A 57119-nucleotide genomic window follows, 5' to 3' on the forward strand; every position below is an offset into this window, starting at 1 on the left:
ACATCGCGACCCAGTAGTGGCCGGCGGCGTCGACGGTGGCGCCGTCGGGGCGGCCGTCGTAGTGCGTGGGCGTGCTGGGTACCCAGCCCGCGGGCTTGGGGTCGAACTGCTGGAACACGCGCGCATGCGACAGCGTGTTGGCCTCGGCATCCCAGTCCCAGGCACGCACCACGTGCGCGGCGGTGTCGGCCCAGTACAGGGTGCGGTTGTCGGGCGAGAACGCCAGGCCGTTGGCGGTGGTGACGTGTTCCAGCATCGACGTGATGGTGGGCGAGACGTCCCCCGGCCGTGCGTCGAAGCAGTAGAGCGCGGCGTTGGCGCGGTCCTTGGCCTCGTTGAGCGAGCCGGCCCAGAAGCGGCCGAGCGCGTCGCACTTGCCGTCGTTGAAGCGCATGGTGCGCACGTCGTGCTCCGCGCGCGCCATCGCGACGAGGCTGCCGCCCCATTCGCGGGCCCGGTAGATGCCGTCGCGCAGCGCGATCACGAGGCCGCCGCTGCGTGCCGGCGCCATGCAGCCGGGCTCGGTGGGCAAGGCCCATCGCTCGACCGTGGCCGTGGGCGAACCGATCTCGCCGCGCGTGCGCAGCACGGCGCGGCCCGGGATGTCGAGCCAGTAGAGCGCGCGTTCGTGCGGATGCCAGAACGGCGATTCACCCAGCTCGCAGAGGCTGTCTTCGATGGAGGTCCACATGGTGGGGCGATTGTGCCCCCGGCCACGCGGGCCGCGGGCAAAAAAAAGCCCGCTGACGCCGAAGCGCTCGCGGGCTGAACATCCAAAGGAGACTCGCCTGAAAAAACCGGGAGTGGTTGTTCTTCTTTGTATCGAAAAGGGTGGTGGTCTTTGAAGCGCGGGGGCCGGCGCCGTGCCGGACCACCCGCTGTCTGTGTGCGAATCAGCGGTTGTAAGCCGTTTCGCCGTGCGAGGAGATGTCGAGGCCTTCGCGCTCTTCTTCTTCCGACACACGCAGGCCCAGGGTCAGGTCGGCGATCTTGTAGGCGATGAAGGCGACCACGCCGGACCACACGATGGTGAACAGCACGCTCTTGACCTGGATCCAGACCTGCGCGCCCATCGAGAAGGTGTCGGGCGTCAGGCCGCCGGTGCCGCCCAGGCCCTTGGCAGCGAACACGCCGGTCAGGATGGCACCCAGGATGCCGCCCACGCCGTGCACGCCGAACACGTCGAACGCGTCGTCCGCGCCGAGCATGCGCTTGAGGCCGCCCACGCCCCACAGGCAGACCAGGCCGGCCAGCAGGCCCATCACGATCGAGCCCATCGGGCCGACGAAACCGGCGGCGGGCGTGACGGCCACGAGGCCGGCGACAGCACCGGACGCGGCGCCCAGCATCGAGGCCTTGCCCTTGTGCAGGCTCTCACCCAGGATCCACGACAGGGCCGCGGCGGCGGTGGCGAGCACCGTGTTCACGAAGGCCAGGCCGGCGGCGGCGTTGGCCGCACCTGCCGAGCCGGCGTTGAAGCCGAACCAGCCGACCCACAGCAGCGAGGCGCCGACCATGGTGAGCGTGAGCGAGTGCGGCGTGAAGGCTTCCTTGCCGTAGCCCACGCGCTTGCCGACCATGTAGGCACCGACCAGGCCGGCGATACCGGCGTTGATGTGCACCACGGTGCCGCCGGCGAAGTCCAGCGCGCCGTCCTTGCCCAGCAGGCCGCCGCCCCACACGATGTGGGCCATGGGCACATAGCTGAAGGTGAACCAGATCACCGAGAACAGCAGCACGGCCGAGAACTTGGCGCGTTCCGCGAAAGCGCCGACGATCAGCGCCACGGTGATGGCCGCGAAGGTGCCCTGGAAGGCGAAGAACACGTATTCGGGAATCGTGGTCAGCGCGCCGAAGGTCTCCTGCGTGATGCCCTTCATGAAGATCTTGTCGAAGCTTCCGAAGAAGTTGCCGTCGCCCGTGAAGGCCAGGCTGTAGCCGTAGATGGCCCACAGCAGGCTGATGAGCGAGAAGATCACGAAGACCTGCATCAGCACCGACAGCATGTTCTTGGAACGGCCCAGGCCGCCGTAGAACAGCGCCAGGCCGGGAATGGTCATCAGGATCACGAGCAGGGTCGAGGTGAGCATCCAGGCGGTGTCGCCGGAGTCGACCTTGGGCGCGGGGGCGGCGGCCGGTGCGGCGGGCGCAGCTTCGGCAGCAGCGGGTGCTGCAGCCGCTGCAGGCGCGGGCGCAGCCGCGGCAGGTGCGGCAGGTGCCGACGCAGCCGGTGCCTCAGGGGTGGCGGCGGGTGCCTGGGCCAGCGCCGAAGTACCGGCGACGAGGACGCTCAAGCCGAGCGCAAGAGAGACAAGAAGTTTTTTCATAGTCGTTGTTCTTTCGGGCCAGGACTCGATCAGAGGGCTTCGCGACCCGTTTCGCCGGTGCGGATGCGCACGACCTGCTCGAGGTTGTAGACAAAGATCTTGCCGTCGCCGATCTTCCCGGTGCGCGCGGCGCCTTCCACCGCCTCGATCACGCGGTCGACCAGCTCGTCGGAGATGGCCGCCTCGATCTTCACCTTGGGCAGGAAGTCGACCACGTACTCGGCGCCGCGGTACAGCTCGGTGTGGCCCTTCTGGCGACCGAAGCCCTTCACTTCCGTGACGGTGATGCCCTGCACGCCGATGGCCGAGAGCGCTTCGCGCACCTCGTCGAGCTTGAACGGTTTGATGATGGCTGTGACCAGCTTCATGATGAGTTGCTCCTTCTGGATGGATGAAAGGCGGCGCGGCAACGTGGGCCGCGCCTGGTTGTTGTGTCGATTACAGCGTCTTCGTCAGCGTGAGGATGAAGCGTGCCTTGTTGGGCGAGTAGTAGGTGGTGCCGAAGGTGCCGAAGTCGGGGATCTCGATGCCCGGGTAGGCCACGACCTGGTAGTTGGACTTCTTGTTGGCGCCCTGCACCGAGCCGGTGAGCGTCAGGCCGCTGCCGAAGTCGTAGGTGGCGCCGATGTTGTAGTCCACGTAGCTCTTGTAGCCCAGGCTGCGGATGTCGCTGGACATGTTGGTGAAGCCGACGGCGGCCTTGAGCGTGACCTTGGGCACGATCTCCTTGCTGTAGGCCAGGTTCAGGTAGCCGGTGTTGCGGCCCTTCAGGCCCGAGCCCGTCTTGGCGCCGGCGTAGCCGAAGTAGTCCTTGGACACCGTGTGCGAGTACTTGGCCGTGAACGAGCCGAAGCTGTCGTTGGCGTAGGTGGCGCCCACGTACAGCTCGGTGGTGTTGCCCACCGAGTTGCCCGGGTAGATGTAGGTGAGCGCGCCCACGTCCATGTCGACCGGGCCGGCCTTGAACTTGTAGCCGCCGTACAGGTCGCTCTCGATGCTGTTGCCCTTGAGCCAGTTGACGCTGGAGTTCCAGTTGCCGATGTAGAAGCCGCTGTCGCCGAAGGCGTAGTCGAAGCCGCCCTGGATGGCGGGCTTGAAGCCCTTGGTCTTGGCGTAGTCGTTCTTGCCGATCATGTCCTGGTCCTGGCCGCGGAACTTGTAGTTCGTGGTCAGCGAGACATTGCCCGTGAGCAGGGGCGCGGGCGCCGGAGCGGCGGCGTCGGCGGCCTGGGCCATGGCGGCGCCCGAGGCGGTCAGTGCAGTGGCCAGAACGATCAACGCCTGGGCGGCGGTACGGTGCGTCATCAGGGAACTCCTCGCAAGTGTGTTGTTGGACCTGAGCACCCTCAAAGCAGGGAGCGTGCCAAACTGCACGAATACCGCCCCGGCCAGAGGGCGCAGGTGTCCGGCGATGAGCGCCAAATCGTTACAAGCCCTGTTTCCGGCAGTTGCACACGCTTGCACGCTGCACGGTCCTGGGCTTGCACGTCGCAGGCGCACCAACTTGGGGAAAGGGAGAAAAATGAGTCTGTCTTTGGTGCAAAGCCGCGCCTTGCTCGGCCTGGAGGCCGCCGCCGTCACGGTCGAGGTGCATCTGGCGAACGGCCTGCCGAGCTTCACGCTGGTCGGGCTGGCCGAGACCGAGGTCAAGGAGGCGCGCGAACGCGTGCGCTCGGCGATCCAGAACGCCGGGCTCGAATTTCCGACCAACAAGAAGATCGTCGTCAACCTCGCCCCGGCCGACCTGCCGAAGGATTCGGGCCGCTTCGACCTGCCCATTGCCCTGGGCATCCTCGCGGCCAGCGGGCAGATCGAGAACGCCCGGCTGGCCGGCCATGAGTTCGCCGGCGAGCTGTCGCTGTCGGGCGAACTGCGCCCCGTGCGTGGCGCGCTCGCGATGGCCGTGGCCACCTACACGCAAGGCACGACTGTGCGGCTGGTGCTGCCCCTGGACAGCGCCCAGGAGGCCGCGCTGGTGCCCGGCGCGCAGGTGTACGGCGCCAAGCACCTGCTCGACGTGGTGCGCCAGTTCGTCGCCAGCGGCGGCGGGCCGGTCGATGCGAGCGACGACGGCTGGACCCGCGTGCGCGCCGCGTCCGGCGACGGCGCCCCGCGCTATGCCGACCTGGCCGACGTCAAGGGCCACACCGGCGCCAAGCGCGCGCTCGAGATCGCCGCGGCCGGTGGCCACAGCCTGCTCATGGTGGGCGAGCCGGGCTCGGGCAAGTCGATGCTGGCACACCGCTTCGCCGGCCTGCTGCCGCCGATGAACGTGGACGAGGCGCTGGAAAGCGCGGCCATCGCCAGCCTCGACGGCCGGCTGGCGCCCGAGCGCTGGATGAGCCGGCCGACGGCCACGCCGCACCACACGGCGAGCGCGGTGGCGCTGGTGGGCGGCGGCTCGCCGCCCCGGCCGGGCGAGATCTCGCGCGCGCACCACGGCGTTCTGTTTTTGGACGAATTCCCCGAGTTCACGCGCGCCGCCCTCGAAGCGCTGCGCGAGCCGCTGGAGACCGGCACCATCACGATCACCCGCGCCGCCCGGCGCGCGGAGTTTCCGGCGCGCTTCCAGCTCATCGCCGCGATGAACCCCTGCCCCTGCGGCTACCTCGGCTCCACGCTGAAGCCCTGCCGCTGCACGCCCGAGCGCGTCGCGCGCTACCAGGGCAAGCTCAGCGGCCCGCTGCTGGACCGCATCGACCTGCACATCGAGGTGGCGGCCGTGTCGGCGCCGCAGCTGCTCGATGCGCCGGCGGGCGAATCGACCGACAGCATCCGCGCGCGCGTGGTGGGCGCACGCGACCGCGCGCTGCAACGCCAGGGCCATGCGAACCAGGCGCTGCAGGGCCGCGCGATCGACACGCACGCCGTGCTCGACGGCCCCGCCCGCCAGCTGCTGCAGCAGGCGGCCGCGCGGCTGGGCTGGTCGGCGCGCAGCACGCACCGCGCACTGAAGGTGGCACGCACCATCGCCGACCTCGCGGGGCAGGACGCCGTGCAGGCGGCGCACGTGGCGGAGGCGGTGCAGTACCGCCGCGCATTGCGCACCGGCACGCCCTGACGCGCCGCCCTCTTACTTGAACTCGTGGCTCACCACCGGTGCGGACTTGCTGTCCTGCACCGTCACGCGCTGGCGGTAGGCCGTGAGGTCGCCGTTGCGTACTTCGATGGTGTAGATGCCGGGGCGCAGCGGCAGCGACTTGAGCGGCGGGCTCACGCCGCGGTCGGCGCCGTCGACGAAGACCTGGCCCCAGGGCCGGATGTTGAACTGCACACGCCCCATGCCGGGCGCCGCGGCCGGCGGCGGTGGCGGGGCCGGCGGTGCGCCCGCGATCACGGTCGGCACGGGGTTCGTGCTGCCCGCGGCGGGTGGCGGCGGTGACTGCCGGTTGAGCTGGGCGATGGCGTTGCGCGCCTCGCGCGCATGCAGGCCGCGGCGGTGGCGCCGCAGGTAGGCCTCGTAGCCTTCGCGGGTGTTCTCGGCCTGGGCCAGGTTCCAGTCTTCCACCTCGGCGACCACGGCGGGGTCGGGGGGCGGCGGCGCTTCGGGTTGGGCCGGTTGTGCGGGCGGTGCGGGCTGTGCCTCGGGCTCGGCCGGCGGCGCAGCAGGCGGCGTGGGCGCGGCGGCGATGGGCACGTTGTCGAGCGGGCTCAGCGGGGCGCTGGCCGATGCGGCGGGCGCGGACGCCGGCGGCGCATCGGAGGTCGCGCCGGCCGGCGGCATCGCGGCCGGGGGTGCGCCCGGATCGGACATCGGCGTGCCCGGCGGCGGCGCAGCCGCAATCATCGGATCGGACGGTGCCTTGGCCGTCAGCCGCCAACCGATCCAGCCGCCGACCGCGAACAGCGCCAGCACCAGCGCGCCGACAAGGAACCACGGCGGGCGCTTCGATGCCTTCTTCGGTCGTGCGACAGGCGACGGCGGCGCAGGCGGCGGTGGTGCCTGCACGCGCGCGGTCGCCGCTTCCACGGGCACGGGCTGCACCTCGGGCGCGGGCGGTGGTGCGTCCTCCACCGGCTCCGGCGCGGGCGGCTCCTGCGGCACGGGCGCCGCGACGGGCACGGCAGCAGCAGCAACCACCGCAGCCGGCGGCGCCGCCCGGTCCACCACGTACAGGTCACCCAGCTTCACCAGCCCCAGCTCCGCCGCAAAGGCCGCCACCGTCTGCGTGCGGTCCTTGCTGTGCACGGCCAGCGTGTGGTCCACCGCGGCGCAGAAGGCCGGGCTCAGGTCGTCGCGGTCCATCGACGACAGCGGCACGTAGGCGTCCTGCACGCTGCGCACCACGGCCGAGGGCGGCGGATGGCCGGTCACCGCGCGGTACAGCACGGCACCCAGCGCATAGAGGTCGGTCCACGCGCCCTGCAGCAGCGTGTTGTCGTCGGCGTACTGCTCGATCGGCGAGTAGCCCGACTTCACCATCACCGCGACCTCGTCGACCAGGTCGGCAATCGACTTGCGCGCGGCGCCGAAGTCCAGCAGCACCGGGCGGTCGTCCTGCTGCTGGATGAAGATGTTGTCGGGCGCGATGTCGCGGTGGAAGCACTGGCTGTGGTGCAGCGTGTCGAGCGCGCCCAGCAGCGGCCCCAGCATGCCCAGCAGCCAGGACTCGGTCAGCGTGGCCGGCTCGCTCTCGGCCAGCTGGCGCAGCGTGCGGCCCTTGTACAGCTGGATCGCCATGTAGGCGGTGGAGTTGGCCTCCCAGAAGCGATGCACCCGCACCAGCGCCGGGTGGCTGAACTGCGCCAGCGTGCGCGCCTCGTTGATGAAGCTGCGCAGCCCCGCTGCGAAGGTGGCGGTGAGCCGCTCGGAGCGCACGTGCACGCTGTTGTCGCCCACGCGGCGCGCGAGCATCGAGGGCATGTATTCCTTGACCGCCACCTCGCGCTGCAGCGAGTGGTCGTAGGCGCGGTAGACGATGCCGAAGCCGCCCTCGCCGATGACTTCGAGCAACTCGAACTCGTCGAGCCGGTGGCCCGTGCCGAGGGGATGGGGGCGCTCCTCCTGCGGGTCGGGCGTCGCGCTAGGGCTGGCGGGCGTCGTCATGGGGTGTCTCTTCTTCCTGCGGGTGGGTCGGGCGCGTCAGGCCCATGGCACGTGGCCTTGCGAAAACAACTGGGAAAACAGCGGCGTGTTGAGCCCGCCGCCGTGCGCCGCGGTGCGCAGCGGCGAGCCGTCGGCCTGGTTGGTCCACCAGTAGCTGGTGCCGCCGAAGGGGTCGAAGCACAGCGGCAGTTCGGGCCAGCCCAGGCGCTGCTGCGCGCTCGCGCCGCGCGCACCGTTGGCAGGGCCGGCGGCCGCGCCGAGGATCGAGAGGATGTCGTCCGAGCCGCCGCTGGCCGTGCGAAACCCCGTGCGCCCCGCGGCCAGCACCTGGCCGTCGAAGAGGTCGGGCGCCACGCCGTGGCGGATGGCCTGCAGCAGCGCGCTGCCGCACTGCCAGTACCACGCGGCCGAGCCTTCGAGCAGCGCGGGGTGGTAGCGCGCCGCGTCCACCTGCAGCGCCACGCAGGCCGGGTAGTAGCGGCCCACGCGGTCGCAGCTGGGCGCGATGCAGCCCAGCTGCACCGCGTTCACGCCGTGCGTCGCGGGGATGGCGAAGTTCCAGACCGGGGCCACCGCGTAGTGGCGCGTCATGGCGTCGGGCCAGCGCTTGAAGCTGCCCAGGCCGTTCTGCATCCAGCGGTCCCACCAGGCCTGCAGCTCGCGCGGCATGCGGCGGTAGAGAAAGTCGCCGGCCGACGGCAGCTTGCCGTACCAGCCGATCTGCTCGTCGAGCGGCGACCAGGCGTGCGGGGGAGGCGTCATCCTAGGATTTCCCGGGGCAGGAGAAGCTGTTCATCTGCGACAGCCGCAGCGGGTTGTAGACGCTGTTGGCCGTCACCGCGAGCACCACCTTCTTGCCTTGCAGGTCGAAGGTCGCGTTGAACGACTCGGGCGTGCGCCCCGACGAGATCGAGGCCTTGTCGAACAGCCGGTGCAGCGCCCACGGCCCTTCGGTCACGATGCCGCCGGCCGGCGTGCCGTTGGCCACCGTGACCTGCAGCCGCACCTGGTTGCTGTTGCGCGGGCCGGGCCACTTGATGCTGCTGGGCGCCTGCGGGCCGTGGGCGTAGCGCACCGTCTGGCCGTCGATGTCCAGCGTGAACTGCGTGAGCGTGGCGTCCATGTCCTCGGGCCGGATGTCGAGCGTGAACGAGGGCGTGCGCCCGCCCGCCATGCCCGTGAAGAACACGTCGCGGATCGCCTGCGCCTTCTGGAACGCATCGAGGTAGGCCGAGCGCCCCGACGCGCTGCCGTCCACGCCGCGCTTGAAGGTCCACGGGTTGACCGAGGTGTCGACCTGCGAGGCGAGGTTCTTCTGGAAGAAGTCGTCCATCATCCCGCCGGGCGCGAACAGCTGCGCGAAGTCGCCGGCCGCCACGTCGCGGTTGGAGCCGCGCGCGAACGGATAGCGCCCCGCGATCGCCTGGCCGCAGAACTGCCCGATGGTGGCGGCCGCGTTCTGGCCGATGTTCTGTCGCGTCACCGCCGCGGCCTTCGACGACGCGGTGGCCGACAGGTCGTTCAGCATGCCCTGGAACGGCACCGGCAGGCGCCCTGCTTCGGCCTGCAGCTTGGTCACGGCGTCGCCGGGCGGCGGGATGTTGCCGCTGCGCAGCGCGGTGTCGGTGGCGGTGAGGAAGGTGTACAGCTCGTTGATGAGCGCGGCCGTCTGGTCCAGCGGCGTCTGGCCGCCGGCCTTGGGCGCGGTCACCATGCGCCGCAGCGGCGCGAAGTGGTTGTCGACCAGCGACTCGGGCCGGTCGGGCGCGGTGTTGCGGCGCTGGCTGCCGTCGGGCTGGCCGATGAGCTGCTCGATGCGCTCGCGTGTGCTGGTCACGCGGTTCTGTGCCTGGTCGAGCAGGCTGCGTGTGGCCTCGTCGTGGTTGCGCAGCAGGTCGGTCTCGCGCGCCGCGCCGCGGATGAGGCGCGACATCGGCGACTCGCCGGTCGACAGCACGCGCGTCATCTGGATGCTCTGCAGCAGCGACTTGCTCTCGGCCAGCCGGATGTCGGCCAGGTACTCGTCCCAGGTGCGGATGTAGTCGCTGAGGTACAGGCGCCGCACCTCGCGCAGCAGCAGCTCGCGCGAGGTGATGTCGGCGATGCCCGGCGCGCGGATCTGCAGCACCCAGCGGTCTTCCTGCTCCAGCGCCAGCGTGGTCTCGGCCATGCGCTTGTCGAAGATGTCCCAGTAGCCGCGGTAGGTGAAGAGCGTGGGAATGCCGTCGGTCAGCGGCTTGCCGCTGGCGCGCCGGATCACCAGCGCCGACTCCGCGCCGCCCGCCTCGGCGATGGTGAAGGCGTTGGGCGCGCTGGTCTGCAGGAGGATGCGGCGCAGCCGCGCGTACGAGCGCTGCGCCAGCGGCACGCCGGCCAGGCGCTCGCGCGTCTGCGCGATGAGCTTGTCGTCCTTGGTGAAGGGCGAGCTCACGACGCGGTCGGCGAACAGCGTCTTCAGGTGCGCTTCGAGGTTCGTGCGCTGCTCGCGCGTGAGCGAGGCGCCGATCTTGCGGTCGACGTCGGTCAGCAGCCAGGCCTGCAGAAAGTCGGCGTCGTAGCGCTCGGGGTCGTACAGCATGAGGTAGGCCTTGAGCGCCTCGTAGCTGTATTCGGCATCGAGCTTCGCGGCCTCGCGCAGCGACTGCTCCACGCGTTGCGCGGCCTGCGGCAGCAGCACCGTCTCCAACGCGCGCTGGTACACGCCGTCGGTCGCGGCCTGCAGCTTCTCGCCCTGGTAGAGGCCGAAGCGGTAGCCCACGGGCGGATCGCCGATGTCGAACTCGGCCGATTTCGGCAGGTCGCGCAGGCGGTCGAGGATGAGCAGTGAGCTCGCGATGTCGCCGCTCGAATCGACCACCGTCGGCAGCTCGCCGCGCGCGGCGGCCTTGTTGAAGGCCTTGGCGTTGCCGTCCACCTCGGCCACGTAGGCCTTGTTGTGGCGCCAGCTGTTGGCCCATGCGCCCAGCAGCACCACCGCGAGCACGCCGACCAGCGCGTAGCCCGCCAGGTCGATGGCGCGGCGCCGGCGGTACCAGCGCAGGTTGGTGCCGGCCACGCCCGCGTCGCGGAAGATCACCTGCTGCAGCAGCTCTTTCAGGAAGTAGCTCTTGCCCGGGCCCGGCGGCGGCGCGGGCGGCGCGTTCACCTGCAGGTAGCGCTTGATGGCGCCCATCACGCGGTCGAAGGCCGTGCCCTCCTGCGTGCCGCTGGTGAAGTACACGCCGCGCAGCAGCGGCGCCACCTCGAACTTCGACGGGTTGAACACGTCGGCCAGGAAGGTGCCCAGGATGTCCTCGAAGCTCGCGAACTGCTGCGGCAGCAGGTAGGCCTGCGCGCGCCGCATCGGGTCGGGCTCGGTCGCCATCAGCTCGGGCAGGCGCTCGTCCAGGTGCTGGTGCAGCAGCTTGTATTCCTGGTGAAAGCGCTCGCGCAGGTCGGCCTTGGCCGGGTCGGCGGGGTTGCCCTCGATGGGAAAGGTGAAGCCCCACACCTGCTGGCGCTCGGCGCGGCCCAGCGAGCCGAAGTACTCGTTGAAGCCGGCCAGCAGGTCGGTCTTGGTGACCAGCACGTACACCGGGAAGTTGATGCCCAGGTCGTTGCGCAGCTCGAGCAGCCGCTTGCGCAAGGCCATGGCGTGGCGCGCGCGCTGCGCGTCGTCGGCCAGCGGCAGGTCGGCGATGCTGATGGTGAGGATCGCGCCGTTGATCGGCTGGCGCGGCCGGAACTTCTTGAGCAGCTCGATGAAGCCCTTCCACTCGCCCTCGTCGGTCTCGCGGTGGCTCTCGTGCGTGGTGTAGCGCCCGGCCGTGTCGATGAGCACGGCCTCGTTGGTGAACCACCAGTCGCAGTTGCGCGTGCCGCCGATGCCGCGCACCGCGGCCTTGCCGAGCTGGTCGGCGAGCGGAAAGTCAAGGTCGGAGTTGACCAGCGCCGTGGTCTTGCCCGAGCCCGGCGCGCCGATGAAGATGTACCAGGGCAGCTGGTAGAGGTACTGCCGGTCGAACAGCGCGAAGCGCCCGGCCGCCTTGCCGCCGGGGCCCGGGCCGAAGCGCATGTTCTTCAGCACCGCGGTGGCGTCGGCAAAGCCGCTGTGCAGCTCCTTGATCTCGGGCGCCTCTTCGGGCTTGGCTTCCTTCGCCTTGGGCGACGGCGTGCGCAGCTGGTGCAGCAGCTGCGCGTTCAGGCGGCGCTCGCGCCACTTGCGGTAGGCCACGCGCACCAGCCACACGCCGAACATCAGCGCGATGACCACGATGCGCACGAACTCGCCTTCGAGCGGCCGGTAGCGGCCCACGGCGATCACCGGGCCGATGACCCAGATCAGGAACGCGAGTGCGACCAGCCCGAAGAAGACCCAGAGGTCGCGGCTGACGAGAAAACGGAAGAGCGCGCGCAGCATCAGCGGGTTCCTCCTTGTGGTGGTTGCTGCCGGGGTTGCGGCGCAGACCCCGGCACCGGCACGCCCGCCACCGGCGCCACCAGCAGCGTCACCTCGACACGCCGGTTGCGCGCGCGGTTGGCCGCCGAGTCGTTGGGCACCAGCGGATCGGCGTCGCCGCGGCCTTCGGCGCGCAGCCGCTCGGGCCGGCTCAGGCGCGTGGCGATCATGGCTTTCACCGCATCGGCGCGCGCCTGCGAGAGCTGCCAGTTGGACGGGAAGCGCACGCTGCGGATCGGCTGGTCGTCGCTGAAGCCGCTGACCAGCACGTTGCCTTCCACCGCGTTGAGCGCGTCGGCCACGCGCGCGAGCACCGGCGCGTAGCGGTCGAGCACGCGGTCGGAACCCGAGGCGAACAGGCCGTCGCCGCGCAGCACCACCACGCTGCGGTCGGCCTCGTCGCGCACCGTGAGCAGGCCGTCGCGGATCTCGGGCTCGAGAAAGCGCTGCAGGCGCGGCTGCGCCGCGGGCACCGCCACCGCGCGCTGCGTCTGCGGCAGGCGCACCGCGTTCACGGCCGAGAAGGCGCCGTCGGAATGGCCCGCGAGGTTGAAGGTGAGCACCGCGAACACCAGCACCAGCAGCACCGCCGCCACCGCGCCCACGGCCCACACCGGCAGCCAGTGGCGCGTGCGGCGCACGGGCGCGCTCGCGTCCTGCCAGTGCGGCGACAGCGGCACCGCGATTTCGCCGCGCGCCTGCCGGATGATCTGCAGCAGCCGCTGCTTGAGCGTCTCGAGTTGCGAGCGCCCGTTGTCGATGACGCGAAAGCGCCCCTCGAAGCCCATCGCCAGGCAGAAGTAGATGAGCTCGATGAGGTGCAGGTGCTGCTGCGGGTTCTGCACCAGGCGCGACAGCAGCTGGAAGAACTTCTCGCCGCCCCAGGTCTCGTTGTGGAACATCACGAGCAGGCTCTGCGACGACCAGATGCTGCCGCCCCACGGCGTGAGCGCCGCGGCCTCGTCGACCGCGGTGCACAGGCAGTAGCGCGCGCCGATGATCACTTCGGGCGCGATGCCCGCCTGCTGCGCGCGCGTCTCGAAACGACGCACCTCGTCGACCAGGTGCTCGCGCAGTTGCGCGGGCGACGGGTGGTGGCCGGTGGCGCGGATCTGCGGGATCAGGTCGAGCAGCGGGTTGGCCGCCGCCACCAGCGGGTTGTTGCCCGCCAGCGCCGTGTCGCCCGCATGCGGGCGCCGCGCGTCGTGCCACGCGGTGAAGGCATCGGGCTGGGGTTGCTGCTGGGGTTGCGGCCCCGGGCCGCTGTGCGTGGTCGCGCCGCCGCCTGGATTGGGCGGCACGAAGCCACCCGGGCCGACGGCCATGTCATTGGCACCGTTCATAGGGTCCCTCACGGACGGATGGCCCAGAACTCCATGGCGAGCCCCGGAAAGTCGCCGGCCAGGTGCATGGCGACGCCGCCCGATTTCTCGAGCTGGCGCCACATGTCGCCGCCCTTGTCGAGTTCGAAGTAGTGGTAGCCCGCGTGGTACGGGATCTGGCGCGGCGCCACCGGCAGCGAGCGCACGACCACGCCGGGCAGCTGCAGCTGCACGAGGTCGCGGATGCGCTCGACCGAGCCGATCTTGACCTGCGTCGGAAAGCGCTGCTGCACGGCATCGGCCGGCAGGTCGGCATGCACCGCGAGCACGAAGGCCGCGTTGCGCACCAGCACCGGGTCGGGCATGCGGCCCACGCGCACGCCGTGGCTGCGCTCTTCGAGTTCGATGGCGATGGCGCTCTGCTCGAGCACCGCCGACAGCGAACGCCGCAGCTCTTCCATCAACGGGCGGATGCTCTCGTTGAGGTTGTCGTGGTCGTACACCGGCCACACCACCGGACGGCGCGTGGGCGAGGTGTGCGTGGCCAGGTCGCAGGCCAGCTTGAGCCAGTCGACAAACAGCGTCTCGGGGTGCACCTGCACCGCCTGCTGCGCATGCCAGGTGAGCGCGAGGTAGCGGTTGACCAGCTCCAGCAGCAGGAAGTCGGAGACCTCGCTCACGCCGCCGCGCCCCGGCTGCGACAGCCGCGAGGCCAATGCCTCGGAGCGCTGCGTGAGCAGGCCGTGCAGCTCGGCCGTCATGCTGCGCAGCATCGGGTGCGCCGAGGCATCGAGCACCGGCGGGATGTAGTTGGCATCGACCACCAGCTTGTGGTCGGTGCGCCGCTCGATCACGCGCACCGCACCGATGGCCTGCCACTCGGCCGTGAGCGACGACGCGCGCGCCAGCCGCAGGCGCGGCTTCGCCAGCTGCAGCACCGCGGGGCCGAGCGCCACCGCGTTGCCGTCGGCCACTTCGCGCTCGACCACGCCGAAGCGCGCGGCCGAGCCTTCGTCTTCCGAGAAGATCACCTCTTCGCTGCCGGGCCTGCGCAGCGGCAGTGCGAGCACGATGAGTTCGTCGGTGAGGTCGGTGGGTACGTCGAAGGGCATGGGTGCGTCTTCGAGGCCGAACGAGAACGGCGTGCCGTCGGGCAGCACGCCCGCGCCGCCGAGCAGCGACACGCGCCCGAGCGCGAAGGCATCGCGGTCGATGTCCAGGTGCAGCCATCCCCAGTAGGCACCCTGCATGCCCGCGGTGCGGCGAGTGACGTACTGCTCGACATAGCGCTCCATCTGCTGGAAGTGCTGGGGCCGCAGGTACATGCCTTCGGACCACACCACGCGATTCGCCAATGCCTGAGATTGGGCGCCCTGACCGGCTGCGCCCGCGTTGCGAACTGTCACCAAAGAACCTCCTGGAGTGCTCACACGGAGGCGGGAAATGCGCTGTACAGCGGCTCCCCGCTCGATCTTCTTTCGCGTCTGATGCTACACGGCGCCTCTTGCGTTTTGCATGCCTTTTCAGAGGCGAATGCGCCGCACTTTCGTATTAGCGCGCGTTGAAACTTAACGACTTGGTAGCAGTTCGAGGCCGCTCTTGCGCACCGCGATGCGCACGCTCTGCTCGCTCGGCGAAAACTGCCACACCTTGTAAAGATTCGTTTGTTTCGGCTCCTTCAACGGCAACACGATGCGCCACCGCGCCGCTTCCAGCTTGCGATAGCCGGCGATCACGCCGATGGCGCGCGAGTCGAGTCCGGCCTCGCGCTTGAACACGCGTTCCTCGCCGCTGCGCAAGATGGCCTGGTCCGCATTCACGAGCTCGGTCATGAGCGTCTCGCGGTCGCGGTCCTGCAGCGCGAAGTAGTCTGCCGTTTCAAAGTTGCCGGAAGATTTCAGTTCGAAGACCTTCACGAGAATCGGTGCGGCCTGGCCGCGACCATCGGGATTCACGCCGTCGTCGATGCGCACGGTGATGGCATACGGCGTGGGCATCGACTTCGCGGTCGATGCGCAACCAGCGAGGCCTGCGAGCAACGGCGATGTGGCCAATGCGCCTTGAATCAAGGTCCGTCGATGCATGAGATCTCCCTGAAAGCTTCGCGATCTATATTATCGAAACCATGCACGCGCACGGTGTGCATTGCGTGCTGTTGCATCGTGATGCAACAGCACGCCCTCTCTCACGCATTGCCTCTCGCGAAGTAGGAGAAAAGATTGAAGTCTTGCCTGCCTGTTCTGTCTTTTGCCTTCATGCTTGCGCTGTTGAGCGGCTGCCAGAGCACCCCGGATGCCTCACAGCAACCCGAACGCCTGAGCCAGCAAGTGGCACGCACCACGCTCGAACGCGCGCAGCAGGCCTACGATGCGGGCGACTACGCCAAGGCCATCTCCACCTTGAAGAGCGGCGGCGTGTCGGTGTTCGACGGGGCCGAGCCCGCGACGCGGCTCGCCGCACTCAAGCTCGAAGCCTTCAGCTACTGCGTGAACAACCAGATCGCGGAATGCCGCACGCAATTCCGCAAGCTCCTCGATGTGTTCCCGAGCTTCGACCTGAACGTCGCGGAACGCACCCACCCCGTGTGGGGCCCCGCGTTCGAGGCCGCGAAGAAGATGAAGCGCGGATGACACGCGGCCGGCCACGGCCGCGCCCGGGCACGCTCGCGCCCACCGCGACGAACATGGAGATGCCATGCGCTGGACAGTGATTGAACACGGCGGCATGCCCGTGGCCTCGGGGCCCTCGGCGCTGCTCGCCGCCCCGGGCGGCACCATCGGCCGCAGCCCCGACAACCACCTCGTGCTGCCCGACGAACACCGGCAGATCTCGCGCCTGCAGGCCACCGTGCGCTTCGACGACGACGGCGCCGCCGTGGTGCGCAACATGAGTGCGGTGCTGCCGATCAGCGTGAACGGACGCACGCTGCGCCACGAAGAAGAATCGCGCGTCGCGCTGGGCGACCGCGTGACCATCGGCAGCTACGTGCTCGAAGCCGCGAGTGCAAGCCAGGCACCTCCGCCTGCGATCGCCGAGGCGCCCATCACCGAGCCACTCACGGAGCCACCGGCCGCACCGATCACGGAGCCGCCGCTGTCGCAGTTGGTGTCTGCTCCGCCTGTGGCATCGAACCTCGCATCGGCCCCGTCGATCAGCGCGCTGCTGCCCACTGCAGCACCGGCCTCCGATGTCTTTGCGGACCTGTTCGGCGAAGGCGCTCTGCCGCTGGGCGATGCACCGCCCGAGACGACGGTCACGATGCCGACCTTCGCGCCGCCGCCGGTGAATGCGCCGGCCCCTGCGCCGCTGCCTGCACCGCCGCCACCGCCGCCTTTCTCTTCCTCTGCGGCAGCGCCTTCCACGACCACGCAGGTCTCCGCGCAGATGCCGTCGGCCGCTGACTGGGACGCCATCCTCGCGAACGCACCGCGCCGTGCCGATGATGCGGCGGCACCGATGCCCGACCCGCTGGCGCACGAGCCCTTCGCCCTGCCCTCGCAGGCGCAGCGCAACCCCGTCGATCCGCTCGCCGGGCTGGACCCGCAGGCGACGCAGGGGCTGTCGGACCTCGCGCTCAAGCGCAGCATGGACCCGCTCTCCTTCTTCGCCGAAGACCGCGATGCGCCCTCGCCGCTGTCCGACCCGCGCCCCACGGCGCTGACGCAGGACAACCCGCTCGACGACGTGCACCCGGCCATCGACCTGATCGCACGGCCGCCGGCCGCGTCCTCGGGCCACAGCCTCGCGAACCATGCGCGCGAGATGACCTCGCAGTTCAATCCGCCGCAGCCGGTGGCGGTTGCGCCATCGGTCGCCGTGCCGGAGCCTGTGGAAGAGGCTGCGCCTGTTGAAGAGGAGCCTGTCGTTGTCGCAGCGCCGGAGATTCCCGTCGCAGTGACCGAACCGGCCGTGCCTGAAGAAGCGCCGCCTGCCTTGCCAATCGCGGCAGTCGCTGCGCCAGCGCCGACCTCACCACGTTCACCCTCTTCCGGCGACGACCTGTTCAAGGCGTTTCTCGAAGGCGCCGGCGTGCCCGAGATCGCGGGCCAGCAGCCGCTCGATGCCGAGGCGATGCGCCACCTCGGCCGGCTGATGCGCGCCTTCACCGACGGCACCATCGAGCTGCTGTCGTCGCGCGCGATGCTCAAGCGCGAGGTGCGCGCCGAGATCACCATGATCGTGGATGAAGAGAACAACCCCTTCAAGATCCTGCCCAACGGCCGCGCCGTGCTGATGCAGATGTTCGGCGCGCGCATGCCCGGCTTTCTCACGCCCGAGGCCGCCGTGCACGATGCGCTGGGCGACCTGCAGTCGCACCAGCTCGGCATGGTCGCCGGCATGCGCGCCGCACTGCTCACGCTCTTGCATCGCTTCGATCCGGGCGGCCTCGACAAGGCCACGCCGCACGACGGCGGGCTCGGCGAGAAGTTTCTACCCGGCGGTCGCGAAGCGCGGCTGTGGCGCCAGCTGAAGCAGTTGCACGCCAGCACCACCGCCGCCGTCGAGGACGACTTCCAGGCCGTCTTCGGCCGCGCCTTCCAGCAGGCCTACGACCGCGAGATGGAACGCTTGAAGGAGGCGCGCCGTGCTTGAAGCCACCCACGCCTTCGCCGTGCCTATCTCGACCTCGCAGTTCTCGTGCGTGGGCGAACGCAGCGGCAACCAGGACGCCATCGGTTATCACCTGGACGAACGCAACGCCTGCTTCGTCGTGAGCGATGGCGTCGGCGGCCACGCGGGCGGCGAGCTGGCCTCGCGCATCGTGGTCGACACCGCGCTCAACACTTTTGTCGACCACCCGTCCGTCGCCGCCGACGACATCCGCCATGCGGTGAAGGAGGCCAACGACGCCGTGCTCGCCAAGCAGCGCGAGCTGGCCGACCAGAGCCGAATGAGCGCGACCATCGTCTCGCTGTTCGTCGACCGCGCCACCGGCGAAGCCTGCTGGGCCCACGTCGGCGACAGCCGCCTCTACTGGTTCCGCCGCGGCGCGCTGATGCAACGCACCGAAGACCACAGCCTGTCCGAACGCTCAGGCGAAGCCGCCGCGGGCCAGGGCGCGAATGGTGGCGAGCGCCTGGTGAAGAGCAACCTGCTGTACCGCGCGCTCGGCGCGCGTGCGACGGCGGAGACCTCGGTGTCGACGCCGCAGCGGCTGGCCGATGGCGATGCGTTTCTTCTGTGCACCGACGGGCTCTGGCAGCTCATCTCGCAGCAGGTGATGGAGCGATCGCTGCAGCTGGCCGACAGCGCGGAAGAGTGGCTCGCGCTGCTGCGCCGCGCGGCCGAGGCCAAGGCCGACAAGTCCCGCGACAACTACTCGGCGCTGGCGGTGTGGGTGGGGTCGCCGCAGCAGGTGACGCTGGCGGGGACGGCCTGAATCGACGCGCCCTCAGGGCGCCAGCATCAGCACCTTGAACTGGCTCGGCACGACGCGCATGCCGACGATGTTGCAACGGTTCTGCACCGTGATGCTGGTGACCCGCGTGGCCGGCGTGCCCTTGAGAAGCACGGTGAACGCGCCTGTCACATGACGCGATTGCTGCATGAACGTCTGCGACACGACGCCGCCCAGTGCCCCAGGCTGATCCCCCAGGGTGATGGGCGTGGTCGTCGCCATGTTGTGTGCCGGCATCGCCATGAAGAGGATGTTCCAGGCATTCGGAACAGCCATCGGCCCCATGGCCATGTTCGGGTATGGAATGGGCACCGGCGACTTGCAGACGTCGGGGAATGCCATGTCCATTCCCATGAGCTGACAGTTGGCAAACATCTGGTAGCTCCTCTCTCAGCCCATGTGGATCTGAGCCGCGTCCACCTTCACCAGCTCCTGGCCGGTGACCACCGTGTGGTGGCCATGAATGCGCACCGTCTCGCTGGCCTTGTAGTCCATGTGGCCCGCACGCACCTGGTCGACTTCATCCGTCAGGCGCAGCGTCTGACGCGCCATCTGCACGATGCGATCGGCCACGGTCTCGAATACCTTGCCGACCAGCCGGACGCTGCCGGCCGCGGCCTGCACGGAGCGCGTCACCAGCCGCAGTTCACCGATGTCGCACTCGCTCTCTTCGGTCTTGAGCACGAAGCGCTTGTCCGCGCGAAGGCTGAGCTCCGAGGCACTCGCGATGGTCACCCGGCCGTTGCCAGTCGACGCGAAGGTGACGTCGCCCGCCGCCTCGATGCAGCTTGACGACGCATCGGCCTGCTCGATCACGGCGATCAGGTAGGCCCGCGCGCTGTCGGGACCGGACACCAGCACGGTATCGCCGCTGGCCGGTTTGAGCAGGCAGCTCGCCGCGCGCCGGCAAACCCAGGCAGCACCCTGCTCGTCGTCGACGGTGACACGTCCATCCGGCAGCAATGCGGCGACCACCCCCTGGAAGTGAACCGGAGCCGTCAGCTTCGAGGCTTTGCGCAGTGAAACGACTGACATGAAGATCTCCTTGTTTCGATGAGTCAACAGTGGAACGGACAGGCCTGGCGGCATCAGCGCGGTGGATGGATCATCTCTTGCGCCTTGAACAGCTCCGGATCGTTTTCGATGATGCCGCCGCCTCCCGAGAAACGCGCCTCCGCGCGCGCGGCCCGATGAAAGCGGGTGCGCAGAAAACGCGCATTGCGCAGATCCGCGTGATGAAGTTCGGCGTAGGAAAAATCGGCATCCTGCAGGTCCGCGTCGCGAAAACTGGCACCCCTGGCCTGCACGCGATGGAACACGCTCAGCGGCAGGCGCGAGCGGCTGAAATCGGCACCTTCGAGTTGGGCGTCGGCCCAGATCGACTGATCGAAGATGGCATCGCTGCAATTCGCTTCACGCAGATCGGCCTCCGGGAACATCGTCTGGGCAGCATCCACTGCGCTGAAGTTCGCCTTGGTCAGCGTGGCGCCCTTGAAGTTGCTCTGGGTCAGCACGGCGCCGCTGAAATCGACACCTGCCATCGCGCTGTCGGTGAACTGGCAGCGCAGGAAGCTGGTGTGCGCCAAGCGCTGGCCTTCGAGATTGCACTCCATCAGGATCGAGCCATCGCATTGGGTCTGGGTGAACGCCACCGTGCGCAGATCCATGCGATAGAACATCAGGTGCAGCAGCTTCGCGCCACGGCAATCGAGCTGGTCGACCCGTGATTCGGTGACGACGACCTGATCGCAAATGCCGGGCTTCAACACCGCATGCCCGAGCTCGCATCTGACAAAAGCCACGCGCTCCATTTGCGCCTTCGCGAAATCCGCGTGAGCCAGCGAAGATTCGAAGAAGTTGGTGTCCAGCATGAACGCGCGGCCGAGTTGCGCGGCCTCCAACCGGCACCGAAACACGCGCACGTCTTTCAAGCTGGCCGCCGACAGGTCGGCTTGATCGAAGTTGCATTGCGCCAGCGAACTGTCGTCGAGGCAGGCGCCGTGCAGATTCGTCCCGCTCAGGTCGACGTGCTCCATCTGTGCCCCCGACAAGTCGACGCCGCTGAGGTCCTGACCCGCGAGACTCGCCTTGACCACCGGTTCGCCATGCCGGATCTTGTCCAGAAGTTCTTCGACTGTCATCGAACCGGCTCATTCCTTCGTGCGGGCAAGGTCTTGGCGCCCTGGGTGTAAGCGCCGATGAAGGTGGTCGAGCCGTCGATGGCGGCCTGCGACACGTCGGCTCGAAACAGATTGGCGTCCTGCAGGCTGGCAAAGCGCAGGTCGGCCTTGGAAAGATTGGCGTCGATGAGGTTGGCACCGCGCAACGAGGCTTCGCGCAAGTCCGCGCGAATGAACAGGCTCTCGCCGGCGTGCAATCCCTCCAGCCTCGCGCGCCGCAGGTCGCACTCGGAGAAGTCACAGCCGTCAAGGCGTGCCTTCGCGAGGTCGGCGCCAACCAGTATGGCGTCGCGCAGGCCGCACTGCTTGAGTGAAGCGGCGCAGAACACGGCCTGCACCAGGCTGCAGCCATGGACGAAGGAACAGGTGACGAGGCTGGCCTCGGTGAAGTCGACCCCCTCCTGCGCATCGACGGTGACGAAAGCACAGGCGTTCAGCGCAGCGCGGACGAAGGATATCCCCTTGAAGCTGCACTCGATCCAGCTCACCTGCTTGAACGCGGCGTTGTCGAATGCCATGTCTTCCAGTGCCAGCTTGACCATCGCCATCTGCTCCCAGTGCGAGCCGCGCGCATCGCAACGCACCCATTCGCTTTCGAACAGATCGGCTTGGTTGAACGCGGCCTTCGCCAGCACGCAGGAACGAAAAATGGTCTTGTTGCAACGCGTCTGCACGAAGCTCGCACCCGTGAAGTTCGCGCCTTCGCATTGCGCGCCACCCAGATTGGCCTCGTCCAGCCGCGCATCGGTGAGCGAAGCCCGGACCAGCCGCGCCCGCGCAAGCACCGCGCGCGTGAAGTTGCAGCCATCGAGCCGCGCGTCGCTGAAGTCGACGTCTTCGAGGTTCGCTTCCGTGAAGTCGGCACCGCGCAGATCCAGGCCCGAGAGGTTGGCGCCGACGAAGCTCATGCCTGCGAAACGACGCTCACCGCTGGCTGCGGCCTCAAGACGCCGACGCAGCCGCCTGGAGCGCAGGCTGCTGGCCGGCGGCGCCGGCTCGAGCAGGTGTGCGCCGTGGAGGTGCCCCATGCGCGCGCTGCGCCCGGCCTGCTCGCGCAGCCGTGCGCTTTCGGCGGCCTCGTCGGGTGTGAGGGGTGTTCGGCGCTCGCGCGCCGCGTCTTCCTCGAGGCGCGCGAGGTCACGCAGCAGGCGGTCCGGGTCGAATCGGCGCTGCACGGGCTTGCCGGTCCGCGCCGTGACCTCGGTCATGGCCTTGTCGATGCTCGCCTGGATCTCCCCCGACAGCTTGCGCGGATCCATCTGCGACAGCGGCGGGATATCGATATCGGGTTGGATGGCAGCGGGCATCCCCTGTGCGACGGCCTTGGCGCGGTCCTCGGCGCCGCGGGCAAGGGCCGCCTGGCGCATCTGCTCGAGGGCTTGATCGGCCTTCTCGGCGAAGTCGGGCAGATCGTCCATGGAGGCAGGTGGCTGCAAATCCGGTTCGGACAGGGGCGGCAGATGCTGCTCGGGATCCAGGCCCTGCGCCAGCAGTCGGGCGCGCAGGCGTTCGTGCTCGCGCCGCCGGCCTGCGTGCAGGTTGCGCACCAGCGGAAGCGAGGCGATATCGGGCATCTGGTCGCCTGCCCATGGCCCCATGATCGCCTTGGGGACCAGGTCGCTGTCGCGCAGGACCAGCACCGCCTTGGCTGGATCGATGCGCTGCTGCAGCACCTGTTGGTAGTGGGCGAGCGGCCGCGGCTGATCGCGCAACTCGAGCGCGGGCATGATGTGCTTGACGTCGGCCGCGTCATCTTCCGCGATGGGCGATGCACCGTGCCAGACCAGGATGACGCGCTCGGCGTGCGGGAAAAACCAGGCCGTGCTCAGGCGCAGCGAAATTTCCGACAGCGCGCCACCGTCTTTCTGAAAGCTGGCGAAGCAGCGCGCCTGCCAATCGGGCAGCTGGCCGCGCATCACCGGCTGCCGAGGGTGCATGTTCCACAGTTCGTAGGCGGCGCCCGGCGGCAGTTCGCGATGGCCGGGCAGGCGTTGGTCGGCAGGTGCGGCATTGAAGTAGCGCCAGTCCATGTCCTCGGCGAAACCCGGGTAGTCGTGCTGCAGCCATTGCTGGTCGTAGGCGCGCCCCATCAGCGCGAGCCGCTGCGGCCGATCGGGTGGTATGGCGCCGAAACCCGCAGGCACGATGCGCCGCCCGGGTGTGTCCTGACGCGCGCCGGGCAACTCGACATGGGGAAGTCGGCGCGTATGGACGCCGTTGATCGTTTCATCGAAGCTGCCGATGCCTTCCGGATTGTCGGGCTCGCCCGGGCCGCCATAGGCATGTGCCCAATCCAGCCTCAGGCGTTCGAAAGGCTGGGCAGGCGTCGCGCGGCCATCAAGCCAGTAGCGATCACCACTCACCAGCACTGACTTGGCCTGACCCTGGAAGACGGCCTGGGCCGCGCACAGTGTCTTGTCGTCCTGATGCGCCGTGTACGCATAGCCGCTGACCAGCCACTCCGGCTCGATCTTGGGCACGCCCAGGTCCAGCACGTTGCCGGGCCCGATTTCGTCGGCCGCCAGCTTCCAGAGATCCTGGTCGGGCATCAGCAAGGGCTCGGGCGCCAGGCTGGCCATCGCGAAGACCGAGACGCCCAGCAGGTCTTGCCGCTGCCGTCGGAAGGGCCGCGTGAGGATGCTCAGGCGAAAAGGCTTGATGGTCTTCATGGGGGCAGCGGACCTGCTTCAGCGCATCGGCTGGTCGATGGCGATCTCGCGCGAGACCGGGTCGAAGCGCAGCTTCACGGAGCGCCCCGGTGCGAAATCGGCGAGCTTCACCGGGCTGATCGGGGCGACCAGCTCCGTCTCGTAGGCAGGCAATCCGCCCTCCGGCTGTACCTGGAGCTTGAGCCGCACGAGGATATAGATGCGCTCGACCCGCATGGCCGTGTCATAGCTCTCGAGCACCCTCGCGACGGCCGGCTGGCCCGTACGAAGCACTCGCTCGGCGAGATCCGCACCCATCACGTGGCGGTTGACCACACGCTGCAGATGCACCACGCGCAAGACATAGCGCTTGGCCAGCGTGGTCAGCACGAACGGCAACAGCACGACGACAGCGATGGGGACAATCAGATACCAGTACTCAGTGAACCACATAGCGAAAAGATCCAACATGCGCCCCAGGCTCAGAGATAGACGGTGATGCCTCTGGGGTTCACCCTGACTTGGGAGTAGTCGACTTTTGACGCAGGGTTGTCTGTCGTGAAAAGTGTCCGGGTGGCGGTATAGAGGCCGATCGCACCGCTGGCGGAAAACATGTCGAACTTGTTGATGGCGCCCGTGATCGAGTAGGCGTTGAAGCCCAGGTTCTGGGCGGCGACGCTGATCACCCTCCCGTTCAGGAATACGGCAGCGCCATTGATGCTCACGTTGATCCCGGTGATCCCCATGTTGAAGCCCTTGAAGGCAATGCCCCAGTCCGTGAAGGTCACCTTCTTGGCCGACTTGTCCTCCACATGAGGGGCATCCAGGATGATCTTGGTCGGCGACTTGATCGTGATGTCTGCCTTGGTGCTTTCCAGGCGCATCGGGCCATCCGTTGTCGCCGTCAACGACGTGTCCGCATGCACCTTTTGCGCTCCCTTGACGAGATAGTCCTCGTCGCCCTTGACTGTCACCTTCTTGCCCTTGGTTTCTTCGGTATACAGACCGAGCACCGTGGTGTTCTGCGGGCCATCAATGTCTTCCTTGAGCGACGTACCGATGATTCGCTCTTCCCCTTTGTCTACCGTGTCCTTGCGCTTGCCGGTGACATGGATGGTCTGATTCCCGATGACATCGATCTGCTGGTTGCCGCCATCCACCTTGATGAACTGGTCGCCTCCGTTGACGGTGATCTTCTGCGGCCCGCCCTTATTGACCGTCAGGCTGTGCGGGCCGTTGACCGTCACATTGAGCGAGGTGTTGGTCGTGTAGGTGTCCGAACCTTCAATCACCGTCACGCGCGTGCCGTCCACGGTGTGTGTTTCATTGTTCTCGACGTTGAGGCTGTAATCCTTCTGCGCGTGCATCTTGATCGACTCGTTGCTGGGGTCGTCGTCGATCATGAAGTGATTGGCCAGCTCGCCATCGCCCTTGATCGTGCGGCTGATGAACCCGCTGACCGTCGCCTTCGCCGGCAATTCCAGCGGCGGCATCTGGTCCGCGTTGTAGACGCGCCCGATGATGATCGGCCGGTCGGGACACCCGGCAATGAAGTCGACGATCACCTCCTGCCCCACGCGCGGATGGTTCACGGCGCCGAAATTGGAGCCGGCCCACGCACTCGACACGCGCACCCAGCACGAGCTGTCTTCGTTGCGCTGGCCGTAGCGGTCCCAGCGGAACTGCACCTTCACGCGGCCGTACTTGTCGATCCAGATGTCTTCGCCGGGCGGCCCGACCACGGTGGCGGTCTGCGGGCCCTGGGTGCTCGGCACGCGCGTGATGCGGCGCGCGCGGAACGGGAACGAGGTGGGCTGCACGCCGAAATGAAAGCTGTACTCGCCCGGCATGCCGCCGCTGGCGTAGCCGCCTTCGCGCAGGCTGTACATCACCGAGACGACGAGGTACTCGCGGTTGTCCTCGTTGCGCGGTGCGTTCTGCATGGTGAAGCGGTAGCCGGGCGCCATGCCGCGCACGTTGGTGTGGCCGGTGTCGACCTCGGCCTGGGCCTGCGCTTCCTCGAGGCGGATGCGCGCGTAGTGCTCGCCCTGCCCCGCGTCGCTGTAGCCGCCCATCCACTCGTACATCTCGTAGCGGCCGTGGTCGTTGCCGCGCGGCTGGCTGCGCGTGTTGAGCAGGTCGGCCCTGGGCTTCTTGAAGTCGAAGTCGTCGACCACGTAGGTGCCGGGGCGGATCTCCTCGGTCACTTCCCACTGGTCGATCACTTCGCGGCCGGGGTCGGTGGCGCGGTCGCTCGCGAGGTAGCCGATCTTCGGGTAGCCGGGCAGCGTCTCGTGCGCGCTCATGTCGTCGGCCAGCACCAGCGTGTGCTGGTTCTTGTCGTGCTTGAAGTAGTAGTAGATGCCCTCATGCTCCATGAGGCGGCTCACGAAGGCGAAGTCGGTCTCCTGGTACTGCACGCAGTACTCCCACTGGCGGTACGAGGCGCTGAGCTTCTTCTCGAAGGCGAAGCCGTACTCGCCCAGCACGTCTTCAAGAATCTCGACCACCGACTTGTTCTGGAAGATCTTGCAGTCGCTGGTGCGCGTGAGGTACCACAGCCAGGGCCGCACCGAGGCGCGGTACACGGTGTAGCGCGAAGAGCCGCCCTCGCGCCCGATCATGGTGAAGCGCGTGATCTGGCCGTTGAGGTAGCGCGGCGTGCCGCTCAGCGTCTGGATCTCCAGCGCGAGCGGCTTGCCGAGCAGGCCCTTCATGTCGACCGAGGTGTTCGGGCTCAGCAGGTCGACCTCGAACTCGAACAGCTGCGACAGCCCTTCGCTGCCGTGCATCGAGCGGAACAGCAGCTGTTCTTCTCCGAGCGGGGTGTGGGCTTTGACGACTCTGTCCATGCGGCTCTCCCTTGGGTCTACGCGGGGCGTTCTGAAAACTCGTACTGGAAGTCGTCGCCCGCCGCGCCCAGCTGCACGCCGGCGAGCTTGCGCGCACTGACGGTGGCGCCGATGACTTCTTCGCTCAGCCGGGGCAGGATGGTGTGCGTGAGGATCGCGTCGATCATCCGGCCACCCGACTCTATGGCCGTGCAGCGGCGTGCGACAAGCGCGACGGCGCTGTCGTTGTAAGCCAATGCAATGCCGTGGTTGGCCTGCAGCCGCGCCGCGATGCGGTCCAGCTGCAGGCGAATGATCCGGTGCAGCGCGTCGGCCTGCAGCGGGTAGTAAGGCACGACCACCAGGCGCCCGAGCAGCGCGGGCGCGAACACCTTCAGCAGCGGCTCGCGCAGCGCGGCCGCCAGCGGCTCGGGGTCGGGGCGCAAGGTCGGGTCTTCGCACAGCTGCATGACGAGGTCGGTGCCGACGTTTGACGTCATGATGATCACGGTGTTGCGGAAGTCGATGTGCCGGCCTTCGCCGTCTTCCATCCAGCCCTTGTCGAAGACCTGGAAGAAGATCTCGTGCACGTCGGGGTGCGCCTTCTCGATCTCGTCGAGCAGCACCACGCTGTAGGGCCGGCGGCGCACGGCCTCGGTGAGCACGCCGCCTTCGCCATAACCCACATAGCCGGGCGGCGCGCCCTTGAGCGTGGAGACGGTGTGCGACTCCTGGAACTCGCTCATGTTGATGGTGACGAGGTTCTGCTCGCCGCCGTACAGCGCCTCCGACAGCGCGAGCGCGGTCTCGGTCTTGCCCACGCCCGAAGGGCCGCACAGCAGGAACACGCCGACGGGCTTGTTGGGGTTGTCCAGCCGCGCACGCGCGGTGCGGATGCGCCGCGAGATGGTCTCCAGCGCATCGGGCTGCGCGACCACGCGGGCCGACAGGATCTCGCCCAGGCGCAGCACCGACTGCGCGTCGTCGCGCACCATGCGGCCGATGGGAATGCCGGTCCAGTCGGCGACCACGGTGGCGACGGCCTGCGCATCCACCGCCGCGAGGATGAGCGGTGTCTCGCCTTGCAATTGCACGAGCTGGTCTTGCGCTTCGTTGAGTTCGGCGCGGATGGCCTCGGGCGTTCGCTCGGGCTCGGTAGGCGGTTTCTCTTCGCGGTCATCTTCCGCTTCAGATTGCACCGGCACCGCCGCAGGCGACAGCAGCTTGCGCAGCGCAACGATGCGCTCGACCAGCGCGGCCTCTTCCACGCGCCGCTGCTCCAGCAGTTCGAGCTCGGCCTGCGCGGCAGCCACCTGCGCCGCGATGTCTTCCACGCGCTGGTGCTCGCCGACCCCGATCGCCGCCTCGCGTCCCGCGATGCCCGACTCGATGCCCAGCACCTCGATGCGCCGCTTCAAATCTTCGAGCGCCGCCGGCAGCGCATGCTGGCTCAGCGCCACGCGCGCACACGCGGTGTCGAGCAGGCTCACGGCCTTGTCGGGCAGCTGGCGCGCGGGAATGTAGCGGTGCGACAGGCTCACGGCCGCTTCGAGCGCAGCGTCGAGAATGAGCACGCCGTGGTGCTTCTCCAGCTCGGCCGAGATGCCGCGCAGCATGACCACGGCCTTGGGCTCGGTGGGCTCGTGCACCTGGATGGTCTGGAAGCGCCGCGTGAGCGCCGGGTCTTTCTCGATGTACTTCTTGTACTCCGACCACGTCGTGGCGCCGATGGTGCGCAGCCGGCCGCGCGCGAGCGCGGGCTTGAGCAGGTTGGCCGCGTCGCCGGTGCCGGCGGTGCCGCCCGCACCCACCAGCGTGTGCACCTCGTCGACGAACAGCACGATGGGCTTGGGGCTTTTCTCGACCTCGTCGATCACCTGGCGCAGCCGCTGTTCGAACTCGCCCTTCACGCCCGCGCCGGCCTGCAGCAGCGTGGGGTCGAGCACCCACAGCGACACGTCCTTCAGCGAAGGCGGCACGTCGCCGGCCGCGAGGCGCGAGGCCAGGCCTTCGACCACGGCCGTCTTGCCGACGCCGGCCTCGCCGGTGAGCAGCGGGTTGTTCTGGCGGCGGCGCATGAGGATGTCGACGATCTGGCGGATCTCGTCGTCGCGGCCGTACACGGGGTCGAGCTCGCCGGCACGCGCCTTGGCCGTGAGGTCGCTCGCGTACTTGGCCAGAGCCGAGCCGCCGGCGGCAGGCGCATCGCCCTGGTGCTGCGCCACCGGTGCGCCACCGCCCGCCTCCGACGCGGCGTCGTAGTCGTCTTCCGGCGAGCCTTCGGTCCACGCCGCGAGCTGCGCGACCAGCACGTCGGGCACGAGCTTGTCGAACTCGCGCGAGATGCCCGAGAGCACCTGGCGCAGGCCCGGCGTCTTCACGATGCCCGCGAGCAGGTAGGCGCCGCGGATCGAGGTGGCCTCGAAGCGCAGGCTCGCGTACACCCAGGCGCGCTCCACCGCATGGTCGACATGCTCGGAGATGTCGCTGATCGACGTGGCGCCGTGCGGCAGCCGGTCGAGCGCGCGCACGAGGTCCTGCTCGACCGCGTCGAGGTTGAGCCCGGCGCGCTTGATGATGCGCAGCAGGTCGCTGTCCTGCAGCTGCAGGATCTGGTGCAGCCAGTGCACAAGCTCCACGTAGGCATTGCCGCGCAGCTTGGCGAAGGCAGTGGCGGTTTCCAATGCCTTGTAGAGCATCGGATTCAACTTGGAGAAAAGAGAAACGCGGCGGATGTCGGTCATGAAGAAGCCGGTGCGTTGCGGGAAAAGAGCGCCTCGGGCTGGAACACCATGTCGCCGGCGTCGGTGTCGGACAGGCGGGTGCCGAGCCAGCTGCCCCAGCCCAGGCGCTGGTCGCTGCTCAGCCGCATGCCGCGCGCCTCGGGCTTGCTGAGCACCAGCCGCAGCTCCCAGGCGAATTCGATGCCGACGTACTGGCGCACCCAGTCGACCACCTGCTGCAGCCGCGGGCTGCCGGGCAGGAACTCGCGGAACTGCTGTTGCGACAGCGGGCCGAGTTCGAGCCTGAACTTGCCCTGCGCATCGCGCACCGCCAGGCCGATGGTGGCGCCGCTGCCCAGCCGGTGGTTGCGCCCGAGCAGGCCGATGCGGCTGACCTGGCGCTCGTCGATGCGCACCCAGTCGCTCACGAACTCGACCACACGCACGGGCACGTCGAAGTACAGGCGAAGAATCTGGATGAGCCCTTCGGGGTTGCGGGTCTGGCGCACCAGGTGCCCCGCCATGTGCGTGCGCGCGTGGTCGGCGATGCGGTCGCGCGCCTTCAGGCCGGGCTGCCCCATGTTCATGAGGCTGGCCACGTAGTCGACGAAACGGTGGCCGTCGGGGCGGTCCAGGCTGTTGACCGACTGCGCGTCGGCCCAGGCGCGATAGAACAGCAGGATCAGCCGGTGGTGGAACAGGTCGGCGAACGCGCTGAGGGTGTTGTCGGCGTGGTGGCGCTTGCGCTCGCGTGCGTACTCGGTCAGGTGCAGCGGCAGCGGGCCGTTGGGACCGAAGAGACCAAAGCCGTAGATCGAGATGCGCGGCGCGCCGTCTTGGTCGACCTCGACGCCCGACACGTTCGACGGCGCGAAGGCCATCGAGGGTTCCTGGCCCAGCCGCAGCGGCTCGTCGCGCGGGCGCGGCGCGCGGCCCAGCAGCGGATGGTCGCCCTGCGCGTCGAGCCGGCGCAGCAGCATGAACAGGTCGTGCTCGAAGGGCTGCTCGACGAGCCGGGCCCACAGCGCGGGGTCGGCCTCGGGCACGCCGCGTCGCGGCGCGGATTTCGCCTTCGCGCGCGCCGGGCTGCGCGCCTCGACGGCCGCCTCGTCGCGCGCCTCGGCCTCTGCCGGCAGCAGCTGCAGCATGGCGTCGTCGGTGAGGCCGGTCGTGCTCATACGGTGGGGCGGCGTCCCACGCGCGGGGTCCAGCGCGCAATTTCGCCGCGCTGCAGGCTGGACAGCGCGAACTCGGTGAAGGCGTTGAGCGACACGTGCCGGCTGAAGAACTGCTCCAGCACGGCGCCGAACAGGTACGGGCTCGCGCCCGAGAACGCCACCTCGTCGATCTGCAGCGCGATCTCCACGCCGCGCCCGAACACGATCGGGCCCGGCTCGGGCAGGCGGCGGAACACGGGCGCCAGCGCCATCGAGCGCACGCCCTGGATCTGCCGGCGCACGGCCGGGTCGGCCAGGTTGCCGTACAGGTCGAGCATCTCGCGCAGCGCGGCGGCGCCCTGCGTGGCATCGACGTCGGTCAGGCTCAGGTAGTTCAGGCCCAGGTGGCTGATGAGGCGCCAGGTGAGCGCGCCTTCGGCCAGCGCCGGATACGGCCGCGAGGGCCCGCGCAGGATGCGCACGCCGCGCACCGGCGCCGACACGCGCAGCGTGAAGTCCGATTCGAGCCCGGTGGGAAGCAGCAGCGGCAGGTCGCGGTTGGTGCACAGCGCGTCGATGGTGATGTGGCGCAGGCTGTGCGGGAACGGCGCGTCGTGCTGGTCGACCAGCGACACGTACACCTCGCTGCCGGTGTAGCTGGTGCGCGTGCCCTGCGCGCGTGCGCGGTCGGACACCAGGCGCGGCTCGCGGCGCAGCGAGAAGTAGGCGCCGAAGTCGCCGTCGTCGGACGCGAACGAGCCGAGGAAGGGCCGGAACTCGCGCTCTTCGGAGCCGTTGGCCATGTGGCCCGTGACGCGCTCGACAGTGAAGATCTCGAAGTCGCGCGGGCGCGTGCGGTCGATCACCGCATGGTGCTCGTGCTGGCCCGGCCCGACCGGGATGCGGTCGCTGCGGCGCGGCACGAGGTTGATGATGGGCGTGCAGAACAGCGAGAAGTGCCTGGCATCGACCAGCCGCTCCAGGTCGGCGTCGGCGCGGTCGAGCAGGATCACGATCTCCATCGTGGTGCCGCCGATGGCCGAGGCCGCCGCGCGCAGGTGCTTCACGCTGAAGAACAGGTAGCGCTCGGGAAAGGCGAAGTACTCGTGCAGCAGGCGGTAGCCCTGGAACGAGCGCGCGTCGTAGGGCAGCAGCGCCTGCTCGGGGTCGAAGCCCTCGTGGCGGATCGCCTCGTCGCCCAGCGGCACGATGCGCGCCGTGCTGCCGGGGCCGGCACGGCACACGGTGGCCACGCTGTGGTGAGCCACCAGTTCGAGCACGCGCAGCGCGTGCAGCTCCGCGCCCGAGAGAAAGAACTCGAGCCGATCCAGCGGCATCTCGGCAAAGCGCGCGCCGCCCACCGCCTCGAGCTTGATGGTGATCGCGCTCTTCGCCTGGCGCGCCGCCATCGGGAGCGCATGCGCGATCTCGGCCGGCACCGGGCCCAGGCTGGCCTCGGCAATCTTGATCGGCCACAGCGTGACGGCATGGCCCGTGCGGAACTCGCAGGCCGTCTGCTCGCCCTTGATCATGCGACCGCGCAGCAGCGTGTGGCGCGGCAGCTCGTAGCCCGCCTTCAGCGAGCCTTCGTTGAGATTGCCGTCGATCTGCACCACGGCCATCGCGGGCAGCGGCGCGAGGAAGTTGGGGTACACCACCTCGAGCAGGCGCTGCGAGAAGCGCGGAAACTCCGCGTCCATCTTGAGTTGGATGCGCGCCGTGAGAAAGCTGAAGCCTTCGAGCAGGCGCTCCACATACGGGTCGCTGACCTCGATGCCGCGCATGCCCAGCCGGCCCGCGATCTTGGGGTAGCGCTGCGCGAACTCGGCCCCGAGCTCGTGCATGTAGGTGAGTTCGCGGTTGTAGTAGTCGAGGAGCTTGGCGTCCATCACAGCCCTCCCGTCGGCCGCAGCACCATGTGCCCGCTTTCAAGGTCCAGCTCCGAACGCAGGATGAATTCGATCGGGTACGGCACCGACCACAGCGTGCCGCGGATCTCCAGCGCGAGCAGGTTGTGGTGCTCCAGGTCGGTCGCATCGGTCACGCAGCGCACGTCGATGCTGTCCTTCATGATGCGCGGCTCGAAGTCGATGATGGCCGCGCGGATGGCCGCTTCGACGTCGGCGAAGTCGACCTCCGACATGCGCCCGCCGGCCCAGCCGCGCACGCCGTAGTTCACCACCGAGCCGCGCGCGCGCGGCATGCCGTTGATGCGGTGGTCGGCACCGAAGTTGGTGGTGTTGAGCAGCCACTGCAGGTCGCGCAGCACCGAGTCGCGCAGCAGCTTGCCGCTCATGAGGAAGGCGCCCGCGCGCTCCTGGCCGTTCTGCGGCGCCTTGTCGGTGAGGCGGTCGAGCAGCACCGGTTGCAGGCGGTCGCGCGCGACGCTTTCCTGGGCGTCGCCGTCGATGTCGGTGGTGACGGCGGGGGTCATGCGGCCGCGCCCTCCGTCGCTGCGGCGAACTCGATGCGCCGAAGGTCGAGCAGCGAGTGGTCGCCGGCCTCGCTGATCAGCGTGCGCTGGCCGACGCCTGCGAACTGGTCGTCGCCCGCGAGCGGTTGCCAGTCGGTGCGGCGGCCCAGCGCGGTCTCGTCGTCGAGGCTGTCGAGCGCGCCCGGGTAGCGCACGGGCACGAGGCCGTTGAGGCCGCGTCCGTCGTGCAGCTCGATCTCGGCCGGCGCCCACAGCAGGTCGACCAGATGTTGCGGGCGCGAGAACTTGATGCGGCGCACCGCCGGCAGCGGCAGCCATGCATAGCCCGAGGGCGTGAAAAGTTCGAGCACGGCGCCGATGCGCGCGTCGCCGTCGCACAGCCAGGCGAAGTCGCTGTGCGCCGCGGGCTCGCCGTCGAGCGCCTGCACGGCCCGCGCATCGGAGCGGTCGACGGTGGTCAGCGTGCCCTGCAGCGCCGGCGCCGCATCGCGCGCGGCCTCGCGCAGCGCGGCAGCCTCGTCGGCACGTTCGGCGGGCAACACGGCGGCGCCGAGCAACTGCTCGACCCAGTCGGCATTGCCCGAGACGATGGCCGGCGTGCGTCCGCCGCCGGCCCAGAAGTCGGAGCGTTCGCGCTCGCCCCGCAGGGCCATCGCGCAGGTGACGCTGGCCGGCGTGAACGTGGGGTCGAGCTTGGTCGCGAGCTTGAGCTGGTCTTCGGCCCGCTGCCATTCGCCGCGCAGCGCGAGGAAGTGGCACAGGGCAAGGCGCAGGCCGGCATTCTGGGGACTGGCGCGGATCTGCCGCTGTACCCATTCGGTGTGCTCGGCCACGGAGCGCTCGCCCAGCACTGCAAACCCATCGCCCATGAAACTTCCCCGTTGACTGGCTGAAAGGTGAAAGGCGGCGCGCCGCGAAGGGGCGCCGCAGGAGACAGACAAACGGCTGTGGACCGCCGGCGGGGGCTGCATGGCCCCGAAGGCCACGGCCCCGCCGCGCAACAAGGAAATCAGGCTTCCTTGTTTTCCTTGATGTTCCAGCCCAGCACCGTCTCGGCGCCCTTGCCGCCCTTGTCGGTCTGTTCCCAGTACTGCTGTTTCACCTTCGCGGCCTGGAAGGCGTACTGCACGAGCACCGCGTCGCCGCCCTGCTCGGCCGTGTACTGCACCGAGGTGACGAGCACCTCTTCGAGCGTGACGCGCGTGTACTCGATCTGCGAGCCGCCGGCCTTGCACACGGCCACTTCGACCTTGCTCAGGTGCTTGCCGCTCGCGCAGTTCTTCAGCACCGAAGGCGCCGCCTTATCGATGCGCGCGAGCACCTGCAGGTCGTTGAAGCTGGCCTTGCCCACGCCGCCGCCACCGCCGCTGACCATGTTGCCAGGCTGCGTCGCTCCCCATGCAAACGACTTGATGTCGGTCCAGTCCTTGTGGTTGGAGTCCTTGGACTCGCCGTTTGCACCCTCGACGCGCATGAACATGTCTACTGCCATGATTGACCCCCAAAAGTTATCGATGAATTGCCCGGTAGCGGGACAGTGGAATTAGCTGCTGTCCTTCTTGTTGGACGGCAACTTCGAAACCAGCCGCAACGACACCGTCAGCCCCTCGAGCTGGTAGTGCGGCCGGAGAAAAAACTTGGCGGCGTAGTAGCCGGGGTTGTCCTCGATGGCTTCCACCTGGACCTCGGCCGCCGCCAGCGGCTTCATCGCCTTCGTGTCCTGCGACGAGGTGCCGGGGCTGCCGTCGACGTAGTTCATGATCCAGTCGTTGAGCCAGCGCTCCATGTCCTCGCGCTCGCGGAACGAGCCGATCTTGTCGCGCACGATGCACTTCAGGTAGTGCGCGAAGCGGCAGCACGCGAACAGGTACGGCAGGCGCGCCGCCAGGTTGGCGTTGGCCGTGGCGTCGGCGTCGTAGTACTCGGCCGGTTGCTGCAGCGACTGCGCGCCGATGAAGGCCGCGAAGTCGGAGTTCTTGCGGTGCACCAGCGGCATGAAGCCGTTCTTGGCCAGCTCGGCCTCGCGCCGGTCGCTGATGGCGATCTCGGTCGGGCACTTCATGTCCACGCCGCCGTCGTCGGTCGGGAAGGTGTGGGTGGGCAGGTTCTCGACCGCGCCGCCCGACTCCACGCCGCGGATCGAGGTGCACCAGCCGAACTGCTTGAACGAACGGTTGATGTTCACGCCCATCGCATAGGCCGAGTTGGCCCAGGTGTAGCGCGTGTGCAGCGCCGAATCGGTTTCTTCCTCGAACTCGAACTCGTCGACCGGATTGGTGCGCGCGCCATACGGCAGGCGCGCCAGGAAGCGCGGCATGGCCAGGCCGATGTAGCGCGCGTCTTCCGAATCGCGCAGCGAGCGCCACGCGGTGTGCTCGGTGTTCTGGAAGATCTTGGTGAGGTCGCGCGGGTTCGACAGCTCCTGCCACGAGTCCATCTGCATCACGGTGGGCGAGGCGCCGGCGATGAAGGGGCAGTGCGCGGCGGCGGCGATCTTGGCCATCTCGCCGAGCATCTCGACGTCGGGCGGGCTGTGGTCGAAGTGGAAGTCGCCGATCAGCGCGCCGAAGGGCTCGCCGCCGAACTGGCCGTACTCGGCCTCGTAGATCTTCTTGAACATCGGGCTCTGGTCCCAGCCGATGCCCTTGTGGCGCTTGAGCGAGCGTGCCACTTCGCGCTTCGATGCGCACATGACGCGGATCTTCAGCTGCTCGTCGGTCTCGGTGTTGTTCACGAGGTAGTGCAGGCCGCGCCATGCACCTTCGAGCTGCTGGAAGTCTTCGTGGTGCAGGATCTGGTTGATCTGCTCCGACAGCTTGCGGTCGATCTCCGTGATGATGGCCTGCACGCTGCGGTAGGCGTCGTTCGAGATGGTGACGGTGTTCTCGAGCGCCTGCACGGCCAGCGTCTTGACGGCGTTCTCCACCGCCTCGCGCGCCTGCTCGGTCTTGGGCTTGAACTCGCGCTGCAGGAGGTCGGAGAACTCGTTGGGCTCGAGCGCTTCGACGGTGGCGGTGCGGGCGCGTGCGCCTTGCTGGGATGCGGTGCTCATGGTGCGGTCCTGTCGTCGGCTTGCTTGGCTGCTGCGGCATCGGCGGCCGCCTGCGCGACCGCGGGGTTGGGCGCGGACGCCAGCGACTTGAGCAGCGCCGGGTTCTGCAGCGCCTGCGCGATGAGTTGCTCGGCGCCGTTCTTGCCGTCCATGTACGAGAGCAGGTTCGACAGCTCGGTGCGCGCCTCGAGCAGCTGCTGCAGCGCGTCGACCTGGCGCGCGATGCGCGCGGGCGAGAAGTCGTCCATGCTGTCGAAGGTGATGTCCACGTTCATCTGGCCTTCGCCGGTGAGCGTGTTGGGCACCTGGAACGCGACGCGCGGCTTGATGGACTTCATGCGCTCGTCGAAGTTGTCGATGTCCACCGCCATGAACTCGCGCTCCGCGAGGTCGGGCATGGGGTCGGTCTGCTTGCCCGCGAGGTCGGCGATGACGCCCATCACGAACGGCAGCTGGATCTTGCGTTCGCTGCCGTAGATCTCGACGTCGTATTCGATCTGCACGCGCGGCGCCCGGTTGCGCGCGATGAACTTCTGACCACTGTTCCTGACACGGTTGTCTGCCATAAGCGTCCTCTTGAAACTGAATGCATGGGTCGTACCGGTCGACCGGTGCCGGCGCGTTGTTCCTGCTCGCCGGCAGCAACGGCCGCTAGGGCAATGCGGCGTCGCCGTTCAACGGGCGGCCGGCAAGGCTTTCTATCTTTTGCAATCCCTCGGGCACGAGCTCTTCGATGATCTGGAAGAAGTTGAGGTCCATCAGCCGCTGGGCCCTGCGGATCAGCATGGGTGCCGGATGGCTCGGTTCCGTTCGTTCCAGGAACTCGCATGCTTTTTCCAACAACACTTGCACATCTTCACGAGCCGATATTTCAATCTCTTGAATACGCAGCGGGCGCACTGCAGCCTGCGTGGCCGCTGCAACGTGCGCTGCGGGTGCGTGCACGTGCGCCGCACCGCTTGTGTCTTCTGCACCGCCCACTGCCGACGCCTGCGGCACTTCGCTGTGCGGCTGCTCCGGCAGCAACTGGCCCACGGTACGCAGCGACCGTTCGAGCCTCGAAAAATCAGGCGCCCAACTCTGGCCCAGCGCACGCTCGCAGGTCTCGCGGATGCGCTGCAGCAGTGCCAAAGCCTCACGCAGGGCCACGACCGGCGCCGCCGCCTTGTCGTGTGCGCGGCGTGCGGCCTCGCGCAGGCGGCCGACGCCGCCGGGGTAGTCCACCTGGTCGCTCTTGCTCGAATCGAGCAGCGCCTCGACCTGCCGCAGGCTCATCGCCGTGCCACCGTCTTCGAGCAGCCGCGCATCGCGCACGCTGCGTCCGAGCCCTTCGGCTTCGGCCAGTGCGGCCAGCGCATTCATGCGCGGCAGCGGGTCTTCGTTCGTGCCATCGACGACGCGCGGATGCACGTCGTTCCAGAAAGTCTGCAGCACCGCATCGACCTGGCGCAGCCCGTCGACATAGCCCGGCAGGCCACGGCTTTCGGTCCATGCGAGCGTGAGCGGCACCAGCACGCGCAGGTCGCGCGTGCGCACACACAACTGTCGTGCGATGCGGTCTACGCGCGCCCAGTCGGGCGGCTCGGCGGGAATGATGGTGTCGCCGAACTGCTGCTCGCGCTTGCCCGTGGCCGCCTGTTGGAGCGCCATGAAATCGGCGTCGTATTCCAGATCTTCACCACAGGGAAGCGGGCCCTCGACGGGCGTCTGCAACAGATCGATCTCATTCGGCAGCAACCACGACTCCCTTGATTTATCCACTCGCGATGGTAGTCATCTTGAGGGTAAGAAGAGGCATGGTCAACCGCAACAGAATGCAAAGTGCAGCCTCTGAATTCCAAAGGAGTACATCTGCTTTTAAAGTGCAGAAGTACGGGCTACAGCAACTTGCGCGACGCGAGGTTGCGCATCAACGCACCGAGGCCGAAAGACCACCGCGGCGCCTGGTCTGCATGCACGACGCGGTTGTTCAACGCACCCAATTCAGGGGCCGCGATGCGCACATGGTCGCCCACGACATGCGTGAATCCTTGCCCCGGTCCGTGACGGTCTTGTGTCGGCGCGAACATCGTGCCCAGAAACAACATGAAACCGTCTGGGTAGGCGTGGTGGCGGTTGAGTGTCTGCGCCACGAGGTCGAGCGGATCGCGGCTGATCTTCGCGAGCGAGCTCGAACCTTCGAGCGTGAAGCCCTCGGGGCCCGTCACGTTCAACGCGACAGTGATGCGCCGCACCTCGGCGATGCCGAAGTGCGCATCGAACAGACGGATGAACGGCCCGATGGCGCACGAGGCGTTGTTGTCCTTGGCCTTGCCCAGCAGCAGTGCGCTGCGGCCTTCGAAGTCGCGCAGGTTGACGTCGTTGCCGAGCGCGGCGCCGAGCGTCTCGCCGCGGCTGTTCACAGCGAGCACGACCTCGGGCTCGGGGTTGTTCCAGGCCGAGTCCGCGTGGATGCCCACGTCGGCGCCCGTGCCCACGGCCGCGAGCACCGGGGCCTTGGTGAAGACCTCGGCATCGGGGCCGATGCCCACCTCGAGGTACTGCGACCACATGCCTTGCGCGATGAGCACGTCCTTCACCTTCATCGCTTCGGGCGAGCCCGGCACGATGTCGGCGAGGTTGTCGCCGAGCACATCGCCGATGGCCGCACGCGTGGCCTCGGCGCGCGAGGCATCGCCGCGCGCCTGTTCTTCGATCACGCGTTCGAGCAGGCTGGCGACGAAGGTCACGCCACTGGCCTTCACGACCTGCAGGTCGCAAGGGGCGAGCAGCCAGGCCTGGTTGTTGTCGCGCGTGCTTTCGTCGCTGTTCGCCAGCACGGCATCGAGCGCGGCGATGCGTGGCGCGGTGCCACTCTGCAATGCAGCGCGCACGGCTTCGGCCGGCGAGCCCTTGCCTTCGAGCAGGTCGCTCATGGTGGGCGCGAGCTTTGACAGGTCGTGCAGGCCATCGCCCTGCACGGCCACCAGCACCGGGCCCACGCCGGGTTGCCAGAGACGGCCGACAAGGGTGGCGCGCTCGGCGTCGCGGGGCAGGCTGGAAGCGGTCGAAAGGTCCAAAGGCATGGCGTTTTGTCTCCGTGAATAAGGTCTGCGCGCATCGTAGCCGCGCCTCGGGAACCGCTGTGTGTCAGTGGCCCGGCGTGCTCCGCACGCGCGCTACGTCGGCGGGCAGGTTTGGCCACGGCGCTTCCTGCGGCGCGAAACGTGCGCGCATGTAGCCGGCGAGGTCGGCGATCTGGCGGTCGTCGAGCGCTTCGCGGAACGCGGGCATGAAGCCGATGTCGCGGTGCGCGGGCGCGCGCACGCCGTCGAGGATGGTGCGCAGCAGGTTGTCGGGCCGTGTGCTCGTGAGGCTGCTGTTGAGTGCGAGTGGCGTGTTCACGCCCAGCAGCGTGGGACCGTCGCCGTCGTGGTGGCACGACGCACACGCGCTGTCGAACATGCGCTGCGCGGGGCCGAGCAGCTGGCCCTGCGTGCGCGCGGCGTTGTCGATGGCCTGTTGCGCGAGCGCTTGCGGTTGCGCGACCGGCGCGGGGTTGAACGAGCCGAGGTAGACGGCCATCGCGCGCACGTCGGCGTCGGGCACCTGCGCAAGCTCGCGCACCACCTCGGCCATCGGGCCGCCCGCAATGCCGTGGCGCGGCGAGTGCCCGTTGCGCAGGTAGCGGTACAGCGCGTCGGTGTCCCACGGCACGGCGGCTTTCGACAGCTGCGTGAGCGCGGGCGCTTCCCAGCCATCGACCATCGCGCCCGAGAGGAACGCGCTGCCGCCCTGCTCCGCGCCGAGCGCGTTGCGCGGCGTGTGGCAGGCGCCGCAATGGCCCAGGCCGTTGACGAGGTAGGCACCGCGGTTCCATTCGGCGCTCTGCGTGGGCACGGGCGGGAGCGGCGCGGGGTCGTGGAACAGCGCGTTCCATCCGGCCATCAGCGGGCGCAGGTTGAACGGGAACTTGAGTTCGGACTTGGGCGTTTCCGCGCGCACCGCCGGCATCGCCATGAAGTACGCATAGAGCGCCTGCAGGTCGTCGTCGCTGGTCTTCGCGAAGGCGGTGTAGGGGAACGCGGGGTACAGGTGGTGGCCGTCGCGCGAGACGCCTTCGCGCATCGCGCGCTGGAAGGCGCTGAAGGACCAGCGGCCCAGGCCCGTCTCGGCATCGGGCGTGAGGTTGGTGGTGTAGAGCGTGCCGAAGGGCGTGTCCATCGCGCGGCCACCGGCGTTGGGTGCGCCGCCCGGCGCGGTGTGGCACACGGCGCAATCGCCGAGCGCGGCGAGCACGCGGCCGCGCTCGATGGTGGACTCGCTGTAGACCGGTGCGGTGAGCGACACGGGCGCGATGGCGGAGCGCCAGCCGAGCAGGCCGGCGATGACGCCGAGGCCGCCGATGAAGAGCGCAGCGCCGGTGGCCCACAGGCCCTTGCGGCGCGGCCACAGGGCGTTGCTCACGCCTGCGCTCGAGGCCGGTGGCGAAGAGGGTCCGGCGGCATCGCCCTGCCCCGGCGGCGGTGGCAGCGACCCACGGTTCAATTCCGCCAGCACCGTCTCCGGCGTGAACGGCGGCGAGCGGAAGCGCACGCCCGTCGCATCGAAGATCGCATTCGCGATCGCCGCCGTGCCCGGCACCGACGACGACTCGCCCGCGCCCAACGACGGCTCGCCGGGACGCGGCATGTGCATGACCTCGATCACCGGCACGTCGCGGAAATTGAGGATCGGGTAGCTGCCCCACTCGCGGCTCGCGACCACGCCCGAAGGCAACACGCCCGGCAACTGCGCACCGCCAGCAGCACCTTGTTGCGGCGCGAACTGCACCTGCTCCTTGAGCGCGCGGCTCGTGGTCTGGATCACGTTGCCGTGCACCTGGTGCTCGACCCCCGCCGGGTTGACCAGCAGCCCCGCGTCGTGCCCCACCACCACGCGGCGCACATGCACCTCGCCGGTCTTCTGGTTGACCTCGACGTCGGCCACCCACGCGGCCCACGCGGCGCCGAAGCCCGGCCACTTGCTGTGGATGTAGCGCGCGTACGCAAAGCCCTGGCCGAAGAGGATGTCGCCGCCCTCGCCGAGTCCGCCGTCGGCGTTCTCCTGCGGCCCGGTGCGCATGCGCCAGCCGGCCTTCTGCGCAGTGGCCTGCACGAGCTCGATCGCGCGCGGGTCGTCCAGGTGCCGCAGGCGGAACTGCACGGGGTCGACACCCGCCGCCGTCGCCAGCTCGTCGATGTACGACTCGTGCGCGAACGAACTCGGCAGCGCCGACACACCGCGCAGCCACGAGGCGCGCACGATCGGCGCCATGTCGTTGACCTTCACGCGCAGGTTGTCGTAGGTGTACGGCGGGCGCGCGGTGCGGTCGCCCATCTCGTAGGCCTGCGCCACGGGCTCGACCGTGCGCGTGAGCAGCAGCGCCAGCGTGGGCGCGCCGTTCGAGGGATAAGAGGTTTCGAAGTCGTAGGCGGCGACGCGGCCGTCGGCCATGAGTCCGCCGTCGATCTCCATGAGCTGCGCGGCGCCCTTGGGCTCCCACGCATGCTCCTGCTCGCGCGAGAGCTGCACGCGCACCGGGGCGCCTACGGCGCGTGCGAGCAGCGCGGCATCGGCCGCCACGTCGTCGGCGCCGTTGCGGCCGTAGCAGCCCGCGGCCTCCATGCGCACCACGTCGACCTGCACGTCGTCCACGCCCATGAGCTTCGCGAGGTCGGCACGCAGGACGTGCGGGTTCTGCGAGCCGGCCCAGCAGCGCAGCTGCATGCCGCTGCCGTCGGTGGGCTGCCAGTCGGCCAGCGCGCACGACGGGCCGATGGACGCGTGCATCTGGTACGGCCACACGTAGGTGCGCTGCATCGGCTGCGTGGCAGCTGCGAGAGCGCCATCAACGTCGCCTTCGTCGACCAGCAACCGCTGCGTCGATGGGTTGTCGCGCAGGGCCTGTGCCACGTCGCGCAGGTCGGGCATGCCGGGCCAGGGCTTCCAGGTCACGCGCAGTTCGCGCATCGCCTGCTCGGCGTGTTCCTCGCGCTCGGCGACGATGCCGACGAAGTCGCGCACCACGACCACGGCGCGGATGCCGGGGATGTGCGCGATGGACGATTCGTCGACCGATTCGAGCGTGTTGCCGATGAACTCGCCATGGTCCGCGCCCGCATACGGCGGACGCACCACGCGGCCGTGCAGCATGCCGGGCACGCGCATGTCGTGCACGAACACGAGGTCGCCCGCGAGCTTGGCCGGGATGTCGACGCGCGCCTGGCGCGTGCCGACGAGGCGGTAGTCGGCCGGGTTCTTGGGCGTGGCGTCGAGGTCCAGGCGCAGCACCGTGCGCTGGTGCGCCACGAGGTCCGCGTAGTTGACGTGCCGGTCCAGCGCCTCGGCCACGCGCACCACGCCGTTGCGCACCTGCAGCGCATCGACGGCCACGCCCAGCCGCTCGGCCGCGCGCGCCAGCAGCCAGGCGCGCGCCTGCGCCGCGGCCAGCCGCAGCGGCTGCGCGTGGATCTGGATCGACGCGCTCGCGATGGTCGCGCCCTGGTTGGGCGCGCGCGCGGTGTCGCCGAGCATCATGCGCACGCAGGCCATGCCGAGATCGAGCTCTTCGGCCACGATCTGCGCCAGCGCGGTCTGGATGCCGGTGCCCAGGTCGACGTGGCCGTTGAGCGCGGAGACGCTGCCGTCGTCCCACAGCGCGAGCAGCACCTCATCGCCTTCGACGGGGTTGCTGGCGATGAAGGCGGGCTGGCCCTTGGCCGGCGGCGGCGGGGGCGGCGCCTCGCGCACCACCAGCAGCACGCCATCGGCAGCGAGGAATTCCGCGCGCGTCTGCGGCAGGTCGGCGCGGCGCGTCATGCGGCGGGGGCGTCCGGCGAGGCCGCGCGAAGGCGCACGGCGGCGCGCTGCACGGCGTCGAGGATCTCGATGTGCGTGCCGCAGCGGCACAGGTTGCCCGAGAGCTCGCTGCGGATACGCGCCTCGCTCGCGTGCGGATCGCGCGCGAGCAGCGCTGCGGCCTGCATGACCATGCCGTTGAGGCAGTAGCCGCACTGCGCGGCCTGCGCGTCTTCGAAGGCGGCCTGCACCGGGTGCCAGCGCCCGCGCATGCCCAGGCCTTCCAACGTCGTGATGTGGCGCCCCGCCACGCCATGCGCCGGAATCACGCAGGACCGTGCCGCGACACCGTCGACATGCACCGTACACGCACCGCACTGCCCCAACCCGCAGCCGTACTTGGGCCCGTTGAGCCCGAGGTCGTTGCGCAGCAGGTGCAGCAGCGTGGCTTCGCGCGGCACGCCGGCGAGCGCGTGGGCCCGGCCGTTGACCTGCAGGTGCAGCGGCTCAGCGCCGCAACTGGCCGTCACGGGTGTACATCTCCAGGTCCACGAAGGTCGAGCCGTTGTGGTTCTTCGCGCTGTAGTCGACGGGGAAGTCGCCGAAGCGCGTGCTGCCGATGCTCTCGAGCCCGGCGATGAAGCTGTCGCGCGTGAGCGCCTTGCCCGCGCGGCGCAGGCCCTCGGCCATCACGCGCGCGACGATGTAGCCCTCGAGCGCGGTGTAGCTGTCGATCTTCTGGCCGAACTCGGCGCGGTCGCGCTGGTAGTCGGCCACGATGGGCACGCGCTGCGCACCGGGCGGCGGCACGATGCTGGCCGTGACCAGCCCGGCGAGCTTGCCGTCGAGCCGCTTGGCGGAACCCGCCGCGTCGGTGATGCCGACCGACAGCGTGTACAGCGGCGCCGCCGCGCCGCTCGCGCGGTAGTCGCGGATGAAGACCTCGGTCATGCGCCCGGCCATGATCATCACGACGGCGCCGGGGCGGCCTTCGGCGAGCCCGCCGATCACCTGCTTGGCGTCTTCGGCTGCGATGGCCATGGGCAGCGTCTGCACCACCTTCACCTTGTACTCGGCGGCCAGCTGCTCGCAGGTGGCGAGGTTCGACTTGCCGAAGGCGCTGTCCTGGTAGACCACGGCGATCGACTGGATGCCCAGCGTCGAGAGGTGGCTGATGATCTTGCGCAGCTCCAGGTCGTAGCCCGCGCGCACGTGGAACAGGTAGCGGTTGGTCTTGGTGCGAAACGACGTGGTGCCCACCAGCGGCGCGAACATCGGCACGCCGGCCTTCTCGGCCAGCGGCATGGCGGCCGCGAGGTTGCCCGTGGCGACGTAGCCGGTGAGCGCGAAGACCTTGTCCTCGTCGATCAGCTTGGCGGTGTTGACGGCCGTCTTCGCGGGCTCGTAGGCGTCGTCGTAGGTGACGAGTTCGATCTTGCGCCCGTGGATGCCGCCCGACTTGTTGACGCGGTCGAAGTACAGCTGGATGCCCGCGCGGTAGTCGACGCCGAAGTCTTTCGCCGGGCCGCTGAACACGGCCGACTGGCCGATGCGGATGGTGCTGTCGGTCACGCCGTTGTCCGCGCGCGCCGGCCGCAGCAGGCCGGGGCCGAGCGCCAGGGCCGCGCCGCCCGCCACCAGGGTGCGCCTTGAAATCGAGAGCTTCATGCGTCGTCTGTCTCTTTGTTGTTGTCGTCGGAGGGGTGTTGCCGCGGCGGCGCCGCGGACTTCTTCGTCGTCAGCCGGCCTGGATGTCGCCGGACTGGATGCGCTTGACGCCCTTGGCCGTCATCTGTTTCCAGGCGGCGGCCAGCGAGCCGTTGAGGTCGATGCCGCGCGTGGCGTCTTCGATCACGTAGGCCTCGAAGCCGGCCTTGCGCGCGTCCATCGCGGTCCAGGCCACGCAGAAGTCGGTGGCCAGGCCCGTGACGAACACGGTCTTGATGCCGCGCGCCTTGAGGTAGCCGGCCAGGCCGGTGGCCGTCTTGTGGTCGGCCTCCTCGAAGGCGGAGTAGCTGTCCATGTCCTTGTGGAAGCCCTTGCGGATGATGAGCTGCGCGGTCGGCACTTTCAGCTCCTTGCCGAGTGCCGCATCGTCGGTGCCCTGCACGCAGTGGTCGGGCCACAGCACCTGCGTGCCGTAGTTGAGCTTGGTGGTCTCGAAGGGCTTCTTGCCGCTGTAGGTGCTGGCGAACGAGGCATGGCCCGCCGTGTGCCAGTCCTGCGTGACGACGATGTTCTGGAACGCGGGCGCCAGCGCGTTGATGACCGGGATCACCTCGTTGCCACCCTTCACCGCGAGCGTGCCGCCGTCGAGGAAGCAGTTCTGCACATCGACCACGATCAGCGCGGCTTTCCCACCGGGCTTGATCTTGCCGGCCGCGAAAGCGGACGAGAGACCGAAACTGCCGAGGCTGCCGACGAGCCCCAGGGCAGCGGCGGACTTCAAGACGGTTCTGCGATGCATGGTGTGGACTCCGGTGGTTGAGGAAAGGAAACGGTCAGACGCTGAGGTAGGCCCTGCGCACTTCTTCGTTCGCGGCCAACTCGGCCATCGTGGCGTGATAGCGGATCTGCCCCTTCTCGAGCACGTAGGCGCGGTCGGAGACCAGCTCGGCGAAGTGCATGTTCTGCTCCGACAGCAGGATGCTCACGCCCTGCGCCTTGAGCTCGAGGATCATGTTCGCCATCTGCTCGACGATGACCGGGGCCACGCCCTCGGAGGGCTCGTCGAGCAGCACGAGATACGGGTTGCCCATCAGCGTGCGCGCCACGGTGAGCATCTGCTGCTCGCCACCGCTCATGCGGCCACCGGGGCGGTTCGGCATTTCGCCGAGGTTGGGGAACAGCTGGAACAGGCGCTCGGGCGTCCACAGCGGCGCGGCCGTGCCGTCGGCCCACTGGCGCGCGGGCTGCTTGCCGACCTCGAGGTTTTCCATCACCGTGAGGTCGGTGAACACGCGCCGGTCTTCGGGCACGAAGCCCAGGCCCAGGCGCGCCGCGTGGTGCGGCTCGCTCTTGGAAATGTCGTGGCCCAGGAAGCGCACCGCGCCGCGGCGCTTGCTCAGCATGCCAATCAGCGTCTTGAGCGTGGTCGACTTGCCCGCGCCATTGCGGCCCATGAGCGCGACGACTTCGCCGCGCCGCACTTCGAGGTCGACGTCGTAAAGAATCTGCGCGGCGCCGTACCAGGCGCACAAGGCCTTGGCTTCCAGAAGAGGTTCGTGCGTGCTCATGCGGTGACTCCCAGCGCTGCGGCTTTCTCTGCAATCTTCTCGAAGGTCTTGCCGCTGCCGAAGTACACCTCCTGCACCTTCGGGTGGTCGCGGATCTCGAGCGGCTTGCCCTGCGCGATGAGGCGCCCGCGCGCCAGCACGATCATGCGGTCGGCGTACGCGAACACCACGTCCATGCTGTGCTCGGTGAACAGCACGGCCATGCCGCGCTGGATGACGAGGTCCTTGGTGAGCGCCATGAGCGAGTTGCGCTCCTGGGGCGCCATGCCGGCGGTGGGCTCGTCCATGAGCAGCAGCTTGGGCGAGTTGGCCATGGCGATGGCGAGTTCGACGCGCTTCACGTCGCCGTAGGCCAGCACGCTGCAAGGCCGGTCGGCCTGCGCCTTCATGCCGACCTGGTCGAGCAACGCCAGCGCCTCGTCGCGCTTGTGGTCGGCTGCGCGGCGCCACATCGAGAACAGCTTGTGGTCGTGCGAGAGCAGCGCCATCTGCACGTTCTCGACCACGGTGAGCGAGGCAAAAGTTTCGGCAATCTGGAAGGTGCGGCCCACGCCCTTGCGCCAGATCTCGCGCGGCTTGCGGCCCACGAGTTCGTGGCCGTCGAGCGTGATCGAGCCTTGGTCGGCCTTGAGCTGGCCGTTGACCATGTTGAAGGTGGTCGACTTGCCGGCGCCGTTGGGGCCGATGAGCGCGAGCAGCTCGCCGGGCGGCAGCTCGAAGCTGATGCCGTCCACGGCCTTCACGCCGCCGAACGATTTGCCGAGGTTTTCTACTTTGAGGAGGCTCATGCCTTCACCTCCTTGAGCTTGGCGTCTGCGTCTGTTTCATGCTTCGGTGCGCGCCAGCGATCGACGAGCTGCTTGATCGAGCCTGCAATTCCCTGCGGGAACAAGAGCACCAGGATCAGGATGATGGCGCCGAGCATCGCGCGCCAGTAGTCGGTATTGCGCGCCACGGTGTCGTGCAGCCAGGTGAAGGTGACGGCGCCGACCACCGGGCCCGCCAGGGTCTGGATGCCGCCCAGCAGCACCATCACGAGGCCGTCGACCGACTTGCCGACCGACAGGCTCTCGGGCGAGATGCTGCCCTTGGAGAACGCATAGAGCGCGCCGGCCAGGCCGGCCACGGTGCCGGCGATGACGAAGGCCGCCCACTGCATGCGCTTGACGTCGATGCCGATGGCGTCGGCGCGCAGCACCGAGTCGCGGCCCGCGCGCAGCGCATAGCCGAAGGGCGAGAACAGCACGCGGCGCAGCCACCACACGCCCGCGCCCACGAGCACCAGCGTGAGCCAGTAGTACACCTGCTTGTTCGACAGCCACTCCGAGGGCCACACGCCGGTCAGGCCGTTGCTGCCGCCCGTGAAGCTGTCCCACTGGTAGGTGACGGCCCAGGTGATCTGCGCGAAGGCCAGCGTGAGCATCGCCAGGTACACGCCCGACAACCGCACGGCGAACCAGCCGTAGACGAAGGCGCCGAGTGCGGCCACCAGCGGCGCGACCACGAGTGCCAGCTCCATCGGCAGGTGCAGCGCGCGCACCAGCAGCGCCGCGCCGTAGGCCCCGAGGCCGAAGTAGGCCGCGTGGCCGAAGGAGTGCATGCCGGCCGGCCCCATGATGAAGTGCAGGCTGGTGGCGAACAGCGCGGCGATCAGCAGGTCGATCATCAGCACCGTGGTGTAGGGCGAGCCGGCCGTCAGCAGCGGCAACGCGGCCAGCACCAGCGCCAGCCCGGCGGCAGCCACGATGTAGGCGGTGCTCGGGCGGCGCAGCGGCTCTTCCTGCATGCCGACGTAGCGGCTCGGCGCCTGCGGCCGGCCGAACAGGCCCCAGGGGCGCCACACCAGCACGATGGCCATCACGAGGAAGTCGACCATCAGCGTGAGCTTGGAGAACGACACGTCGATGCCGAAGATCTGCACCACGCCCAGCCAGATGCACACGGCCTTGATCTCGGCGATGAGCAGCGCGGCCACGTAGGCGCCGGGCAGCGAGCCCATGCCGCCGACCACCACGACGACGAAGGCGGCGCCGATGGTGTTCAGGTCCATCTCCAGCGTGGCGGGTTCGCGCGGCAGCTGCAGCGCGCCGCCCAGGCCCGCGAGCAGCGCGCCGAGCGCGAACACGGCGGTGAAGAGCCAGGCCTGGTTGACGCCGAGCGCGCTGACCATCTCGCGGTCTTGCGTGGCGGCGCGCACCAGCGTGCCGAAGCGCGTGCGCGTGAGCAGCAGCCAGACAAGGCCGAGCACCAGCGGGCCGACGACGATCAGGAACAGGTCGTAGGAAGGAAACTGGCGCCCGAGGATTTCGACCGAGCCCTTCAGGCCCGGCGCGCGCGGGCCGAGCAGTTCGTCAGGGCCCCAGAGCCACAGCACCGCGTCCTTGATGACCAGCACCAGCGCGAAGGTGGCCAGCAACTGGAACAGCTCGGGCGCCTTGTAGATGCGGCGCAGCAGCAGCACCTCGATGAGCGCACCCAGCACGCCCACCGCGAGCGCGGCGATCAACAGCGCCGGCCAGAAGCCCACGCTCGGGCCGAGCTTCTCGACGAGCGTGTACGCGACGTAGATGCCCACCATGAAAAAAGATCCATGGGCGAAGTTGACGATGCGCGTCACGCCGAAGATCAACGAGAGGCCGGCCGCCACCAAGAACAGCGAAGACGCGCCGGCCAACCCGTTGAGCAACTGAACAACGAAGCCTGAAAAGCTCATGAGGGACCCTGAGGAAACTGGAGACACCGCGCCCCGCCGCGCTCAAGAAGCGGCGGCGGACGCGTTGCAGGAGCCGTGCGGTCAGTCCGCAGGGCGCATCTTTTTCACTTCGTCGTCGGTGGGCTGGAACTTGGCACCGTCGAGGTACACGTAGTCGACCATCACGCCCTTGCCGCCGTCGTTCTTGGTCTTTCCGACGTACGCACCCATGGTGGACTGGTTGTCCTGCGCGCGGTAGCTGATCTTGCCGAAGGGCGTGTCGACCTGCAGGCCCTTGAAGGCTGCGACCAGCTTCTCGGTGTCGGTGCTGCCGGCCTTCTTCACGCCCGCCGCGATCGAGTAGATCGCGCTGTAGCCCACCACCGAGCCCAGGCGCGGGTAGTCCTTGAACTTGGCCTGGTAGGCGTCGTTGAAGGCCTTGTGCTCGGCGGTCTTCACGCCGTACCAGGGGTAGCCGGTGACGACCCAGCCGTTGGGCGCTTCGTCCTTCAGCGGGTCGAGGTACTCGGGCTCGCCGGTCAGCACGCTCACGACCTCGCGGTCCTTGAACAGGCCGCGCGTGTTGCCTTCGCGCACGAACTTGGACAGGTCGGCGCCGAACAGCACGTTGAAGATGGCGTCGGGCTTGGCATCGGCCAGGGCCTGCACCACGCTGCCCGCATCGACCTTGCCCAGCGGCGGCGCCTGCTCGGCGACGAACTCGACGTCGGGCTGGATCGCCTTGAGCAAGGTCTTGAAGGTGGCGACCGACGACTGGCCGTATTCGTAGTTGGGGTACACGATGGCCCAGCGCTTCTTCTTGAGCTTGGCGGCCTCGGGCACCAGCATCGCGACCTGCATGTAGGTCGAGGGGCGCAGGCGGTAGGTGTACTTGTTGCCGTTGCTCCAGACGATCTTGTCGGTGAGCGGCTCGGCGGCGAGGTAGAAGAATTTCTTCTGCTTGGCGAAGTCGGTCAGCGCCAGGCCCGTGTTCGAGAGGAACGCGCCGGCCAGCACGTCGACCTTCTCGCGTGAGATGAGTTCTTCGGCCACGCGCACGGCGTCGCCGGGGTTGGCGTTGTCGTCGCGGCTGATGAGCTCCAGCTTCTTGCCGTTGACGCCGCCCTTGGCGTTGATCTCGTCGACCGCCAGTTCCATGCCCTTCTTGTAGGGCTCGAGGAAGGCGGGTTGCGCCTTGTAGCTGTTGATTTCGCCGATCTTGATCACGCCCTGCGCATGCGCGGGGACGAGGGCGGTGGCCAGCGTGACGACGGAAGCGGCGCAGAAGGCAAGGCGCAATGGATTCATCGGGAAGCTCCTAGAAGTTCGAACAGAAAACACGATGCGGGTGACGATGCAATGACAGGTCAGCGAAGACCGTCTTCGCCCTTGATCTCGCTGGCTTGCAGGCCGCCGACGCGCGGCAGCGGACGGCCGCTGTCGGTGACGGCCACGGCCACGACGATCTCGTTGGCGCGCGGCGCGTCGCTCACACGGGCCTCGACGGCGTCGAAGTGGCTGCGCACGAAGGCGGCGTCTTTATGGCCGAGCGGAACGTCGATGGCGGTGCCGAGCGTGCCCTGCTTCTTGGCCGAGGGCACGAGCGCGGCGCCTTTCTCGACCGCCACGCGCAGCGGCGCGCCCAGCTTGGGATGCAGGATGGCAGCGGCATGCTCCAGCTCGCCGCGCTCGCCGACGATGGCGGCCTTGCCGTAGCTCTGCGCCTGGCCGGGCTCGATGCCCAGCGCCTTCACGGCCTTCTGGCCCAGCAACGCGCCGAGCTCTTCGCCGATGGCGATGAGTTCGTCGAGGTTCTCGCTGTAGCGGCCGGCGTAGGGGTTCTCGATGACGGCGATGGCGACGGCGCGGCGCGTGGGCGGCGTCACGTCCTGGCCCATTTCCTTGCGGGTTTCATCGACCTGGATGACGAGCTTGCGGATGTTGGCGGTCATGTCTGTGTGTTCCTTGTTGTCTTGTCTCTTGTCTTGTGCGGTCAGCGCAAGCCGTCCCACTTGCTGATGTCCTTGGCGAGCAGGCCGCCGACGCGCGCATGCACGCGGTAGCCGGTGCTCATCGCGAGGATGAAGACGATCTCGTCGGCCATCGGCGCGCCGGGCACGCGCACCTCGATGGCGTCGAACTGGCCGCGCACGTAGCTGGCGTTGATGTTGGTGAGCGGCACGTCGAGCGCGGCGCCGGGCGGGCCGACCTTCTTGGTCGAGGGCACGATCGACAGCGCGTTGCCGGGCTGGCCGGTTTTCTCTTCGGCCTTGCCCGCGGTGTAGGCGGCGCGGCTGCCCTTCCAGCCGAGCAGCTCGCGCATGGCGTAGCCGCCGGGCACGTGCCACAGCGCGCCGTGCTCCAGCTCGCCGTCGGCGCCGACGATGGCGCCCTTGCCGTAGGTGGCGATCTGCTCGAGCGGCACGTCCATGGCAGCGTGCAGCTGGTGCGCCATGTCGACGCCCACGGGGTCGAGCAGCGCCATCATCGGCAGGATGTCGGGCTCGTAGCGGCCCGCGAAAGGATTGGTCAGCACCGCGCCGATGGCACCGCGCACCAGCGGGGTTTCGGCACGCGGTCCGAACTCGTGGTGGATGTGCTCGACATGGGTGAAGACGCGACGGATTTCGATCATGAAAAAGAACCTTGCTTTTCGTTAAGCAAATACTGAACCAACTGCTTCGGGCAGCGCGATGTCCAGCGACTTCGAGCATAAGGGTTCCACCCGCCGCCACTGCCCCTGGCAAACGAGCAGAACGGCCCACACGAGCCCCCTTTTCTGCAACGCGTGGGCGCACGCCGCGCCCGCATCGAGTGCATGGTGCACCTGCGCGGGCGCCAGCGGCGGCACGTCGACGGTGACGAGGGTGTCGCCGAGGTCGCTGTCGTCCTTGCAAGCGCTGGCGGGCAGGCGTTGGATGGCGGCGTCGGCCACGTCGACGGCGTTGGCGATCACGGTGGCGGCGGCGTCGGCCTGCGCCGCGGTGGCGGCCAACACCGTCACGCTGTCGGCGATGCCCAGCGAGAAACTGCGCCCGCGCCAGCCGCTGGTGGCGACGCCGCGCACGGGCTGGTCGGCGTGCAGTTCGAACTGGCCGTCGGTCGTGAGCATGCCGCTGTCGCGCCAGTCGAAGCGCGCGAGATCGGCGAACAAGCCCACGCGCGCCGTGTGGCCGGGCGCGAGGTGCAGCGCGATGTCGCCGCCGTTGTTGATCCACGCGCGCTCGATGCCGGGCCGGTCGTAGAAGGCGATGAGTTCCTGCGCCACGCTGCCGGCCACGGCCGCCATGGGCGTGAGGAACAGCGGCGAAAAGGCATCGCAGGCGTCCCACATGCGGCGCGCCACCACGCCGCGCGGGCGCTGGCGCGCGGCCACGGGCAGGCGCAGCTGCGGCAGCTCGCGCACGAGTTCGTCGAGCACATGGCCGAAGCGCGCCCAGGCCGCATCGTGCGCGGCGGCGACGGCGTACGGGTCGCCGTGCGCTTCGGCCACGATGTCGATCGGGCCGTGGTTGAAATGCCAGCGGCCCGCGTCGAGCGCCGTGCGTTGGGCGGACATGGTGTCAGCCCAGCATGGGAGCGTGACCGAGCGGCCACGGATTGGCATCGTCGATGACGAGCCATTGGCGCGCCAGCGGTGCGCCGTCTTCCTGCCACGCACCGCGCGCGAGCGCCTGTTCGAGCGGGAAGATGTGTTCGACGTGCCCGCCGAGCGCTTCGTAGTCGTCGCGCCGCATGCTGAACTCGATGGGCGCGACGATGGCCGGCGTGGGCACGGTGCCGAAGCTGTTGTCGGGCATGCGCATGACGTCGGCCATCACGGTGATGCCGCCGCCGGGCCACACATAGGCCGGCGCGCCGCCGCAGGTGACGTTGACCAGCGCGCGCTTGATGGCGCGCGTGAGCAGCACCGGGTTCTCGGTGACGCCCGCGCGCAGGCTGCCGCCGGCGCCGCCGAGGAACAGCACGGTGCACAGCGAAGGCTCGCAGTTCTCGCCGATGCGGTCGACGATGCGGCGCACCTCGGGCGGCATGGGCTGCTCGACGGGCTTCAGGGCCTCGTCGAGCACGTACCACTGCGCGTGCTCGCCGGTGGTAGAGGTCATGAGCAGGCGCAGGCCGGGGCGGGCCACGCCCTCTTCCCAGCCTTCGATGATCGCCAGCGGATCCGCGATGTCGGTGCCGCCCCAGCCGTTGCCCGGGTTCGCGACCTGGAAGTAGCGCCCGGGTGTCGACTTGCGCCCCAGCATCTGGATGCCCGAGGGCGTCATGTCGAGGCAGCGGCCGGCCTGGTGTTCGGTGAGCACGCCGGTGATGTGGTCGTCGACCACCACCACCTCGTCGGCCACGCCGGCGAACTGGCGCGCGAAGATGCCCACGGCGGCCGAGCCGCAGCCCACGCGCATGCGCTGCTCTTCCACGCCGTTGACGATGGGCGCCTTGCCGGCCTGGATGACGAGGCTGGCGCCGCCGTCGATGGTGCACTCGACCGCCTGCTTGTTGCCCAAGAGCTGCATGAGCTCGGCCGTCATGCGACCCTCTTTCTTGCTGCCGCCCGTGAGGTGGTGCACGCCGCCCAGCGACAGCATCTGCGAGCCGTACTCGGCCGTGGTGACATGGCCCACGACCTCGCCCTTGTAGCGCACGTTGGCCTGCTCGGCGCCCAGAAAGCGGTCGGTGTCGATCTTCACCTTGAAGCTGCAGTAGCTGAAGATGCCTTCGGTGACCACGGTGACCATGTCGACGCCCTGGGCTTTCGAAGCCACGATGAAGGGCGCGGGCTTGTAGTCGGGATACGTGGTGGACGAACCCACGCCGGTGACGAAGACCTCGTCGGCGTGCAGCAGGTCGCCGTTCCAGTCGGGCGTGGCATCGGGCTCAGCGGCTTCGGCGCCGGGCCGGTCGAAGGGCACGAGCGCCGGCTGTTCGCTGGCGAGCGTGCGGCGCAGCAACACCACCGGATCGACGCGCACCAGCACGCCCTGGCGGTTGGCGTAGCGGTCGCAGGCGCCGGTGCGGCCGTCGGAGATCTGGCACAGCACCGGGCAGGCGTTGCACTCGACCTTGGCGGTGCCCATCTTCTCGTTGCGCGGCGGCGCCTTGCCGAAGGCGGCGCCGCCGGCCTGCGCGACCAGGGGCATGTCGATGCCGGGCAGTCCGTCTGTCTTGGTGTGTTCAGTCATCGGGGCGATCTCGTGGTGTGGTGCTGTCGGAGCGGGTCTTCTGGCTCCGGAGGTTTGCAACAAACGTGCCGTGCAGGTGCTTGTGCGGCGGCTTTCGTTTGTGTAGCATCCCCTACACTTTCATGTTGCGTTCACTACATCAAAGGTCAATGTAGCAAACAGGCCCGATGCTTGCAATGGTGTTTTCTCGCGGTGTTCATCGGGGTTTTTCCGACCAACGACAATGGAGGGTTGCTAGCCGGCCGATGGCGGACGCCCCAAAGGCGTGCATTTCGGCTCAGCCACCCTTTTCTGTCTTCAACCAACACTTGAGTTCTGTATGAGTGCATTCAGCGAAGAACGCGTCCTGAGCGTCCACCACTGGACCGACCGCCTGTTCACCTTCACCACCACGCGCGACCCGGCGCTGCGCTTCTCGAACGGTCATTTCACGATGATCGGCCTGAAGGTCAACAACAAGCCCCTGCTGCGCGCCTACAGCATCGTGAGCCCGAACTACGAGGAGCACCTGGAGTTCCTGAGCATCAAGGTGGAAGACGGCCCGCTCACCTCGAAGCTGCAGCACATCCAGGTGGGCGACACCGTGATCGTGGGCCGCAAGCCCACCGGCACGCTGCTCATCGACTACACGCTGCCGGCCAAGCGCCTGTACCTGTTCGGCACGGGCACCGGCCTGGCGCCGTTCATGAGCATCATCCGCGACCCCGACACGTACGAGAAGTTCGAGCAGGTCATCCTGGTGCACGGCGTGCGCCAGGTCGATGAGCTGGCCTACCACGACCTCGTGACCGACCACCTGCCCAAGCACGAGATCCTGGGCGAGATGATCGCCAAGCAGCTGCTGTACTACCCCACGGTCACGCGCGAGGAGTTCCGCAACCAGGGCCGCGTCACCGACCTGATCGAGAGCAACAAGCTCACCGACGACCTGGGCCTGCCCCCGCTGAACGTCGAGGAAGACCGCGTGATGCTGTGCGGCAGCCCCGGCCTGCTGGTCGACCTGAAGCACATCCTGGAAAAGCGCGGCTTCAAGGAAGGCAACACCTCGACGCCAGGCGACTTCGTCGTCGAACGCGCCTTCGCCGAGAAGTAAGACCCGACACACAGGCGCTGCGCGCACGATGGCCGACTCCCGCTCCGTCAGCAAGCCCAAGCCCCAGCGCCGCACCGGCGTGCGCGAGGCCGCGGCCCAGGCCACGCGCGACAGCATCCTCAAGGCAGCGACCAAGGTGTTCGCCAAGTACGGCTACGACGGCGGCAGCGTGGAGAAGATCTCCAAGGCCGCCAAGTCGTACGACCGGATGATCTACTACTACTTCGGCAGCAAAGAGGGCCTGTTCATCGCGGTGCTCGAAGGCATCTATCAGCGCATGGACGATGCCGAGGCCGCCATTGCGCTCGACGCCTCGCGGCCCGTGGAAGCGCTCACCGAAGTCATCCGCTTCGTGCTCGGCTACTACCGCAAGAACCCCGAATTCGTCACGCTGCTGAACACCGAGAACCTGCACAAGGGCCGGCACATCTCGAAGTCGCTGCGGGCGCGCGAGTACTCGTCGCGGGCGGTGGCCATCATTTCGGAAATCCTTGCCAGCGGCGCGGCCCAGGGCCTGTTCCGCACCGACCTCGTGGCGCGCGACATCTACCTGCTGATCGCGTCCACCGGCTATTTCTACACCTCGAACCGGCACACGCTCACGGCCTTCCTCGGCGAGCCGCTGGAGTCGCCGGAAGCCGTCGCGCACTGGGAAGATTTCGTCATCGAGACCCTGCTGCGCACCGTGCGCGCGGACGAGGTATCGGACAACAGAACCCCTTCCCCACCCCACGACGAGGACACAACGAAATGGCAGAAATCGCAGCCGGCGCAAAGTCGGGCAAGGTCGTCATAAAGAACATCGGGCTGCTGCTCTCGGGTGACATCGACAAGCCCATCCTCGACGCCGACACCCTGGTGGTGAACGACGGCCTGATCGTGGCGGTCGGCAAGGAGAAAGACTGCGACCTCGAAGGCGCCGTCACCGTCATCGACGCGAAGAAGACCTGCGTCGCACCCGGCCTCATCGACAGCCACGTGCACCCGGTGTTCGGCGACTGGACGCCGCGCCAGGGCCAGATCGGCTGGATCGACTCCACCATGCACGGCGGCGTGACCACCATGATCTCGGCCGGCGAGGTGCACCTGCCCGGCCGCCCGAAGGACATCGTCGGCCTGAAGGCGCTGGCCATCACCGCGCAGCGCGCCTTCGACAACTTCCGCCCCGGCGGCGTGAAGGTGCTGGCGGGTGCGCCCGTCATCGAAAAGGGCATGGTCGAGAGCGACTTCAAGGAGCTCGCCGAAGCCGGCGTGGGCCTGCTGGGCGAAGTGGGCCTGGGCTCGGTGAAGGCCGGCTACGAGGCCAAGGAGATGGTGGCCTGGGCGCGCAAGTACGGCATCCAGAGCACGATCCACACGGGCGGCCCGTCGATCCCGGGCTCGGGCCTGATCGACAAGGACGTGGTGCTCGAGGCCGACGCCGACATCATCGGCCACATCAACGGCGGCCACACCTCGCTGCCCGAGGCGCATGTCTGCGAGCTGTGCGAGAAGAGCTCGCGCGCCATCGAGATCGTGCACAACGGCAACGAGAAGGTCGCCATCGCGGCGGCGAAGGCCGCGCTCGAACTGAAGTGCCCGCACCGCGTGATCCTGGGCACCGACGGGCCCGCGGGTTCGGGCGTGCAGCCGCTGGGCATCCTGCGCATGGTGGCGATGCTGTCATCCATCGCGAACATCCCGGCCGAGCTGGTGTTCTGCTTCGCCACGGGCAACACGGCGAAGATCCGCAAGCTCAACTGCGGCCTGATCGAGGTGGGCCGCGCGGCCGACTTCGTGTTCATGGACCGCGCCCAGCATTCGCCCGCGCCGGGCCTGCTCGAAAGCGTGCAGCTGGGCGACATCCCGGGCGTGGGCATGGTGATGATCGACGGCCTCGTGCGCTGCGGTCGCAGCCGCAACACGCCGCCGGCCACCGAGATCCCGGTGGTGGTGTCGGGCGGGCACTGAACCCGAGCGAACGCGCCCGGCGGCGGCCTCAGCCGCCGCTGCGGTGCGAGCGGAAGACCAGGTAGCGCGCCGAGAGAAAGTTGGCGCCCAGGCCCGCGAGGCTGCCCAGCGCCACGCCGAGCGCGGCGGCCCAGCGGCCTTCCACCCAGTGCAGCGTGAGCACGTAGGTGCCGTAGTTCAGCACGGCGCCGGCCAGCATGGTCGTGAGGTAGCCCAGGTATTCGCGCCAGACCGAACGCCCCGTGGCGGCGCCGGCCGCGCTCGCCGCGAAGGTGTAGCGGCGGTTGTAGAGCCAGGTGGTGGTGGCGGCGGCCAGGAACGACACGACGCGCGCGCCGTACCACCCCAAGAGCGGCGCCAGCAGGTAGAGCACCGTCACGTCCACCACGAAGCCGATCACGCCGGCCACGGCGAACGAGAGGAACTCGCGCCCGATCTTCATCGCGCCGCCGTCAGTGCGCGCGCAGGCTCTTGCGCAAGCTCTCGCGCACGCAGGGCTGCGCCAGGTAGCGCAGCCGCTTGGCCTCCTGCCGGCCGAGCGTGACGGTGTGCATCACCACGCCGCAGACGAAGGACAGCAGCGCCGCCA

At 68.6% G+C, this 57119-nt stretch carries 47 protein-coding genes (2 of these 47 only partly in view); 7 read left to right on the forward strand and 40 right to left on the reverse strand.

What is annotated here, in order from left to right; all coding sequences use genetic code 11:
- The 4 genes from AC1RL8_RS27220 to AC1RL8_RS27235 all read right to left on the reverse strand — a co-directional run.
- Nucleotides 1-691, reverse strand: the 5' portion of a protein-coding gene (locus tag AC1RL8_RS27220; protein ID WP_159273473.1) for an SMP-30/gluconolactonase/LRE family protein. It extends 239 nt beyond the left edge of the window; only the first 691 of its 930 coding nucleotides appear in the window; it begins with the start codon at nt 689-691; its stop codon lies off the left edge, out of view.
- Nucleotides 692-893: 202 nt separating this feature from the next.
- Nucleotides 894-2327, reverse strand: a complete 1434-nt coding sequence (locus AC1RL8_RS27225; protein ID WP_492687228.1) for an ammonium transporter — start codon at nt 2325-2327, stop codon at nt 894-896.
- Between the two features lie 29 nt (nt 2328-2356).
- Nucleotides 2357-2695, reverse strand: a complete 339-nt coding sequence (gene glnK / locus AC1RL8_RS27230) for a P-II family nitrogen regulator (protein ID WP_056583732.1) — start codon at nt 2693-2695, stop codon at nt 2357-2359.
- Nucleotides 2696-2765: 70 nt separating this feature from the next.
- The gene (locus tag AC1RL8_RS27235) at nt 2766-3632 is read right to left on the reverse strand and encodes a TorF family putative porin (RefSeq protein WP_062482029.1); all 867 of its coding nucleotides are present in this window, start codon (nt 3630-3632) and stop codon (nt 2766-2768) included.
- A 217-nt stretch (nt 3633-3849) separates the two neighbouring features.
- Here AC1RL8_RS27235 and AC1RL8_RS27240 point away from each other — a divergent pair, with 217 nt between their 5' ends.
- A complete protein-coding gene (locus AC1RL8_RS27240) occupies nt 3850-5388 on the forward strand; it encodes a YifB family Mg chelatase-like AAA ATPase (protein ID WP_492687227.1) in 1539 nt (512 codons plus the stop codon).
- Nucleotides 5389-5400: 12 nt separating this feature from the next.
- Here the strand turns inward: AC1RL8_RS27240 and AC1RL8_RS27245 are convergent, their stop codons facing one another.
- From AC1RL8_RS27245 to tssJ, 6 genes are all read right to left on the reverse strand, one after another.
- Nucleotides 5401-7374, reverse strand: a complete 1974-nt coding sequence (locus AC1RL8_RS27245; protein ID WP_492687226.1) for a serine/threonine-protein kinase — start codon at nt 7372-7374, stop codon at nt 5401-5403.
- Nucleotides 7375-7410: 36 nt separating this feature from the next.
- Nucleotides 7411-8136, reverse strand: coding sequence for a type VI secretion system-associated protein TagF (tagF, locus tag AC1RL8_RS27250; protein ID WP_062473933.1), 726 nt, complete (start codon nt 8134-8136; stop codon nt 7411-7413).
- Nucleotide 8137: 1 nt separating this feature from the next.
- Nucleotides 8138-11773 (reverse strand): type VI secretion system membrane subunit TssM, encoded by a 3636-nt coding sequence (gene tssM, locus AC1RL8_RS27255; RefSeq protein ID WP_492687225.1) that lies wholly within the window; start codon nt 11771-11773, stop codon nt 8138-8140.
- Nucleotides 11773-13155 carry a DotU family type VI secretion system protein gene (locus AC1RL8_RS27260; protein WP_492687224.1) on the reverse strand — a complete coding sequence of 461 codons (1383 nt, stop codon included), beginning with the start codon at nt 13153-13155 and terminating at the stop codon, nt 11773-11775. The genes tssM and AC1RL8_RS27260 overlap by 1 nt, the downstream gene beginning before the upstream one ends.
- Before the next feature lie 8 nt (nt 13156-13163).
- The gene (tssK, locus tag AC1RL8_RS27265) at nt 13164-14459 is read right to left on the reverse strand and encodes a type VI secretion system baseplate subunit TssK (protein WP_235926916.1); all 1296 of its coding nucleotides are present in this window, start codon (nt 14457-14459) and stop codon (nt 13164-13166) included.
- A gap of 243 nt (nt 14460-14702) precedes the next feature.
- On the reverse strand, nt 14703-15218 hold the full coding sequence (gene tssJ, locus AC1RL8_RS27270) for a type VI secretion system lipoprotein TssJ (RefSeq protein ID WP_062473939.1): 516 nt from the start codon (nt 15216-15218) through the stop codon (nt 14703-14705).
- A 171-nt stretch (nt 15219-15389) separates the two neighbouring features.
- Between tssJ and AC1RL8_RS27275 the strand changes: the two genes are divergently transcribed.
- The 3 genes from AC1RL8_RS27275 to AC1RL8_RS27285 all read left to right on the forward strand — a co-directional run bounded on the left by AC1RL8_RS27275 (nt 15390) and on the right by AC1RL8_RS27285 (nt 18514).
- Nucleotides 15390-15764, forward strand: coding sequence for a TssQ family T6SS-associated lipoprotein (locus tag AC1RL8_RS27275; RefSeq protein ID WP_223301458.1), 375 nt, complete (start codon nt 15390-15392; stop codon nt 15762-15764).
- Between the two features lie 64 nt (nt 15765-15828).
- On the forward strand, nt 15829-17727 hold the full coding sequence (gene tagH, locus AC1RL8_RS27280; protein WP_492687223.1) for a type VI secretion system-associated FHA domain protein TagH: 1899 nt from the start codon (nt 15829-15831) through the stop codon (nt 17725-17727).
- Complete coding sequence (locus tag AC1RL8_RS27285) at nt 17720-18514, forward strand: PP2C family protein-serine/threonine phosphatase (RefSeq protein WP_492687222.1); 795 nt, start codon at nt 17720-17722, stop codon at nt 18512-18514. Before tagH ends, AC1RL8_RS27285 begins: the two co-directional genes overlap by 8 nt.
- Nucleotides 18515-18526: 12 nt before the next feature.
- Here AC1RL8_RS27285 and AC1RL8_RS27290 read toward each other — a convergent pair whose 3' ends face one another.
- The 28 genes from AC1RL8_RS27290 to AC1RL8_RS27425 form a co-directional block, all read right to left on the reverse strand.
- Nucleotides 18527-18907: a DUF4150 domain-containing protein gene (locus AC1RL8_RS27290; RefSeq protein WP_492687221.1), complete on the reverse strand. Its 381-nt coding sequence runs from the start codon at nt 18905-18907 to the stop codon at nt 18527-18529.
- A 15-nt stretch (nt 18908-18922) separates the two neighbouring features.
- Nucleotides 18923-19567: a DUF3540 domain-containing protein gene (locus AC1RL8_RS27295; RefSeq protein ID WP_492687220.1), complete on the reverse strand. Its 645-nt coding sequence runs from the start codon at nt 19565-19567 to the stop codon at nt 18923-18925.
- A gap of 53 nt (nt 19568-19620) precedes the next feature.
- Complete coding sequence (locus AC1RL8_RS27300) at nt 19621-20673, reverse strand: pentapeptide repeat-containing protein (protein WP_492687219.1); 1053 nt, start codon at nt 20671-20673, stop codon at nt 19621-19623.
- The gene (locus AC1RL8_RS27305; protein ID WP_492687218.1) at nt 20670-23381 is read right to left on the reverse strand and encodes a DUF2169 family type VI secretion system accessory protein; all 2712 of its coding nucleotides are present in this window, start codon (nt 23379-23381) and stop codon (nt 20670-20672) included. The genes AC1RL8_RS27300 and AC1RL8_RS27305 overlap by 4 nt, the downstream gene beginning before the upstream one ends.
- An 18-nt stretch (nt 23382-23399) precedes the next feature.
- Nucleotides 23400-23831, reverse strand: coding sequence for a hypothetical protein (locus AC1RL8_RS27310; RefSeq protein ID WP_307696534.1), 432 nt, complete (start codon nt 23829-23831; stop codon nt 23400-23402).
- 11 nt (nt 23832-23842) lie between these two features.
- A complete protein-coding gene (locus AC1RL8_RS27315) occupies nt 23843-26212 on the reverse strand; it encodes a type VI secretion system Vgr family protein (RefSeq protein WP_492687217.1) in 2370 nt (789 codons plus the stop codon).
- A 17-nt stretch (nt 26213-26229) separates the two neighbouring features.
- Nucleotides 26230-28935, reverse strand: a complete 2706-nt coding sequence (tssH, locus tag AC1RL8_RS27320; RefSeq protein WP_492687216.1) for a type VI secretion system ATPase TssH — start codon at nt 28933-28935, stop codon at nt 26230-26232.
- Entirely contained in the window at nt 28932-30092 is a 1161-nt protein-coding gene (gene tssG, locus AC1RL8_RS27325) for a type VI secretion system baseplate subunit TssG (RefSeq protein WP_492687215.1), read from the reverse strand. Before tssG ends, tssH begins: the two co-directional genes overlap by 4 nt.
- A complete protein-coding gene (tssF, locus tag AC1RL8_RS27330; RefSeq protein ID WP_095743168.1) occupies nt 30089-31960 on the reverse strand; it encodes a type VI secretion system baseplate subunit TssF in 1872 nt (623 codons plus the stop codon). The genes tssG and tssF overlap by 4 nt, the downstream gene beginning before the upstream one ends.
- Nucleotides 31960-32505 (reverse strand): type VI secretion system baseplate subunit TssE, encoded by a 546-nt coding sequence (tssE, locus tag AC1RL8_RS27335; protein WP_062473960.1) that lies wholly within the window; start codon nt 32503-32505, stop codon nt 31960-31962. The genes tssF and tssE overlap by 1 nt, the downstream gene beginning before the upstream one ends.
- On the reverse strand, nt 32502-33374 hold the full coding sequence (locus AC1RL8_RS27340; RefSeq protein ID WP_159273456.1) for a type VI secretion system accessory protein TagJ: 873 nt from the start codon (nt 33372-33374) through the stop codon (nt 32502-32504). The genes tssE and AC1RL8_RS27340 overlap by 4 nt, the downstream gene beginning before the upstream one ends.
- A 140-nt stretch (nt 33375-33514) precedes the next feature.
- Nucleotides 33515-33997: an Hcp family type VI secretion system effector gene (locus AC1RL8_RS27345; protein WP_062473964.1), complete on the reverse strand. Its 483-nt coding sequence runs from the start codon at nt 33995-33997 to the stop codon at nt 33515-33517.
- Between the two features lie 51 nt (nt 33998-34048).
- Nucleotides 34049-35557, reverse strand: coding sequence for a type VI secretion system contractile sheath large subunit (gene tssC / locus AC1RL8_RS27350; protein WP_056583649.1), 1509 nt, complete (start codon nt 35555-35557; stop codon nt 34049-34051).
- Nucleotides 35554-36123, reverse strand: coding sequence for a type VI secretion system contractile sheath small subunit (gene tssB / locus AC1RL8_RS27355; RefSeq protein WP_062473966.1), 570 nt, complete (start codon nt 36121-36123; stop codon nt 35554-35556). Before tssB ends, tssC begins: the two co-directional genes overlap by 4 nt.
- 85 nt (nt 36124-36208) lie before the next feature.
- Nucleotides 36209-37294, reverse strand: coding sequence for a type VI secretion system protein TssA (gene tssA / locus AC1RL8_RS27360; protein ID WP_492687214.1), 1086 nt, complete (start codon nt 37292-37294; stop codon nt 36209-36211).
- A 140-nt stretch (nt 37295-37434) separates the two neighbouring features.
- Complete coding sequence (locus AC1RL8_RS27365) at nt 37435-38622, reverse strand: fumarylacetoacetate hydrolase family protein (protein WP_492687213.1); 1188 nt, start codon at nt 38620-38622, stop codon at nt 37435-37437.
- A 64-nt stretch (nt 38623-38686) separates the two neighbouring features.
- Nucleotides 38687-42397 carry a molybdopterin cofactor-binding domain-containing protein gene (locus tag AC1RL8_RS27370; RefSeq protein WP_492687212.1) on the reverse strand — a complete coding sequence of 1237 codons (3711 nt, stop codon included), beginning with the start codon at nt 42395-42397 and terminating at the stop codon, nt 38687-38689.
- Nucleotides 42394-42906, reverse strand: coding sequence for a (2Fe-2S)-binding protein (locus tag AC1RL8_RS27375; protein ID WP_492687211.1), 513 nt, complete (start codon nt 42904-42906; stop codon nt 42394-42396). Before AC1RL8_RS27375 ends, AC1RL8_RS27370 begins: the two co-directional genes overlap by 4 nt.
- Nucleotides 42884-44044, reverse strand: coding sequence for an ABC transporter substrate-binding protein (locus AC1RL8_RS27380; protein ID WP_174254408.1), 1161 nt, complete (start codon nt 44042-44044; stop codon nt 42884-42886). The genes AC1RL8_RS27375 and AC1RL8_RS27380 overlap by 23 nt, the downstream gene beginning before the upstream one ends.
- A 70-nt stretch (nt 44045-44114) precedes the next feature.
- Nucleotides 44115-44843, reverse strand: a complete 729-nt coding sequence (gene pncA, locus AC1RL8_RS27385; RefSeq protein ID WP_192194426.1) for a bifunctional nicotinamidase/pyrazinamidase — start codon at nt 44841-44843, stop codon at nt 44115-44117.
- A gap of 34 nt (nt 44844-44877) precedes the next feature.
- Nucleotides 44878-45612: an ABC transporter ATP-binding protein gene (locus AC1RL8_RS27390; protein WP_070063547.1), complete on the reverse strand. Its 735-nt coding sequence runs from the start codon at nt 45610-45612 to the stop codon at nt 44878-44880.
- Nucleotides 45609-46400 carry an ABC transporter ATP-binding protein gene (locus AC1RL8_RS27395; RefSeq protein ID WP_062473973.1) on the reverse strand — a complete coding sequence of 264 codons (792 nt, stop codon included), beginning with the start codon at nt 46398-46400 and terminating at the stop codon, nt 45609-45611. Before AC1RL8_RS27395 ends, AC1RL8_RS27390 begins: the two co-directional genes overlap by 4 nt.
- Nucleotides 46397-48325 carry an ABC transporter permease gene (locus AC1RL8_RS27400; protein WP_159273451.1) on the reverse strand — a complete coding sequence of 643 codons (1929 nt, stop codon included), beginning with the start codon at nt 48323-48325 and terminating at the stop codon, nt 46397-46399. Before AC1RL8_RS27400 ends, AC1RL8_RS27395 begins: the two co-directional genes overlap by 4 nt.
- Before the next feature lie 81 nt (nt 48326-48406).
- A complete protein-coding gene (locus AC1RL8_RS27405) occupies nt 48407-49612 on the reverse strand; it encodes an ABC transporter substrate-binding protein (RefSeq protein ID WP_062473975.1) in 1206 nt (401 codons plus the stop codon).
- A gap of 59 nt (nt 49613-49671) precedes the next feature.
- Nucleotides 49672-50256, reverse strand: a complete 585-nt coding sequence (locus AC1RL8_RS27410) for an amino acid synthesis family protein (protein WP_062473977.1) — start codon at nt 50254-50256, stop codon at nt 49672-49674.
- 41 nt (nt 50257-50297) lie between these two features.
- Nucleotides 50298-50939, reverse strand: coding sequence for an amino acid synthesis family protein (locus AC1RL8_RS27415; RefSeq protein WP_095743158.1), 642 nt, complete (start codon nt 50937-50939; stop codon nt 50298-50300).
- Nucleotides 50940-50960: 21 nt separating this feature from the next.
- A complete protein-coding gene (locus AC1RL8_RS27420; protein WP_492687210.1) occupies nt 50961-51863 on the reverse strand; it encodes a UPF0280 family protein in 903 nt (300 codons plus the stop codon).
- Nucleotides 51864-51867: 4 nt separating this feature from the next.
- Nucleotides 51868-53487 (reverse strand): 6-hydroxynicotinate reductase, encoded by a 1620-nt coding sequence (locus AC1RL8_RS27425; RefSeq protein ID WP_492687209.1) that lies wholly within the window; start codon nt 53485-53487, stop codon nt 51868-51870.
- A gap of 319 nt (nt 53488-53806) precedes the next feature.
- Between AC1RL8_RS27425 and AC1RL8_RS27430 the strand changes: the two genes are divergently transcribed.
- From AC1RL8_RS27430 to AC1RL8_RS27440, 3 genes are read left to right on the forward strand one after another with little or no spacing between them, the layout of a single operon-like run.
- Nucleotides 53807-54580: a ferredoxin--NADP reductase gene (locus AC1RL8_RS27430; RefSeq protein WP_062473986.1), complete on the forward strand. Its 774-nt coding sequence runs from the start codon at nt 53807-53809 to the stop codon at nt 54578-54580.
- Between the two features lie 28 nt (nt 54581-54608).
- The gene (locus AC1RL8_RS27435; RefSeq protein WP_070063554.1) at nt 54609-55376 is read left to right on the forward strand and encodes a TetR/AcrR family transcriptional regulator; all 768 of its coding nucleotides are present in this window, start codon (nt 54609-54611) and stop codon (nt 55374-55376) included.
- Nucleotides 55331-56530: an amidohydrolase family protein gene (locus AC1RL8_RS27440; RefSeq protein WP_070063555.1), complete on the forward strand. Its 1200-nt coding sequence runs from the start codon at nt 55331-55333 to the stop codon at nt 56528-56530. The genes AC1RL8_RS27435 and AC1RL8_RS27440 overlap by 46 nt, the downstream gene beginning before the upstream one ends.
- Nucleotides 56531-56558: 28 nt before the next feature.
- Here the strand turns inward: AC1RL8_RS27440 and AC1RL8_RS27445 are convergent, their stop codons facing one another.
- Both AC1RL8_RS27445 and AC1RL8_RS27450 read right to left on the reverse strand, forming a co-directional pair.
- Nucleotides 56559-56972, reverse strand: a complete 414-nt coding sequence (locus tag AC1RL8_RS27445) for a GtrA family protein (RefSeq protein ID WP_062473991.1) — start codon at nt 56970-56972, stop codon at nt 56559-56561.
- 10 nt (nt 56973-56982) lie between these two features.
- On the reverse strand, nt 56983-57119 hold the end of the coding sequence (locus AC1RL8_RS27450) for a glycosyltransferase family 2 protein (protein ID WP_062473993.1). Its footprint extends 853 nt past the window's final position; the window shows 137 of its 990 coding nt (coding positions 854-990); the start codon falls outside the window, past its right edge; the stop codon is at nt 56983-56985.

This window comes from Variovorax sp. GW822-FHT04E09, from assembly GCF_058800845.1.

Coding starts and splice junctions, on each gene's coding strand:
- AC1RL8_RS27290 (WP_492687221.1), bottom strand. CDS start 18,907: ATGTTTGCCAACTGTCAGCTCATGGGAATGGACATGGCATTCCCCGAC.
- AC1RL8_RS27235 (WP_062482029.1), bottom strand. CDS start 3,632: ATGACGCACCGTACCGCCGCCCAGGCGTTGATCGTTCTGGCCACTGCA.
- AC1RL8_RS27365 (WP_492687213.1), bottom strand. CDS start 38,622: ATGCCTTTGGACCTTTCGACCGCTTCCAGCCTGCCCCGCGACGCCGAG.
- AC1RL8_RS27415 (WP_095743158.1), bottom strand. CDS start 50,939: ATGATCGAAATCCGTCGCGTCTTCACCCATGTCGAGCACATCCACCAC.
- tssH (WP_492687216.1), bottom strand. CDS start 28,935: ATGACCGACATCCGCCGCGTTTCTCTTTTCTCCAAGTTGAATCCGATG.
- AC1RL8_RS27370 (WP_492687212.1), bottom strand. CDS start 42,397: ATGACGCGCCGCGCCGACCTGCCGCAGACGCGCGCGGAATTCCTCGCT.
- glnK (WP_056583732.1), bottom strand. CDS start 2,695: ATGAAGCTGGTCACAGCCATCATCAAACCGTTCAAGCTCGACGAGGTG.
- AC1RL8_RS27380 (WP_174254408.1), bottom strand. CDS start 44,044: ATGAAGCTCTCGATTTCAAGGCGCACCCTGGTGGCGGGCGGCGCGGCC.
- AC1RL8_RS27445 (WP_062473991.1), bottom strand. CDS start 56,972: ATGAAGATCGGGCGCGAGTTCCTCTCGTTCGCCGTGGCCGGCGTGATC.
- AC1RL8_RS27425 (WP_492687209.1), bottom strand. CDS start 53,487: ATGACTGAACACACCAAGACAGACGGACTGCCCGGCATCGACATGCCC.
- AC1RL8_RS27410 (WP_062473977.1), bottom strand. CDS start 50,256: ATGACCGCCAACATCCGCAAGCTCGTCATCCAGGTCGATGAAACCCGC.
- pncA (WP_192194426.1), bottom strand. CDS start 44,843: ATGCATCGCAGAACCGTCTTGAAGTCCGCCGCTGCCCTGGGGCTCGTC.
- AC1RL8_RS27345 (WP_062473964.1), bottom strand. CDS start 33,997: ATGGCAGTAGACATGTTCATGCGCGTCGAGGGTGCAAACGGCGAGTCC.
- tagH (WP_492687223.1), top strand. CDS start 15,829: ATGCGCTGGACAGTGATTGAACACGGCGGCATGCCCGTGGCCTCGGGG.
- AC1RL8_RS27225 (WP_492687228.1), bottom strand. CDS start 2,327: ATGAAAAAACTTCTTGTCTCTCTTGCGCTCGGCTTGAGCGTCCTCGTC.
- AC1RL8_RS27395 (WP_062473973.1), bottom strand. CDS start 46,400: ATGAGCCTCCTCAAAGTAGAAAACCTCGGCAAATCGTTCGGCGGCGTG.
- AC1RL8_RS27430 (WP_062473986.1), top strand. CDS start 53,807: ATGAGTGCATTCAGCGAAGAACGCGTCCTGAGCGTCCACCACTGGACC.
- tssJ (WP_062473939.1), bottom strand. CDS start 15,218: ATGCATCGACGGACCTTGATTCAAGGCGCATTGGCCACATCGCCGTTG.
- tssK (WP_235926916.1), bottom strand. CDS start 14,459: ATGTACCTGCGGCCCCAGCACTTCCAGCAGATGGAGCGCTATGTCGAG.
- AC1RL8_RS27240 (WP_492687227.1), top strand. CDS start 3,850: ATGAGTCTGTCTTTGGTGCAAAGCCGCGCCTTGCTCGGCCTGGAGGCC.
- AC1RL8_RS27275 (WP_223301458.1), top strand. CDS start 15,390: ATGCTTGCGCTGTTGAGCGGCTGCCAGAGCACCCCGGATGCCTCACAG.
- AC1RL8_RS27420 (WP_492687210.1), bottom strand. CDS start 51,863: ATGTCCGCCCAACGCACGGCGCTCGACGCGGGCCGCTGGCATTTCAAC.
- AC1RL8_RS27295 (WP_492687220.1), bottom strand. CDS start 19,567: ATGTCAGTCGTTTCACTGCGCAAAGCCTCGAAGCTGACGGCTCCGGTT.
- tssE (WP_062473960.1), bottom strand. CDS start 32,505: ATGACCCCCGCCGTCACCACCGACATCGACGGCGACGCCCAGGAAAGC.
- AC1RL8_RS27390 (WP_070063547.1), bottom strand. CDS start 45,612: ATGAGCACGCACGAACCTCTTCTGGAAGCCAAGGCCTTGTGCGCCTGG.
- AC1RL8_RS27315 (WP_492687217.1), bottom strand. CDS start 26,212: ATGGACAGAGTCGTCAAAGCCCACACCCCGCTCGGAGAAGAACAGCTG.
- AC1RL8_RS27440 (WP_070063555.1), top strand. CDS start 55,331: ATGGCAGAAATCGCAGCCGGCGCAAAGTCGGGCAAGGTCGTCATAAAG.
- tssF (WP_095743168.1), bottom strand. CDS start 31,960: ATGGACGCCAAGCTCCTCGACTACTACAACCGCGAACTCACCTACATG.
- AC1RL8_RS27400 (WP_159273451.1), bottom strand. CDS start 48,325: ATGAGCTTTTCAGGCTTCGTTGTTCAGTTGCTCAACGGGTTGGCCGGC.
- AC1RL8_RS27300 (WP_492687219.1), bottom strand. CDS start 20,673: ATGACAGTCGAAGAACTTCTGGACAAGATCCGGCATGGCGAACCGGTG.
- tagF (WP_062473933.1), bottom strand. CDS start 8,136: ATGACGCCTCCCCCGCACGCCTGGTCGCCGCTCGACGAGCAGATCGGC.
- tssC (WP_056583649.1), bottom strand. CDS start 35,557: ATGAGCACCGCATCCCAGCAAGGCGCACGCGCCCGCACCGCCACCGTC.
- AC1RL8_RS27435 (WP_070063554.1), top strand. CDS start 54,609: ATGGCCGACTCCCGCTCCGTCAGCAAGCCCAAGCCCCAGCGCCGCACC.
- AC1RL8_RS27310 (WP_307696534.1), bottom strand. CDS start 23,831: ATGTTGGATCTTTTCGCTATGTGGTTCACTGAGTACTGGTATCTGATT.
- AC1RL8_RS27305 (WP_492687218.1), bottom strand. CDS start 23,381: ATGAAGACCATCAAGCCTTTTCGCCTGAGCATCCTCACGCGGCCCTTC.
- tssB (WP_062473966.1), bottom strand. CDS start 36,123: ATGGCAGACAACCGTGTCAGGAACAGTGGTCAGAAGTTCATCGCGCGC.
- AC1RL8_RS27340 (WP_159273456.1), bottom strand. CDS start 33,374: ATGGGCGATGGGTTTGCAGTGCTGGGCGAGCGCTCCGTGGCCGAGCAC.
- tssG (WP_492687215.1), bottom strand. CDS start 30,092: ATGAGCACGACCGGCCTCACCGACGACGCCATGCTGCAGCTGCTGCCG.
- AC1RL8_RS27405 (WP_062473975.1), bottom strand. CDS start 49,612: ATGAATCCATTGCGCCTTGCCTTCTGCGCCGCTTCCGTCGTCACGCTG.
- AC1RL8_RS27260 (WP_492687224.1), bottom strand. CDS start 13,155: ATGAACGGTGCCAATGACATGGCCGTCGGCCCGGGTGGCTTCGTGCCG.
- AC1RL8_RS27245 (WP_492687226.1), bottom strand. CDS start 7,374: ATGACGACGCCCGCCAGCCCTAGCGCGACGCCCGACCCGCAGGAGGAG.
- tssM (WP_492687225.1), bottom strand. CDS start 11,773: ATGCTGCGCGCGCTCTTCCGTTTTCTCGTCAGCCGCGACCTCTGGGTC.